Raw genomic sequence first — 43195 nt, 5'->3', positions numbered from 1 at the left:
TACGCCGCAGATGACCGCGCTGGAACAGCTCCTCGCAGCGATGCCCAAGGTCACCCCCACAGTCCTGGGCATACAACAGGAGGCCGCCAAAACCATCGCTGCCAGCCTCCCCAAACTCGACTCCTCAGGCCTCCTGAAGACGCCGCAGATGACCGCGCTGGAACAGCTCCTCGCAGCGATGCCCAAGGTCACCCCCACAGTCCTGGGCATACAACAGGAGGCCGCCAAAACCATCGCAAGTCTGAGAAGCGCGCCGTCCAGCCACACAGACGAATCGCCCCACGACGAAGCAGACGATGACGAGACATCGGAGACGACAGACACCCACGAAGGTGAGAGCGCGGACTGAACCCAGCGGGGGCCGTGGCGCCTAGCCGTGTCATCGTGGCCAACGGTGTTGTCGTCGGGGCCTGGCCGGGGTGTGGGCGAGGAAGCGGGCGTAGCCGCGATCAGCACGTTCCAGCAGAGCCGAGAAGGCAGGGGCCGCGGAGAAGCGGAGCCACAACGGTCCGATTCGCGATCGGCAGACCGTCCCACCAGCAGCTGAGCTGAACCGCGCTCCACTAACTGGGAAAGAACAGCCTCTTCTTCACAAGGAAGAAGAGGTGTCAGCTTCGCCGTCGCGGTAGTGCAGGCGCAGGCCTTCGCGGCTCGCGTCGCACAGGATGGCGTGGGCCTTCTGCATGAGCGTCATGTAGAGCTGCGGGACCGGCGCCTGGACCAGTTCGTTGATGACGGCTTCATAGTCGATGCCGAGGTCTCCCCAGTCCTTGCCCTGTTTATCGAGCCAGAGGGTGACGTCGGATAAGAAGACGGCCTTGCCCGGCCCGTCGGCGGGGTCGCGGGCCAGACCGGTCGCAAGGTCCAGCGCGGTGCCGGCGCCCTTGCTGACGAGGCTGCGGGGGATCATCTGCGGGGCGATGGCCAGGGCGCACTCTCCCCAGCCGTCGTGGGTCTCGGTCGGCCAGGGCAGCCCCAGCACGAGCCATCCGTCCGGTACCAGCAGCGAGTTGCTCACCGTGTTCTTACCCCTCGGTGGTGATGGTCGGTGTCCTGGTCGATCTTTCCGTTCCGTCACGGCAGCGGACAAGGCGCCCTCCGGCCGGAGGCACAAGCCGCCCGGCTACCGGCGGCGGCCGATCCCGAACCGGCTGCGGGGCTTCACGGCCGGCGCTTCGGCGGCCGCGCGTTCGGCTTCCTCCGCCTGGCGGCGCGCGACGCGCTCAGCCTCCGCGCGGCCAGCGGCCTGTGTCGCGCACAGCCCGCACAGGTCGTCCCACTTCCCCGGCCACGAGGACCGCTTCACCAGCTGCCAGCGTTCGTCGGTGAACCCCTCTCCGCAGCGCGTGCACACCGGCCGCTGTGCCTCCCGCTCCGCGGCCTCACGCTCCTCCTGGCGGCGCTTGGCTTCCTTCCACTGCACGGCGTACAGGCGGTCGCCGTCCGGGTTGTCCAGGGCCTCGGTGAGGGTCTGCCACTCATCGCGCCTGAGCCGCCGCCACACCTTCCCGGCGGCCCCGGCCGGGTCGGCGGTGATCCGCTCCAGCTCGGTGACGACCACGGGCACTGCCTGGTGGTAGTCGACGGCCGTGATGCCCGCGCCCCGGCCCGGGTACGGCTCCCCCGCGAAGTAGCGGCGGGTGGCCTGCTCCAGGCGCTGCATCCGGCTCGCACGCTGCGCTGCGGTCTTCCCGGTGAACACGAATGCCACCGGCACATAGCCCTCGCGGCCGGTCGCCGGGTAGATCCGCGACCACAGCCGGAAGTCGTGGACCGCCGCGCGCCGGGCGGCCTTCGCCTTGGTCGCATCCGCCTTCGGCGTCAGGAGACCGAACCACTCGGTGTACCGGCGCAGCTTGTCCACCAGTTCGTCGACGGGCTCGGTGACGCGGTCGACCTCCAGGAGCATCACGGGCACTGACGCGTCCGGGGCGCGCATCGTCAGGTCGGCGTACTGGGTGTAGCCGTACGGGAGCTTGTGGGCGATCTCGGTCTGCCAGGACAGCGGGGTGCCGTACCCGGCCCCGGTGAGCACGGCGGCGGTCGAGGTGACGGCGGCGGCGTGTTCGTCGTAGCCGCCGGATTCCACCGGTTGGCCTTCGTCGTCGAACTCCAGCTTGCGCAACGCGGAGACCCGCACCGTCTTCGGCAGCAGCAACTTGGCTTCCTTGTGGCCCTTCTCGGTGAGCACCCACAGCTGGTGTCCCGACTCCAATCGCGTCTCCGCCCGCACCAGGCCCGAGTCCTTCAACGCGTTCAGGGTGTCCCTGGTGATCCGGTCGTGCCGGTCTGCGGGGCGCAGCATCCGCCAGAGCTGATCAGCCGTAGCGCGCTGGAAGAGGCCCAGAGCCCTCAGCACTTCCTTCCTTCGCACTCCGGTCGGCTGCCAGACCTGTGTCGACCTAGGAGGGTTGTCGAACGCGTCGCGGGACCTTGACTTACGGGGCTGACCTGCGCCAACGCGTCCGGCGGGCGAAGTGGCCGTGGAGGGGGCGATGGAGGGGCCTATGGAGGGGGCCTGCGGGACCTGGTCCACGTCGTCGGAGGGCTGGCGGCCACGGGCGGCGCGGTGCTCGTGGGCGGGGTCGGGCGTGAGTTCGGCGGGCACGGTGTCCTCGGTTTCTCCGGCCTGCGGGCCGGGTCGGCAGTCGTCCGGCCCGCACGCGGATCTGCGCACGAGCCGGAGCCACCGTGAGGAAGCACCCCTTGACCGCGGTCTGACGACCACCGACAACACGCGCCCGATTTCTCCTTGACCGCCCCCTTGCAGTCCGTGTTTGTCCGTGACCGGAGTCACGATCGGCTCCCTGTCCCCCGGCAGGCTGACAGCAAGAGTGAAGCTCCGTCCGGACCGGGAGATGTGCTCTAGCGTGAGCGCTCCCGTCACCCGCTCGGCAGAGGAGTTGAAGGTGCCCGAGGTCTGGATCGGCCCGCGCCGCTACACGACGAAGAAGGCCCGGCAGGAGGCCGTGCAGGCGATCCTGGGCCGCTACGGCATCGGGCAGGCCGTCGACCAGGAGGACGACGACCTGCTGCTGCGGGACCTGCTCGACATGCACCCCGACGCGGCGGACAAGGTCGGCCCGGGGGTGGACCGCTTCCGCGTCATCGCCACACCACGCGGTCACCACAAAGGCCCGGAGGCGGTCCTGGTCGACGGCAGCAAGATCGCCTTCTCGTACCAGAAGTGCCTGGACGCACCCACGCACCGCCAGCGTGTCCTGGCCGCGATGCGCACCGAGATCCAGCCGCAGGTCAACACGTACTACGAATCCCGCAAGGCATCCCACACGCTCGTGTCCGACGAAAGCGGCCAGGACTTGGCCCCCGACGACACGCACGTCTCGTACTTCCGCGGCCCACGCTTCCACGACATCGCGCTGGAGTTCGTCCAGGCCGCCGACGGCTTCGACGCCGTCGACCTGACCGCCGACACGACGCGAGGCCTAGCCCTGTTCACCGACCGCGCCCTGGCGGAGCGCTGGCACGCCCACCACCAGGAGCACGCCGTGCTCGGGCTGCTGTCGGCCAAGGAGAACCTGCGGCGCCCGCGCGTGTAATCCCCCACCCGCGCTCCCCCGCGCACAGACGTGATGCCGGGCATCGTGGCGGCGCGCATCGGGTGCGCTCGGTGCGCTTCGGCACCGCACCTCGGTGGGCTCCAGTGTGGTGCGGTGCGGACGGAGTCCACCGTGCGATGGGCTCCACCACGTCCGATCACGTGGAAAATACCCCAGCGAACAGGCTGCCAGCCGCTTCGCCTGTGACCACGGTGCTCGTGGCAAGTTGAGAGCACATGGATCAAACTCATCCTGCCCCGCCCTCATCACGTGAGTGGCAAGCCGCGCTCAACATGCTGCGCGCCGTTGAGGAGACGCTGGCAGGCTCTATCGACTCAGGAACCCTCGAAGCTCATGACCAGCAGGCGATCGGGATGCCTTCTGCCCTCAAGGGCTCGATGCCCGGAGGTGTGCGGGTAGAAGGTGCCCTGCACGCGGTGACGGCGGCGCGCTGGCTCATCCAGCAGGCAGTCCTAGGAAAGGATCTCCCCGGATCGGCTCTGACGCGGGCACAGACGAAGCTCGGAATGGCCGCAGGGTATGTAGCCACCGCATCCGCCATGGAACTCTCAGCTCGCCTGGCAACACGAGACAGGGCGCCCAGCAGCGCTTCCCCAGTGGCACCGGCTGCAGGTGCAACTGCCCCGCAGCACGCCTGCGTCGCGTGCGGAGAGTGCGGCCGGTGTTCCTGCCGCGCACCGGCGGGGCCGGGAGAGTGCGAGCTGTGCCAGACGATCAGGCGTGCGCGGCTTCAGGCGGCGGAGGACATTGCCCGCTACAAGGGCCGGGTCGCGAACGGTCACGTTTACGTGCTGACCACAAACCGCCTGCACCGGTGGGACTGCAGGAGCCTGCCCAGTGTGGAGAGTTGCTCGGCACAACTCGACTTCTTGATCAGGCGTGTTCGTAGGAGCGGGAACGAGAACGAAGCTCGCCATCTCGCCTGGCCCTCTCTCCCGGCCCTCCTGACCACGCAGGAGGTGCGGACGAGCGGGACCCGCCGCCGTAGTTGCGGAATCTGCAGCCCTGACCCGCTGGGGGCCGTTTGAGGTCCCACTCGACGGCGTGCGGGAGTGGCGGCCACCGCCCCGAGCACACCGGACGCCGGGATGTTCTGCACCGTGGTGCGCGTGGAGCGGTCCATCACCCGCACCGTGCGCACCGGATGCCGGAACGGCCCGAGTCCCGCATGCGGGCTGATCGTTCGATTCCGGCCCCGGCACGGGTATCCGCACCTACCACTGATGTCGTCGGCACAGTCGCGCGATGAACCGCGGGTTCGGCCGGCCGCCGGGGTACTGCCGTGATGAGCGGCGCCTGATGAGCTGCGGCTCCGGCGAGGGGTACAGCGCCGATCGCAGCCGACTCGCGTCGGCGATCTGCTCCAGGCGCTCCCGGAGCTCCAGCGAGAGGTGGAGCTTCGCGGGTTCAATCATGTCGGCCTCCGGACGCGGACGTTGGTCTGCGCACCCTCGCCCCTCCCCGTCACCTCCAGGACGTGCGCGACGGCTGCATCTCGACAGATGGCGCAGCGACTTCATCCCCCCCTCCCGCAGGGCGGAGTCCGGCAACTGGCCCGGCATCACAACGGCGTACGCGCCGCCACCCACGAACGTCTGGTCTGTCACTGCTCGGGGCCCGCTCCCCTGCCCTGGCCTGGCTGCGCCGGGGGGTGCTGCTGCTGGCGGCCCGGGTCGGCGGCCGGGGCCTGCTGCACCTGGTCCGTCTGGTCCGCCTGTTCTTCGACCGTGCGGCCGCGGGCCTCGGCCGCGTGGGTGAGCGCGGCGATACGGTCGAGGTTGCGCGGCGAGGTCATCCACGTCGCGGGGTCCGTCGTACGGCCCTCCAGGTACTCCTGCGGCATCGCGGCCTGCTGGTGAGCTTGGACGGCAGCGGCCCGCTGCGCCGGAGTTCGAGCGATGTCCCGGCCCGGGTAGTCGACGGCATGCGGCGCGGCCTGGTCGTGGTGGTGGTCGCTGGCGGGCGGGGTGGTGAGGGCGGCGCGGATCGCGTTCTGCAGGGCGAGGCTGGCGACCCGGGCCCGCTCGTAGCGGGACGACTCCCGCGGCGGCTTCCCATCGGTGCCCGCGATCCACCAGCGGACGGGCCAGGCGAAGTCAGCGGTGTAGGTGAGCTGATCCGGGGCCGGGGTCCGCCGGCCCTTTTGGGGCACGGTGAGCTGACGGCCATAGCGCTCCAGGGCCTTGTTGGCGATGTGGCTGTCGATGCCGGGCACGTAGGCGCAGCCGCGCAGGGTCTCCAGCAGATGCCGGCGCGCTTCGGCCAGGACGTGGCGGCGGGTGAACATGCCGCGCACGGTGAAGACGACCGCGGCGACGTCGACGATGGCGAGCGCGGTGTCCACGCGCGGGGCCACCCGGGCCCGGATCGCCGCCCCGGCCGCCTGGCACCGCTGAAGCAGCCCGTCGACCATCCGCTGCCCGAATTTCAGGAGCGCGGAGACGCGCCACCATGCGAGCAGCTGATCCAGCGGGCGCGGGGCCTTCTTGTCCGGGCGGGTCTCCTGTGCCGCCCACCACGCCAGGCTGTGGCGGGCGCGCTCACCGGGCAGCCGCCCGTGCTTCTGGATGTACTCGTCGGTGACGCCCTCCAGAACGTCCTCGATCCGCCGGCGGCGGGTGGAGGACCAGTCGATGAGGTCCTGGTCGACCCCGGCTATCTCCATCACCGGGCGCAGGCCCGGCGTCACCTCCCGGGGCACGGCCGCCAGCCCGAGCTCCTCGCACACCTCGGTGGTCATCTGAAGGGTGTAGAGCGTCCCGGCCGCCACGACGTGCTGGTACAGCCGGACCGTGTCCAGCGCGTACCAGGAGCCGTCCGGGCGCTGCACCCGATTCGCGATCAGGCAGTGCTCGTGCAGGAGGGGGAAGCCGTTCCTGTTGTCGAAGTGGCGGAACGCTGCGATGACCAGGGCCGGGGCTTTCGCGCGTTGGCGGCCGGACGCCCACCGGGTCTCCGCGACCTCGTCCTCCAGCCAGCGAAGGGTCGCGGCGACGGCCTGCTCGTGTGCCCTCTCGATGACCCGGCGCGTCCCTTCATCCCCCAGCGCCCACAGCACGACCAGCGACGCCTGCGGCCGGAACACGAAGTCCAGGGCGAGGAGCGGTGTCTGCTTGCGCTGCTCGATCTCCTCGATCGGCTGCCCCAGCACGGTCAGTCGACGTGCCGTGGCCGCGTCGACGCCGTCGTCCAGAAGGCGCTCGATGCGGTCGGCGTCGGGGTGCCGGCCCTGCCCGAACAGCAGCTCCAGCTGACGCTCAGACGCCTCCGCGCCCTCGGTGAGCCCGAGCGCACTCAGGCCGCGCCCCAGCCACCTTCCCGGCGGAAGCCTGGCCATCTCCTGGGCGTCCTTCAACGACTGGCCGACCGGGCGGCGGCCGTCCCCGAACGCGACTCCGCGTATGTAGTACCGCCACGCGTTACGCCTCTGGACCTTCGCGACACTGAGCATCCCCACAGCGGACACCAGCTCTGACCTGCAAAAAAGCGCGATCCCGTGGGGTGGGCGAGTTCACCGGAATTTCACGGCCGATCCCGTACGGCGGGCGCTTTGGGCGGCATCGCGCCCGCACCGCGGTCACTACCGGGGCTATGCAAATGCTGCGCGGCGCCGTTCCAGAATTCTGGAACGGCGCCGCGCAACCAGCTGTCAACTGAGGGCGGACGCTGCCCCGCTCCTCCACCAGGCAGGAGTGCCTTGGGCGCCCGGGAGCCGTCTGACGGCCAGCCAGGCGGCCGCGGCCACCCGCCGGTTCGGTTCACTGGCCGCCCGTCCGGGCGCGGCCCCGGCGGTCTGCGTTCTACACAGCGGTGTAGGTGACAGCGGTGTCCTTGCACTGGCCGGAGGCGAAGACGGCGATGGCGTCGAGCTCGGCGGGGTCGGCGGCAAGGTTCCACCGCAGCTTGGTGGCCGCCCACTCCGCGGTGTAGCGGCAGTGCGCGGCGGGCAGCGGCGGCAGCCACTGGGACGGGTCCTGGTCTGCCTTGGAGCGGTTGGTGCGGGCGGTGACAGCCACCAGGGAGGCAGGGGCGCCCAGGTCGTTGGCGTAGGCCTCGCGGCGGGCCGGGCTCCAGGTGGAGGCGCCGGAGTCCCAGGCCTCGGCGAGCGGGACCATGTGGTCGACGTCGAGCGCCTTGGCGTCCTCGACTTCCTGGGCGTCGTAGTAGGAGAGCCATTCGCCGCCGGTGAGCTTGCAGTTCGCGCCGACGGACGGCGCCTCGCTGGCTTCGGCGATCAGTACTTCGGCGCGGGTGTTGCAGCCGTCGGACTTCACCTCACCGGCATTCCAGTGCTTGAACGCGGTGCGGGTGTAGCCCTCGCGGCGTTCCTCGGCGACAGGAATGCGGTGCACGGCGTCGGCCAGGGTCGTGGTCTCGGTGGGGTCGGCAGCCTGCGCCGGTGCAGGGGCGAGAAGGGGGGCCAGGGAAAGACTGAGCGCGGCGAGGCCGCGAACGAAGTTCTTGATCACCCCGGCAGGATCATCGCTGGCGCGCGCGCTGACCGGGCCCTCGGCGGACACCTCATCCGGGTGGGGGAAAAGGTTCACCGAAGAAACGTTGTGCCGCCGTACGCTCGGCGGTCCCTCCCTCACTCGGCCCCTGCCCAGCGGGCAGAAGATGTCTGGACTGCAGCTCGGCTGGTAGCCAGCAGGAAGTTCACGCGTGTGTTGATTCCTGCCGCCATCGCTTTGTACTTCGGGTTCGACCAGAACGAGTCGTGGTTGCAAGTCGCGAACCGAAGCTCGATCAGACCAGTTCGGTCAGTGTCATCCAGGCGGACCCAGTTCTTCATTTTGTCGGGGTCATAGATGTTGTCGAGATGGCGGGCGGGAGCGATCGGCAGGCCGAACTCGGGGTCCATCAGCGCATCGACCAACTCGGCCTGGCGGTACGGGGCGCCGGGGCGGTGGTCGAGATTGAGGCACCAACGCACCGGGCCGAGCCCGTCGTATCCGCGGATCCCAAGGCCTTTGTAGCCATAGACGAAGTCAGCGGGCACGAGCGTATGGAAGAGCCCTAGGCGCCTCAGCAGTCCGCTGCTGCACCAGGCCCCGGCCTGAAAGTTCCGCGTCCACTCCCCCGTATTCCAGCGTTGCTCAAAGGCCAGTTCCTCAGCCGACCACTCCGCCATCACGGATGGTCCCCGCCAGAGCGGCCGCCAGGCGAGGTCGACGAGGATGTCCAGCGCGTCCGACTCCACCCGCTTCCACTCCCCCTGCGACAGGCCGGAAAGCCACACCGATGTCTGCCGGCCCAACTGATGGATCTCGATGGCCTTCGCAGTGCGCTGTCGGATCCGGAGCCCGGGGAGCCCGTGCACCTCGCCGCCCGGTTCGTAAGAGGGGAGGATCGTGCGGAGAAACTTGTCGGCGCGTTCCCGGCTCTCCACCTCAAGCTGGATGCTGTCGGTACCTGGCTGTACCTGGCGGATGCCGAAAGTGAACTGGGTGAAGGCACCGTTGGAATCAAGTAGCTGGTGAAGGACGTCGGCCTCGAAGTTTCGCTGCTCGGGCGGAGCGGTCGGGATCGGCGGCTGGCCGGGGCAGAGTGCCGAGCGTGCTTGGGCGTACGTCTCGTTCGTGTACTGGCGACGCCGTTGGGCGAGCTTGCTGATCCGGTCACGACGCATCAGGAGGGTCCTGTTCCCCGCACCGTTCGGCCCTGCCGGTACGGCGAGAGAGCGAGCCGTTCCCGTGTGACTGCTTGGTGTGATTCAGCGGCGTGAAGCTGGCCTCCTTGGCTCCCTCTCCAGGACACCGTTTGGGCCGAAGCGTCCAAGGGAGCGCGGCCCAACCGTGGCCGCTTCCAGGCAGCTTAAACAGGGCGAGGGCGCCATTGCGCTCTGTACCTCTTCTGGGCGTGTCAGGGTCCGAGGTGCTTCGAGAGACGGACTCTGACACCTCGCCAGTCACGCAACACGCTGGCGGTGTTCTTTTGCCACACCTTCGACGGTTAGTAAGGTACCCGCATGACCGTCCCATACGATCCCGATGATCGGGAAAAGGTAGTCGCCAAGCTGCCAGGCGCTCTGCGCCAGGAACTCAAGGTCCGGGCCGCGGAGTTGGGCGTGGACATCAAGGACGCCGTCACCGAAGGCATCCATGCCTGGCGTGCGGCTCCCTCCCCTCGCCCTCAAGTCGACACCTCGGGTGGCAGCTCCTTTTCGACGTACGTGCCGACCGGCTTGTACGCCGCGCTCAAGAGCGACTGCAAATCCCGTGGGATCGCGTTCAACCAAGGTCTCGCGCAGGCAATTCGCCTCTGGCTCGACAGTTCTCCCTCCCCTCGCCGTACGCCTTCCCCGACGGAGGAGGCCCGGCGTCTGGTCTTCGGCAACCAGAAGGGCGGTGTCGGCAAGACCGCCACGTCCGCCGGTGTCGCCGAAGCGCTCGCAGAAGCAGGCAAACGCGTCCTGCTGATCGACTTCGACCCGCAGTGTCACCTGACCAAGCAACTTGGCTACCCGATGCTCGGCATCGACGACCCCAGCCTGGCCAAGCACATGCTGGGCGAAGGCAAGGGAAAGCTGCGTGAGCTGCTCGTCCCGATAGAGGAAGGCTGCTTCGGCGGCCGGCTGTTCCTGCTGCCCGGCTGCAAGGACGCCTTCCTGCTGGACGCCAAGCTGGCCACCACCCGACACGTACGGATCAAGGAGACAGCGCTGGAGAAGGCGCTGGAGCCACTGGAGGCCGAGTTCGACTACATCGTCATCGACTGCCCACCCAGCCTGGGCTATTCCATGGACACCGCCCTGTACTACGGGCGCACCCGCGGCGACGAAGCCTCGGGCAGCTCGGGGGTCCTGATCCCCGTGCTGGCCGAGGACTCCTCCGCCGACGCCTACGACATGCTCTTCGACCAGATCGAGGACCTGTCCGACGACCTCGACATCCAGATCACCAAGCTGGGCTTCATCGTGAACATGTACGACGCCCGCAAGGGCTACATCGCCACCTCTTCCCTCGACAGCTGGAAGGGCATCGGCGATCCCCCCGTCCTCGCCGTCATCCCCGAGCGCAAGGAGCAGCGTGAAGCGGCCCGCCTCAAGCAGCCGTTGCTGTACTGCGCGCCCAACAGTGAGCAGTCCGACGCCATGCGCACCGTCGCTGTGGCGGTGAACGGATGAAGGCCGCCGACCGACTGGGCACCGGCTCCTCCTTCGGGAAGGTTCCGCGCGGGCGCAGCGACCGCGGCCGCGCCAAGGCCGTCGCCCAGGGCGACGTCCCGGCCTACGAGCTCGTACGGCTCCACCTGGACGAGGTTGCCCCCACTCCCCTCAACCCCCGGCGCAACTTCGGCTCTGCCGAGGAAAAGTCACGCTTCGGCGAGGAGCTGCGCCAGGCGCAGCTCGCCGCCTGCGTCGCCGTATCCCGGGATGCCTATCTCGCGTTGTGGCCCGATCACGAGTCGCAGATCGGCGCCGTGGCGCATGTCCTGGTCAACGGCGAGCGCCGGTATCGCAGTGCGGTGCACGTCGGGCTGGAGGCCCTCGACTTCGTTGTTCGTGACGATCTCGCCTCTTCCCGGGAAGAGTTCGTCAACCACCTACTCAAGGAGAACCTTGACCGGGAGGACTTCGACGTCATAGAGCGTGCCCGCGGTGTGCAGGAGCTGGTACAGGTCTGCTCCGAGCAGTCCTCGCGAGGTGCCCGCACCCGGGCTGCAGAGCGGCTCGGCAAGGACCGGTCCTGGATCACCAATCAGTTGGCGCTGCTGGAACTGCCGCATGAGGTGCAGGCAATGCTCAGTTCCGGGGACATCGCGGAGCGGGACGGGCGCACCCTGGCTCGCCATCTGAAGGACCATCCCGGGCTGGAGGCAGCCGATCTCATCGCCCATCTGAAGGCGCTGAAGGAGGGCGAGGTCCAGGCCAAGGCGGAAGAGAAGGCGATACTGCAGGCGGCCAGGACGGCCCGCCCGGCCAATGGTGAGGCTCCGTTGTTGTCCGCGGACAACAACGGTGCTGCCGCTCCCCCGCAACAGGCCGAGCAGCCCGCAGCTCAGGGTTTGTTGTCCGCGGACAACAAGGCGAGCAGCCCTCTGCCGTCGGTCAAGCACGAGACTGATGTCCCGGAGAGCGATGAGAGTTTGTTGTCCGCGGACAACAAGTCGCGCCCCAGTAAGACGGCCGGGACGGTCGCGAAGGACGACAACGCGCACCTCGGTAAGGCTGCCGGGAAAGTCGCGGACTCCCCTGGTGTAGCTCTGCCACACCAGGCCAGCCAAGAGCTGGTGGACACGCTTCCCTGGACAGACCCGGCCTGGGTCGATCGGCAAGTGCGCCGCCGCATGGACCGGGAAGACCTCAAGAAGCTGGTGTGGCTTCTCCAGGCTGAAGAGGACGAGTAGTCCCAGATTCTCGCGATCACCAAACAATGAGGGGCCCGTCAGAACAATCTGGGGGCCCCTCATTGTTTGATAGGAATCGAACACCCGGCCGCGGGTGTTGGCCCGGTCCTATTCATCGAGCGGTCGTCAGACTCACGTTTCCGCATGGAATCGGAAGGCGCCATGGGTGCTTCAGCAGCGGCACCTTGGCTAGGGTTTGTTGTCCGCGGACAACAAACCGCGCCCCAGCAAAGCGGCCCCCCTGTCCCGGACACCCCTCCTGCCTCCCAACGAAGCTGGCCGATGCCGGGTCCCTGACCTGGCTGTACCAACGTCGTTGGGTCGGCTGGGCTGAGGGGAGGGAAGACCCGCGTCACCATCTTCCTCAACGCAACTCCGGCGACGAGTCGTCGTCATGGTCGCTCACGCCCAGCGACTTCACCCAAACGCCAACGCAGGTCGTCGGGCACTCAGCTGTGCGGGTGCGCCGGTTGGCTCTCAGCACTACTGATCCAGGCGTTCTGCATACGCGTTGGCCTCAGTGGGACCCAGGATGATCACTGCGCCGAGCTGAGCGAGAGGATCCTTCTTGGTTACCTTCATGAAGTTCCGATCGGACGTGACGTACACGTCGCCACCGGCCTGGATATGCGTGTGCAAGCCCAGCCCGTCCAAGCGGTAGTTCCGCCACTTCCGCTTGGCCTTCGCTTGGCCCTCAGCGCTCATCGAGGCGTCGGGCGTGAAGTCGTAAGGCAGAGCAGGGAACAAGACCTCGTGGATCTTGCGCAGCTCATCGTCAGTGGAATCATCCGGCCACACCCCCCAGTCCCAGTAGGCAAAGTCCCAGGTCAACACAGGCTTCAGGATGGGCAGGTGTCCCATACCGGCCAGCTGCAGCCGGTTCTGGAAGACAGCGAAGTCCGTCAGTGTCTCCCCGTCTACCTGGTTCTCAGCGGCAGTCGTTGCGGCGATCTGCACTATCGCCGTCCCATCGGCATGCCTGCTCAGGAGAGCTCGAATTCCGGGAGCAGAGTCCCGCTGTTCTTCGAGCGCTACCAGGCAATTGGTATCTAGCGTGAAGCTCAGCAAGGTATCTCCTGATCGCTCGTTCTCATGCTCTGACCGACGCTAGCCGTTGCATCGGTGCATGCAGGCAGAATGGCTCCGACGGACCCCGTCTGAGGCTTGTTGCCCGCAGACAACAAGCTCCGAGCCAGCAAGACAAACACCCTCGCTTCCCGGCAGGGATCCTGCCGGGAGTCGGCCTGCCGTCCGGAAAGAGGTCCGGGAGGGCGGGGCACACGGTATGGGCGCGAGCCCTACAACAGGGCGCCGCCGGACACCTCGAGGCGCTGGGCGGTGACCCATCGCAGGTCCTCGGAGGCGAGCGCGGCAATCGCGTCGCCGATCTCCTGCGGTTCACCGACGCGGCCGAGCGCGGTCTGCGCGCCCAAGCCCTCGCGCATCTGCGCGTCGTCCCGCATGGCGCCGCCGTTGAAGTCGGTGGCGGTCGGCCCCGGCGCGATGGCATTGACGCGGATCTTGCCCGCCCCTAGCTCCACGGCCAAGGTCCGGATGAGGACCTCGACCGCCGCCTTGGAGGCCGAGTAGACCGAGGTGTCGGCACTGGTGTGGCGGCTGAGGGAGGAGGAGACGTTGATGATCCGCCCCCCGTCAGCCAGCAGGGGCGCAAGCCCCTGGAACGCGCTGGTCCGGGTCTGATTGCTCATGAAGGCTACGTTCGGTGACGGCCGATGGGGTGGCATCCGGGGCGGCCGGAGTCGTAGTCGGCAGCCGCCCCGGGCCGTTGTGCGGGTGGAACTTCAGCGGCGTCGTAGCAGGGTGCGCCACGAGCGGCGGGGCGGTGTTTTGGCTGCGCGGGCGTCGGCCCACAACCGTTCCACCTCGTCCATCTGCCGTTCCACGTAGTAATCGGGCTCGCAGTTCTCGCCCCGGCAGACGGGGCAGCCGTGGGGGTGGTCGGCGATGCTCGCCGGGATACGGCAGCCGAGCTGTTCGCAGGTGGGGACGGTGGGGTCTTCGCCCATGCCGTCGCAGTAGGGGCAGCGTGTGTAGGCGTAGTCGATGGGTGCGCCGACCAGGTCGCGGTGCAGGGTGGCGAGGCCGGGAACGCCCAGCTCGCGCAGGAGCGCGTCGGCGCTGAGGATCTGCCGGGCAAGGGGCGTCTGGTGGCGGTTAGTGAGCATCCGGACGGCGGTGCACCAGGCGAGGCTGGAGCGGTCGATCTCCGGGGTGAAGTCGATCCAGCCGTACTCATCGGTGGTGAAGGGGCCGGCCGGGACGGTGAGCGGCATGTCCAGGGTGGCGAGTTCGGTGGTGACCTCGGTGACGCGGTCGGTGAAGCGGTCCATGAACGTGGTCATCTACGTGTCCTCCCATGCGACAGCCCGTACCTCCTGCGGCATTCGCAGGGAGTACGGGCCTTCGTGTTGAACTGGCTCAGGCGGCCGTCGCGTTGTCGTTGGTCGGGGGCGGGGTAGGGCGGCGCAGCCCCGGGATCTTCTGCTTCCATCGGTCCCAGAGGGTGGGATGGGTGTGGCGCCAGGCGGCGCGGTCCAGGCTGACGGGCTCCGTGTAGCGCTGGGAGAGGCCGCAGGTGCACTCCAGGCCGTAGGGGAGTGCCCGGTCGTCGTCGCGGGTCGTGGTGACGACGACGCGGTCTCCGTCGTGGCTGCCGTGGTAGGTGCCGACCCAGAGCTGCTGTGTGAGCATCACGGTTCCGTTCTGTGTGGTGAGAGGTGCCGGGGAGTTCAGGTACCGACGGGGGCGTGCGGAGTGACCACGAGGAACGTGTCGGTGGGCAGGTCCATCACGACCTGTGCGTCGATGCCCTGGGCGCGCTTGGCTCGGGCGTAGTCGTCGGCGGGCCAGGAGCCGCGGGGGTGGCCGGCGGGGAATCGCTCCAGGACCGTGCGGGCGTTGGCGTCGGTCGTCATCGCGGGCCGCCGTTCTCGCGGGCTGCGATCAGGGCGCCGATCGCGTCGGGGTTCGCGGCCAGACCGACCCACGTGCCGGACGCGGTGAAGACGGGGACCTGGTCGTGGTCGGCGTCGAAGATGACGACGTAGTCCCCGAATCGCTCCAGCAGCATGGGGGCCGGGGTGGGGTCCAGGATTTCCAGGGCATCGACGGTGACGTGCGGCGGCGCGTCGGGGTCTTCGGGCTGGGCGACGGTGCCGGTGACCCGCAGGAGGTCGCCGGGCCGGACGTCGCGCAGTAGGAGATGGGTGATGTGCGGGGCTCCGGTGCTGCATGCGTACACGGTGTCCGGGGTGTCGAGGGGGAGTTGGTCCGCGTCGACGGGGGAGTGGATCAGGTCGAACGTGGCGGTGCCCCACGCGGTGCCGGGGGCCGGGACGGCGTCGACATAGCCGTCGATAGTGAAGGGGGATTGAGGGGTCATCAGCGGGCCTCCGCCGGGGTGTTGGTGGTGTGCGGGGTGCGGGGTCGGGGGGTGCGTAGCGCGAGGACCAGGAACTGGCAGTTGCGCTTCTGGTCGGCTTCGGTGAGTGGCCGGGCCGGCGCGCCGCGGTGGTGCCACAGCGGGGAGGCGGGCGGCTCGGGGTAGGCGAGGTGGTCGACGTCGTGCTGTGGGGTGTTGCTCATGGGGGCCTCCAGGTGGAGGAGTCAGGCGTGGTCGTCGTCGCGCCGGCGCTTGGACTGGAGGTCGGAGGCGAACCTGCCGAGGCGGGCCTCACCGGGTTCACGGCGATCCAGTTCTCAGCGCACGCCTTGTGAACGGGCTCCCCGGAGTGGGAGCGCATCGGCGTGGGCTGCTCACACAGCACGCAGGGGCGGTCCTGCCAGCGGTCGAAGTGCTGGCTGTCACGCCAGTCCAGCAAGCCGCCGGGGACCGGGAATCAGGCCCGGCTCCCACAATGGCTTCTTGCTGCTCCTGCGGTCAGGGCCGCAGGAGTGGCAGCTGCTGGAGGACTCGGTCCACGAGGTCCTGCGTCGGCTTCCAGGCCGGGAGCGCGCCCGTCGCGGGCACGGGCAGCGGCAGTTCGTGGACGTCGGCGAGGACCAGGTGCTGGACGTCGCGTTGCGCCCAGGGGCTGGGGCAGCGCTCGAGCCCCCGGTCCAGGTGGCAGTCGGTGAGCCGGGCGACACCGATGACCGCCCCGAGGTGGAGTTCGCGGCCGCGGATCGCGGTGGCCACCAGCGGGTCGCGCAGCACGGCGGGCTCCGGCTTCGCCTTCCCGGCGTGGAGGAGGACCCAGCCGCGCCACGGCCAGTGGGCGGGCCTGTTCTCCGTGCGCTTCCCGGCGAGGATGCAGGTCGCCCAGGGCTGGCGGATGGTGATGCCGCGAATCCAGTCGCCGCCCTCGAGTTCGGCGGCGCTCACGTGGCACGCGCCAGAAGGTGCGTCCCACGGCGGCCGGTGCGGCGGCCGTTGACGGTGTCCGTGTACGCGTCGGCCCGCGTCGCGAGGTACGGGAACGTCTCCCGCCCCTTCTTGACCTTGTACATGGCGGCGTCCGCGCCGCGCAGGATCGTGCGAGTCGACTCACCGGGCAGGTCCAGGGCGCGGGCGATGCCGAGCGAGAAGTCCAGACGCAGCGTGTTCTGCTCGTGCCGGAAGGGCTGTTGCAGCTGCTCGCGCAGTTCGGCGATCTCGGTGAGCGCGATCGCCGGCGGGAGCACGACGGAGACGGCGAATTCGTCGCCGCCCAGCCGGGCAGCGAGCGCCTGGCGGCTCGCGCTCCAGTGGGCGAGGCGTAGGCCGGTGGTCTGGATGACGGCGTCGCCCGCAGCGTGCCCGTGGGTGTCGTTGACGGCCTTGAAGCCCACCCCGTCCAGCATCAGGACGTGCAGGGCATCGCGGTGCCGGGTGCGCAGGAGCCGCTCTCCGTGCGCGATGAGCTCGGGGCGGCCGGGCAGGCCGGAGAGCTGGTCCTTGCGGGCGACGGCCAGGCGCCGGTGGAGTGTCAGGGCGTGGACGGTCCAGCCGGTCAGCGGGAGAGCGGCGGTGGTCAGTAAAAGGGTGCGCTGCCCGATCCGGGCCTGAACGCGCAGGAGGGAGGACATACTTGAGTTCTCCGTCTCGTCTCGTACGGGATGGATGGGCCCGGGGCAGTCGTCAGCCGGTCAAGCAGGGCGACTGTCCCGGGGCGGAGCTACAGCGCGAAGTCGCTGCGGCGGGTGCAGCTGAGCGGGTTGTGCCAGCGGCCGGCCTTCGCGGCGTGCCAGTCCAGCGCCCAGCCGGGCCGCAGCCCGCGCGCTCCCCAGCTGTCCGGCTGCTTGCCGGGGATGTCGAGTCCGGCCTGCTGTGCGGCGAGCGCGGCGTCGTACACCTCGTGCGCGCGCCGCAGGGCCGTGGTGGGGGAGTCCGCCTCGCCGGTGAAGACGTGCAGACCCCGCAGGGCCGGGTTGGTGGTGTCGTGTATCGGGACGTCTACCTCGTAAACCTCGCGGTTCGGCATGACGACCCTCTCCTTCCGTGCCTGGTGTGTGAGGGGCCACCGCGCCGTCCTGGTCTCGGAGGTGATGCCAGGGCGGCGGGGAAGCCCGTCAGATCGCCGTGGGGCGGAGACGGTGGAGCCGTTCCGGCCCGGCGCGGGCAGGGCCGGAACGGCTCCGTGGGGTTCAGTCGTTGGCGGCAGGCTGGTCCAAGGACGCCTCTTCTGTTCGAGCAGATCAGGCAGCTGCGACCGCAGCAGGGGAGTCGAGACCGACGCCGCGCAGCGCGTCCAGGACGTACGCTTCGAAGCGGTTCTGGTGCTGGGCGGCGACCGCGTGGCCGGTGGCGCGGCTGTAGGCGTAGCAGTGCGCCATCATGCTGGCGTCAGTGTCGGCGAGGGCCTGGTCGACGGCGTTCCGCGCGAGGTGCTCGATCCAGGTCTGGGCGGCCGATTCGCGGCGAGTGTGCGAGGTGGACATGGCGACGGCGTCCGCCCATCGGCCGCTGCCGCAGGTGGGGCCGCCGCACTGCTCCCAGTCCCACTTCCGGTCGCGCATGCCCTCGGGATCGGCGTCCCAGTCCGCCGCCCAGCGCGCGGCCCGCTCGGGGATCTCCTGCTGGATGACGTTCAGGACGTCGCGGCCGGCGGGCCCGAGCGCGAGGTGGGCGTTGGTCTCCTCGAGGACGCGGATCTGATGGGAGAGCAGCCGGTAGGGGTAGTAGCGCTGGCTCCAGTTACCGGTCTCGCCCAGCGGCTCCACGATCCACAGCCGGACGGGCCAGGTGACGGGCCAGATGCCGGTGTCCTCCAGCGCCTCGCCGACGCGCTTGACCATGCGGAAGTAGGAGAAGCGGCTCTCGTCGTACCACTTGTTGCGGCAGGGGTTGGGGTGGTCGATGACCTGGCCGACGCTGGCGGCGAGGTTCACCGGGGTCCCGGCCTCGCGGGACATCTCGATGATGCCGTCGGCGGGGGTGGCGATGTACCAGGTGACGGGCTTGCGGGCCATGCGGTCCTCCGTAAAGGGGTGTTGGCGGCCGGAGCCGCTCATAACCGGGTGTCGGTCGGGGTACGCGGGTCGCCCGCGCTGGCGTGGACGATGCGGCGGTGCGCGGCGCGGCTCACGCGCCGACCGCCTCCTTGTACTGCGCGGCGAGGTCGTCGCGGCCCTCGGGGTCGTCGTCCTGGTCGCGGTCGTGGTCGTCGTCCTCCTGGTCGACGTCGTCGGGGCCGCCGTGGACGGTGCACACGGTGTCTGGGTGCGGCCGGTCGCTGGTGTGCGCGATCAGGAGGTCGGTCACGGAGTAGACGGCCTGCCAGGCGGGCGCGTCGCATTCGTCGTCGTACGGGCAGTACACGAGCAGGTCGAAGCCGAGGTCGCCCTCGCCGTCGACGTTCGTGCGCAGGGCGAGCACGAGCCGGTCGGGTCCGAGGCGGATCTCGCCGACGCGGTCGCCGCCCGCCAGTTGGGAGTTGTCGCGCCACGTCCACAGCGGCAGTACGTCGGCGCCGAGGGTGCGGCGCACGAGGAACAGGTCACCCAGGCCGTCGCCGCGGCCGTCCCAGCCCATCTCGTGGCGGCGGGTGTCGCTGGCGCGCTGCAGGAGCGGCTCCAGGCGGTGGATGTTGTCGGCGAACACCACGTGGTCGAAGCCCTCGCCGCGCAGCTGCGGGAACGCCTTGACGGCGTCGGCGTGCTGGCGGCGTACGACGTCCTCGGGCACGGCCAGGGTCGGGTCGCGGTCGGCCTGGCGCTTCACGCAGACGTCGGCCGGGGTGGAGACGAGCAGCGCGACGGTCGGCACGCCATGGGCGCGGGCGACGTCGATCAGGCCCTTGCGAATGACGGCCTCGGTGTTCGTCGCGCTGATGACCGTGGTGAGCCTGCGAGCAAGGCGGGCCTTGAGCGCGGCGTGCATGAGGGCGGCCGCGGCCGACGTCGCAGTCTGGTCGCCAGCGCAGTCCGACACCATCGCCCTGAACTGGTCGAGCTCCAGGACCTGCGTGGCGGGCCACGTGCTCGCGAGGGTCGTCTTGCCACTGCCCGATGCCCCGATCAGGACGATGAGCGACGGGTCGGGAATGGTCGTGTCGATCGGCTGCATCGTGCCGGTGAAGGTGGTCTTCATGCACGTTCTCCTTGCGGGTGGAGGGTGGAGGTGGCCAGGTGCAGGCGCATCCCGGCGGAGTCGCCGATGTAGGCGGCGGCCTCCTCGATCGCGCAGGCCGCGGATTCGGCGTCCTCGCCATCCAGCGGCGCGAGCACGGCGACGCGGGAGGCCATCGTGAGGAGCTGGCTGAGGGCACCGAAGAGGCCGTCCTGCGGGCAGGCCTCGTCGAACAGCTCGCGCAGCAGCCCGGCGAGAAGTTCGGGGTCGACCGGGTCGCCCAGTTCGTCCTCGAGCTGCTGGACGGCGAGCTTGGCGATCGAGGCGGAGGAACGCACCCGGTCCAGCCGGGGGCGGGCGGCGGGACGCTGCATGTGGGGGTTTCTCCTGATCTCGAAGCGGGTGAGGGGAGGGGTGGGCAAGAACAACGGCCCTGCCCGTGAGGTCGGGCAGGGCCGGGAAGGTGCCGGATTTCGTGGCGGTGGAGATCAGAGCCATTCCAGTTCGTCGTCGAAGCACAGGACGTCGCCGATGAAGAACCCGAGCCCGGACACCGTCCAGCGGTAGTCCGTGAGTTCGCCTGGCGGCTCCTCGTCGAGGACGTAGCCGATCCGGCCGGCCGCCCGGGGGTCGTCCTCGCAGGAGACGATCAGGACCTCGTTCTCGCGGCCGGTCACGTCAGCGGGATGGCTCGGCAGGCGGAGGCGTGCGCGCTGGCCTTCTCGCGCATGTCGAAGAGGTAGGCCTCCTCGGGGAAGCGCGAGGCGTCCTTGCAGCCGTGGCACTTCCAGCGGTTCTTCATGTGCTCGCCGCCGCCGGTGACGTCGACGTAGGCGCCGCCGACGGTGGAGTAGCGGATCTGCAGGTCCTTGGGTCGATCGGGCTCGCTGAAGGCGGAGACGCGGACGGCGGTGTTCATGACGGGAAGTCCTCTCAGGTCAGGCAGCCAGTCGGTGGTCGGTGATCGAGGCCGGATCGTGCATGACGGTCTCGGGGCTGGGCTGGTAGCCGCGCTCACAGGGGTCGCAGTGGCCCACCTTCCGCAGCGGCAGGCAGTGGTAGTACCGGCGGCGGCAGAGCGGGCAAGTGGACCTTGCGGCCACCGCGCGGTCCAGGGCTTCTTCCTGCGCGAGCGTCGGGACGCGCTTCGGCTTCGCCAGGTCGACACGGAGCAGGTAGCCGCGAGTGGGGTGTCGGCAAGACCACTGCGGGCGGGTCGCACAGAGCTTGCAGCGCAGGATCGCGACCGGGCCCTGATTTTCCCCCGGGCTCAGGCCCATCTCCCGCAATTTGCGTCGCGTGACCAGGCCTTCGGGTACAGCGGCGCCGCGGTCGTACTCCGGCAGGGACGCGGCGCTGCGCGCAACCCGTGTCACCTCGCGCCGACGGCGCTTGCGCGTACGCGGCATCACCGGCTCCAGGAGCCGGGGAGACGAGGGTGGGGCAGCGGGTAGCGGGGGCCGGGGCGTTGCGGGCGGGGCCGGCCGATGCGGCGGCGCGGGCGGGGGATGAGCACGAGCAGGTCCTCCAGGTCGTCGGTGACAGCGCTGCGCCCCGCCGACCAGGTGGTGGTCGGCGGGGCGCAGCGGGTGCCGGTTCGGGGCTGGGAACGGTGTGCGTGTGCAGGCCGGTCAGGTGCCGGGCTGGCGTGGTGGCGAGGCGATGCCAGTGCGGCTCCTGCGGACGGTCATCGCGACTTGGAGGGTGACGGGGTCGGCTTGGGCAGCGGTTTGACCGACGGGTTGGCGGGGGCGGTGTGGGTCGGCTGGGGCTTGTCGGGGGTCGTCGCGGCGTCGCCGCTGCTGTGTGTGCCGATGTAGAAGCCGCCGATGAGTCCGAGGATGAGGAAGACCTGGTGGCGGTGGGCTCTCCACCAGGTCGGCGGCGCAGGTTCGGTGAGGACTCCTATGACGGCAGGCCGTTTCGCCAAGGCGTTGTCTCCCAGAGGGTGTTCCGCAGCAGTGCTGCGGGGACGGATGGCTGTGCGGTGCGCGAGGCCAGTCGGCCTGCCCGTGCCTCGCGCGCCGCTGAGGTGCGGCGGGCGAGGACCAGGCGGGTCGGCCGGAGGGTCACGGGCGGGTCTGCGTCGTGGTGCTGCGGTCGGTGTGCTGTTCGCCCTGGGCGTCGTTGCCGTTGAACTGGCCGACCAGGAACAGCACCAGGAGGAGCAGGCCGCTGACGACGACCTTCAGGGACAGCGAGAGGCCAGCGGGCTTGGGCGGCGTGTAGGGCTTGAGCTCGAAGAGCTGGCGCGGGGTGTGATCGGCCATGACAAGGCTCCTGAGGGGGTTGGGGTGGGATGGTTCCGGTGGCCGGGTGGCCTGCGCCGCACTCGACTTCCGTCCTGTGGGGCGGAGTTCGGGGGCGATGCGGGTGATCCGGGATCTGGTGCGGGCGCCCGGCGTGCGCCACGCTGTGGGCAGGCACAGGGAGGAGTTGGGCGCGATGGGGTTGTTCTCTCGCGAGGACCCCGTGGTGGTATTCGAATCAGTGGTCGATTCCGACGGGGTGATCTGGCCGGCCTGGACGGATGATGAGGGCCAGTTGTGGATCGACGCTGAGGAGGGGCTGGAAGTCGCGGTCTCCGGTGCGGTTGTCGACGGTGTCATCTACGACGCGTGGATCGACGAGTACGGCCAGTTGCGCATCGAATTCGACTGACCGGCTTCGACCGACCGGGTTCAGATCCCGCGTGCGTCGGCGAGGTTCGCGGCCTCGCCGAGGATCCGGAGTGGAACACGCCCGTTGGCCCAGGAGTCGTTGAAGCCGGGGACGGAGTCGACGTCGTCACCGAAGCGCTTTCGAATGGAGTCCAGGACGAGGGCGGCGGCGTCGGACTCCAGGCCGAGTCTGCCGCCGGCTTCCTTGCGGATCGCACCGAGCAGGCAGACCGCGCCGCGTTCGTCGGTGAGGGCGCCGCTGCACCAGCCGCTGGTTTCCATCCGGTCGCGGGCGCGTTCCAGGAGGGCTGCCATCGGTGTGGCGGGGGCGGGCAATTTCGGGGTCGGGGTCGGGGTGAGCGGCACGGTGACGACGTCGGCCAGGTCGACGGGGTCGGTGGGGATGTGTGCGGTGCGGACCTCGTAGGCGACGGCCGCTTCATCGAGCCGGACGGTCATGGACGCGTCCACGATGGCCATGCGGGCTTCCAGGGAGAGCTCCGTCGCAGCGTCCTGGGTGGCGGGCGGTCTGGCGGGTGTGCTGGTGAGTATGTGCATGAGGCAGCTCCCAGGTCAGCCGATGCCGCTCTCGGCCGCGGCAACGAAGTCGGCGAGGGTGACGTCCTGCCAGCGAGGGCGCGGCGGCGCGCTCCAGATCGTGCGGGTGCGGCCCGTCACCAGCAGTTCGTTGATCAGGCGAGTCGCCTTCGGGCCGGTGCCTGTGCGGAACAGGGCGTCGGCTTCATCGACGACGATCAGCGAGGGCTTGGGCGCGAGTAGTTCAGGGCGGAGCACGGGTCCTCCGGCGTGTGGAGTGGCGGGGTCACAGGGACTGGGCCCGTCCGGCGATGGTCTGGATCGCGCGGGTGATGCCGGGCGCGAGGCCGGTGGAGGCGAGCGCGAAGCCGAACAGGGCACAGGCGATGCCCGGCCAGATGCGCTGGGAGCCGGTGCGCACCAGAACGATCACGATCAGAGCCATGACGCCGGCGAGGGAGAGGGAAATGACCATGCGGATGTCCTTCCGGGGATGAACGGGCCGCCCGGCCCTGGCGGCGAGGGCCGGGGCCGGGCGGGCAGGGGTTAGTCGTCGGCGAGTGCGAGGTCGGCGCGCAGTTCGCGTACGACCTCATCCGCGGCGTCCGGTTTGACCAGAACCTCGCGGGCCTTGCTGCCGTCGGCGGGGCCGACGATGCCGCGCGCTTCGAGGGTGTCCATGAGCCGTCCGGCCAGGGCGAAGCCGACGCGCAGCTTGCGCTGCAGCATCGAGGTGGAGCCGAACTGGGTGGAGACCACCAACTCGGTGGCCAGGAGCAGCAGCTCCCCGTCGAAGCCCTCCGAGGGCATGCTCTTGGTGCCCGGGGCCTCGCCGGCTGCGGGCTCGGGTTCGGTGTGGCCGCCGGCGGGGGCGTACTCGCCGTGCTCGGGCTGGTGCAGCAGGCCCTCTTCGACCAGATCGCTCAGCTTGTTGCGGACGGTCCCGGGCGTTGCGTCGACCAGTTCCCGGATCTCCTTGGCGGTCATCCGGCGGGTGACCACGGCGAGGATCTGGTCCCTGACCTTGGTCTTGGACGGCTTGGCGGCCGCGGCCGGGGTGAACACCGGTGCGGTCGGCACCGCGAAGGACGGGGTGCCGCCGCCGGGGCCGTCGGCCTCGGGCTCGGGTGCGTCCCAGTCGCCGTACAGGTCGCCCTGGGCGGCGAGGCCGTCGGCTTCCCGGTCGGTGATGGTGGCGATGGTGCCGTCGGCGGGGAAGATGTCGCCGAGTCCGTCGGGGGTGCCGTCGTCGGGCAGGTGCACGTACAGGGTGCGCATCAAGGTGGCGTCGGAGCCGGTGACGACGTGTCCGGCGCCCTGGGTGGTCGCGCCGGGCGCGTCGGATTCGGTGCCCTTCATGCGGTCCATGAGGGAGACCGCCGCGCCGAGCCGGTCGGGGATCGGGGCGAGGTCGGCGTCCCCGGCGAGGCCGCCGGTGGCCTGGCGGGCGGCGATGCCGCCGGAGATGCGCAGCACGATGCCGACGCCGCCCTGGACCTGCTCGCGCAGGGAGGCGGCGCCGCCGAGCTTGTCGAGGTTGAGGGTCTGGCCGGCGAACAGTACGCCGACGCCGAACTTGCGGCCCTCGCGGGCGAGGATGTCGGTCAGCTCCGCGATCTCGTCCCCGTACAGCGGGTCGGTGACCAGGGAGTTGAACTCGTCCAGGACGACGATGAGGGCCGGGTAGGGCGAGTTGAAGGAGAAGTCGTGCCCGACTTCGGCGTTGATCTCGCCGCGCACGTTCATCAGGCCGACGGCGGCGCGCAGCTGCCGTACGGTGCGCAGGGCGCCGGAGCCCTGGCGGTCGACGTAGCGGCCGACGGCGGACATCTGTGCGTCGGGCCGGGCGGAGGTCACCCAGCACACGACTCCGGCCAGGGAGTAGGCGGCGCACATCAGGGCCATGGCCACGGTCTTGCCGGAGCCGGTCACCCCGACCAGGAAGCCGTGCAGGGTGCCGGACGCGGACCGCATGTGGACCTGGGCGTCGCGGCCGTCGTGGGTGGTGCCGATGGTGAACCGGCCGTGCCGGTCCAGGGTGAGCAGCTCGCGGGTGGCGGGGCGGGCCTGCTTGAACGGCGCCTCGTCATACAGGGTGATCAGGACCTCGCGGCCCTGGGCTTCGGCGACCAGCCGCATCTCGGCAGTGTTGACGCCGAACGCGGAACACAGCTGTTCGTGGTTGACGCGGGCGACCTGCCCGGACGGCACCGCCGCCAGGATCATGACCTTGCCCGGGGTGTCGTCGTCGATCGCCACAACGCCAGCGCCGGGGATCGCACCGGAGGGGGCGGCGATGAATTCGTCCCACATCTGGTCGAAGCGGCCCTTGCCCTGCTGGGAGGGCTGCACGCTCAGCCGCATCCGGCCGGGCCCGCTGTTGGGGATCTCGGTCAGGGTGACGGTGGAGACGGGGTAGCCGAACACGGCGGCGATGTCGGTCAGTTCCATGCGCGGCACCGCGGTGCCGGCCGGGGCCACGATGACCGCATGGAAGTCGGCCTGGTCGGCGTGGAGCTGCTCGATGTTCTCCAGGTGCGTGTCCTGGGAGACCTTCGCGTCGGCCCACAGTTTGGCGACGATGCCCTCGAACGTGGTCGGGTAGCTCTCGGTGTCATCGGGACCGGGCCGCCATCCGGCGCGGGTGATCGGCAGCCACAGGCTCATCAGCCCGCCCCACGCGGCCGGGGCGGCGATCTGCCACCACGAGGTGCCGTCCACGACGGCGTTGGCGGTGTACACGCCGACGGCGCCGAGCAGCGGCAGGGACCGCTGGCTTGCCTTGAGCAGCTTGGGGAAGTTCCCGGCCTTGGTGCGCCGGTACAGCCACCACAGGCAGCTGCTGCCTGCGACGGCGACGGGGGCGTGCACGGCGGCTTCGCCGAGTTCGGGTACGACTCCCAGCGCGAGCGCGGATGCCCCGTAGGCGACACGCTCCACCTTCGCCCGCGTGGGCATCCGCTTCATCACGGCAGGTCAACTCCTTCTCTGTTCTGTTGAGTTCAGTGCTCCCGGCCGCGCGGGATGGATGTGGGTGAGGGCCGCGCACCCGAGCGGGTGTGCGGCCCTCACGTGCGGCGGGGCGGCGGGGTCAGCGCTGCCGGTAGAAGCCCGGCTTGGCCATGGGCACCTTGGAGACGGCGTTCTTGTTGTAGATGCCGCCGTACTGGGTGGCGTGCGTGCTCTTCCAGTTGCTGGTGGCCTGGTAGAGGCGGTCGCCGATCGCGGCGATGCGCAGGCCGCCGCCGGCCACCTTGCCGAACTGGGCGGCGATCTCGTCGATGCGACTGGTGTGGGTGGCGTGGACTTCGGCCTGGCGGCACATGGCGGCCAGGATCGCGCTCATCTTCGCGTTGCTGCGCATCCGGGTCTTGATCTGCTCGGCTTCCTCCTTGAGGGCAGCCGCGGCCTTTTGCAGCAGGGCGAGCTTGGCCTGCTTGGCCTTGAATCCGTTGCCCGCTCCGTCGGAGCCGCCCCGGGCGAGTTCGCTCATCGCGATCTCCTCCTAGTTCTCGTTGTGGAGGCGGGAGCTGGGGGTGACCAGGCCCTGGTCCGCGGTCTCCTGCTCGATCGGCTGGTAGTCCTGCTTCATCTGGCTCTCTTCGACTTCGGCGAGTTCCGCCGCGGCCAGGGCGTCCTTGGCCATCTGGAGGGCCTCACGGAGCAGTTCGAGCACCGTGTTCTGGGTCTCGGCGGCCGCTTTCATGACCTTCTGCGAGCCGACGTTGTGCGACGTGCTGAGGTCGTTGACCATCGTTTCGAGCTGGCCGAGCAGCTTGCGCGCCGACTTCGCCAGGCCGTCGCAGTCGTCGTGGGTCTCCATGCCCTCGGTGACCAGCTTGGCCAGCACCTTCACGCAGTCGCCCTTGGTCACTTCCGTGGCGTGTTCGGCGGCCATGCCACCAGGTCGCGGCTTGGCGACGAACGCGCCGGCCGGGGCTGTTCCCATGGGGATCGGCTCCTTCTTTCGAGTGGTGCCCGGCCGCTTCCCGGCCGGGCGGTAGGGGGCACGGGGCAGGGCAGGCCGCGGCTCCGAGGGCAGGGGCTGCGAGGCGGGGGCGGCAGGCCGGGAATCCTCGGACTCCCACGGCTGCCGGTTGCGGCGCGCCGGGCCGGCCTGTTCGACGGTGATGGTCGTGGGCACCGGCTTGATGTAGTCCCACGGCGAACTCCGCGCCCAGGTGAAGCCCGGCCCCGTCCCGGCACCGGAGCTGCCCGTCCCGCTGCCCGTTCCGGGCCCGCTGGTGTTCTTGGGCCGGGACTTCTTGGGCCCGGGCTTCTTGGGCTTCGTCTTGCCCGGCTTGGTCTTCCACGCGGACGGGCCCTTCCCGGCCGTGGCGCCCGGGCCGGTGCCCTTCGGGCCGCCGGTATTCGGCTTCGCCCCACCGGCCGGGCCCGGGCTCTTGACCGAAGGGGCGCCTTTCGTGCCGCCCTTCGACGAGGGGGTGGGGTTGAAGACGCAGCCCGTAATGCCGCCGCGCTTCTTCCAGCGGTCGGCCATGGTGTTGCCGACCGCCTGCCAGAACGTCGTACGCCCGGCGTTGGCGCCGGTGGAGCCGGATTTGCCCGCAGACGGCTTCCCGGCGCCGGCCGCCGCCGGACTGCCCGGTGCGGGCTTCCACCCGCCCTTCACGGCGGTGTTCGCCCCGCCCGCAGCCGCCCCCGGTTTCGCTCCGCCCGGCTTCGCAGCACCCGGCGCGGTGCCCGGCTTCGGCGTGTTGTTGACGCCGCCGGGTGTCCCGCCGCCCGTGGGCTTGGGCTTGTTCGTCTTGCTGACGACCGGAGTGGACGGCTTCCGGTTCTTCCACCGGTCCGTGAGCGTGTTGCCGACCGCCTGCGGCAGCGTGGTGCGGCCGCTCGGGTTCTTCGGGTTCTTCGGAGTCGTCGCCTTGCTGAGGACCGGAGTGGACGGCTGGCGCCGATTCCACCGGCCGTTGACCGCATTGCCGACCGCCTGCGGGAGCGTGGTGCGGCCACTCTTGGAGTTGCCCTTCGGCGCTCCGGACCCTGAGGACCCTGTGGACGGGGAACGGCCGCTCCCGCCCCGGCCGTTGACGCCGCCGGAGCGGCCCGGCCCGTTCGGTCCGGGCGAGTTGCCCCTGCGGCCCCCACCGCCGCCTCCCGACGCTCCCAGTCGGCTGGGAGCGGTCCGGCCGCCACCCAGCGCTCCTCCGCGCCCGCCTGCACCGCGCGGAGCGGGCCCTGACGGGGGGCCCGAAGAACGTCCTCGAGGCGAGCCGCCAGACGCGCCGCTGGAGGATCGTCGCGAGCCCACCGGCCCGCCAGCCCCACCGCCGCGTCCCGAGCCGCCAGCGGACCTCCCAAGGGCCCTCTTGCCGTACTCGTGCGAGGAGGGGGCGCCGCGCCCGCCGTGCGCCCGGGCGCGCTGAGCGTCAGCCTGCGCGGCGAATTTCGCTGAATCCGCATTGGATTTCGCGGCCAGCAACTGCAGTTCCCGCTTGTGTTTTGCGGCTTCGATCCGGCGCGGCCCGGACTCCTGAACCCAGGTGTGGATTCCCTCGAATGCGGCCAATGCGATAGCCAATATGGCGGCCATCGACAAAGCACCCGTGCGGGGAGGTCCAGGATCAGCCGGAGTATTCGTGACGCCGTCGCTGCGAAGCGCCGCCGGGGTGATGCCGGGCGTGCGTGGCGCGATGGGCGGCGGGGTCAGGTCGAACGGGGAAATGCGCCCCATTCTCGGGTCAGGGCTCGTATCCGGTCCCGCACCGCCTCCCGGCGCCAGTGTGGGGACGGGAGGAGCTACGGGGGGCGGCGGCGATCCGATCCGGGGAATCGGGAACACGTTGTCCGGGCGTTCTTCGTCGGACACGTGCCCTCCCTTCGTGGTGACGGCCGGTCACCGGAGGGGGTCTCCTCGCACGCGTACAACGCACGCGTGTGTAGGGACCCCCGATCCGGGGTTCCGGCGGTGATGATGATGACGGTGACGATCACTCAAGGTGAGTGCGGTAGATCTGCTCCAGCTCGCCCGAAATCGCGTTGAAGACGCTCGGGTCGCCGGTCCTTTGGGATTTCTGGATCGCCGAAACTTTCACGAGATCGAGCCAAACACGCATGAATTCTTCCGGCGCTTTCTCGCCCTGCTCGTGAGCGTTCCTAAATTTATCGTTCCAGAGTTCCGCCTTCTTTGGCGGCATTCCGGAATTCTGCATTTAGGCCCCCCTCTTCTTCTGCTGCCCGAAGAAATCACTCAGGACCTGCGGCGAACCATTCGCGCCCGCCTGATTGTTCTCGTTCTGTGCAGGGGAAAGGCGCTCCAGGGTGCGGGCCGCCGAATTCTGCGCGACCTCCTGAATCTGGCCCTTCCTCAGCGCCTTCTTCTGGTCCTTGTTGCGGGTCTTTTCCTCCCGCTCCTGGGCCACCGTCTGCGGGTCGGTCTTCTCGTACGCCGCGACCGTGCCGTTGATGGCCTTCGCGGCCTGGCGCATCGCCTTGGCCGCGTCCCGCAGCGGCTTCACCCGCCGCTTCGCCCGCAGCTTCGCCGACCAGGGCATATCCCCGTCCACGCTGCGCTGCTTGAGGTCCGCCTCCAGGGCGTCGGCCAGCGAGTCGTAACTCTGGGCGTCGGTCAGCATGCCCGCGCCGTGCTGCGCCTGCCAGGTCTCCCGTGTGGTGTCCAGGCGCAGAGCCTGGACACCGGACGTGACGCGAGTCGCGATGTCCGTGCTGCTCATCAGGGGTTTCTCCTTCATGAAGGGCCGTACAGGGGATCCGGATCAGTGGAAAGCTCTGGGTGGCGCTTCGGCGCCTTCACCGTGTCCCCGAGGCATTTCCGGTGTCTCGGGGGCCGGTGGAACCGTCGAAACAGCTCGTTTGTGCAGGTCACTGCTCCGGGCGGTAACCGCCGGCAAGCAGCTCGGCTGCCTCCTGGCGGTACTCGGAGGCGGTGCCGGGGGAGGAGACGGCCAGTTCGTGCTGGATGTCGGCGAGCGGCAGCCGGTCGGCGTCGCCGCCGGCCGCGAGGATCATCCGGGCGACCCTGCGGACCGCCCGCTCGCGCGGCTTGAGCTTCGCGACGTCCTCGGCTTCGACCGCGCGCCGCTCGATTTCGGCAGCAGCCCGCCGCGTTTCGGCAGCGGCCCGCTCGGCTTCGGCGGCGTCGTTCTCGGCACGCGCGGCATCGGCGAGAGCGACCTTCTCAAGGCGCTCCTCCTCCGCCTTATTGCGGTTGGTTTCGGCAGTGGCGCGCTGCGTTTCGGCAGCGACCCTCTCCGTTTCGGCGGCACGCCGGTTCGCTTCGGCAGTGGCCTTGCGTGCTTCGGCGATCTTCTGGGTCTCGACTGCCTCCACCTCCGCCGCGGCGACCCGGTCGGCCTCCGCAGCTTCCTTCCGCTTCTCGGCTGCCTGGCACTCCAGTTCCGCCGTGCGGACGTCCGCGGCGGCCTTGGCCTCGTACTCCTGGGCCTCCTTGCGCTGCGCCTGCGCCTCGCGGGCGCGAGCTTCGGCGACGAGCGCGGTCTCCAGCGCCGCTTCCTCCACCTCAGAGGCCCGCTCTGCGGCACTGACCTGGGCTCGGGCGTGCGCGCGGGCCTGGCCAGTCTCGCCTTCCACCCGGGCGCGGACGGCTTCGAGCTTGCCCTCCGCCTCCAGCCGGTCGGCCTGCGCCTGCTTGCGCGCGAGCTCCTGGCGCGTCTCCGCGTCCAGGCGCCGGCGCTCCGCCTCCTCCGCGCGGGCCTCAGCATCGCGTTCCTGCTGCTCAGGCATCGCGAGCGCCTGCGAGACGGTATAGCCGTGGGCGGCCATCTTCATCGGCAGCCGTTCATCCTCACTCGCCTTGCTCAGGTCGCCGTTGTGCTTGCGCTTGAGCCACTGCTCGTAGCCGATGAGTTCCTGCTGACGCCGGATCATCTCCGGGTACGAGGCGACCCCGTGCAGCCGCATCCGGCGATAGAAGCGCGGTGTGGCGACGGGGGAGAGGATCCAGCGGTGCATCGGGATCCGGTCGGTGACCGTTCCCGCCTCCAGCCTGGCCTTTTGGATGATCAGGCGGCGGGCGGCCTCGACACCGATCACGAACAGCATCGGCATGACGCCGTGGGAGGCGGCCTGGACCGGGTCGGTGCTGATCTGGCCCTGTGAGCTGGCGTTGAACCAGATCGTCGCACCGGTCATGGCGTGCGCGGCGAGCCGCAGGAGCGGCCACGGGGTGCTCTTGCGGATCAGGTACAGGTCCAGGGCGAGGAACGCGATGATGCTCGCGTCGACGCCGACCGGGAACCAGGGGGCCAGTTCCTTGCTGAAGCCCCAGCTCAGGGCGACCTTGGCCAGGGTGCTGTACGACATCGCGAAGCCGATGACGCCGACCAGCGTTCCGCCGATCGCGGCGACGAGCGACAGGGCGGTCATCAGCCGGTCACGGGTGGGATTGATCGTCTTCCGCTTGTCCGGTCGCGAAACGGTCCGGGCCGCGCCCGAAGGCTTCTCGGGTGCGCCCGAAACGGCGGCCGGCGTGCGCGAAACGGGGGTGTCGGGTGCCGCGCTCTGCGGCACTTCGGTGATCGTCATGGGGGCCTCCCAAGGGGGCGTTCAGGGCGGGCGCGAAACGGCGGGGGCTGCTCCCGAAACGCGGCGGTGCGTTCCCGAAACGGCGGTCGGTGCGGTCGGTTGATCACGGAACTGGCACCGGCTCTACCCGCTCCGGGCGCACGAAAGGGCCGGCGGCCCGGGAGGTGGGCGGCCGGTCTCGCGAAGCGTCGCGGGGCGGGCGCGAAACTGGGTGCGGCTCCCGCCGGGCGGGCGCGAAATCAGCTCAGCTCTCGGGGAACTGCGCGCCGTGCCGTTCGAGGTCGGCAGTGGTGATGCCGAAGTGGCGGCACCGGTCGATCAGCGGCTGGAGCCTGGTGCCGTCGGCGAGCGCCTCGGGCGAACCGACGCCGAACCGCCTCTGCGTGGCGAACAGTTCGTTGAGCGCGGTCGCGGTGCGGGCGGCGTGCCGCTCTACACGGCCCTCGCCCACCCACTCCTCCGCGATGACGTGGAGGGTGGTGCGCCAGCTGCCGCTGCAGTCCTCCGGCTCGATCGGCGGGATGTCGCTGCCGAAGATCGCGAACGCGGCCTCGCGGGCGGTCGCTTCGGTGCCGGGCTGGAGCGGGGTCATCGTCGTGGCCATGGGGGGCCTCCCTCGACTGTCGGTCCGGGCTGTCCGGCTCCCCGTCACCGCCCGTCCCGGCCGCCGTGGTGCAGCGGTCGGTGCGGGCGGATCAGGCAGCCGCCAGAACGGATCAGGCGGCGCGGCGGCGGGCGGAACGACGCTTCATACGACGGCGTTCGTTGTCGTCGGTGCCGCCCCACACCCCCAGCTCGTTGCGCTCCAGGGCGCCTTGGAGGCAGCTCTCCATCAGCGGGCAGCGGCGGCAGACGGCCTTGGCCTCTTCGACCTGCAGCAGGGCCGGGCTGTTCTCCCCGATCGGGAAGAACAGCTCCGGGTCCTCACCGGCGCAGGCCGGGCGGGGCCGCTCGGGCACCGCAGGGGCGATGGCGCCGTAGCCGTACGGGGCGGTGCGTACGATGGTGTGCACAAGGGCCTCCCAGAAGGTCCGGTAGTACGAAGCGGCGGCCCCGGGGGATGCGACCCCCGGGGCTGTTTTGTGTCGACGGCCGGAAGGGCCGGGAGCGACGGGCAATGCCGGTGATCAGCGCTGCTGCTTCTGGCGTGCGGTGTAGGCGTCCTGGAGTCGGGCGAACCGCTCGTGGATCGGCGCTCCCTCCGCGCACGGCGTCTCGCCCTGGCAGGCCGGGCAGTCGGCGGTGTGCTTGGTGGAGTCCTCGAAGGCCTTCATGTAGCGGACGTACAGGTCGTCGGTCGGCCGGGCGCTCATTTCTGGTGCCTCTCTGACCGCCGGTTCTGCGCCGCGTTCTTCTCCGAGAGCGCCTCGCGCTCCGCGTCGGTCATGCTGGTGATCACGCCGTCACCTCCCAACCAGCCAGTGCCGGGGCGAGGTTGGGCAGGAGCACCAGGGCGACGTCGATGCGGGCGGCGTCCTCGGGCTCGTAGCCCTTGGCCTCGTCCTCTTCCTCGATGTCGTCGACGATTCCGGCGGTCGGCCGTGCCGCGGTGCGTGTCATGCTGTGCTGCATCAGGTCCTCCAGTCAGGTCCTGGACAGCCCCGGGGGTCTCAAGTCGCCGGGGCTGTCGCCGTTCTGGCTGCCGTTACGAGCAGCCACGGCCCCGGCCTCCCCGCGCTGGGCGGGATGGCCGGCGCCGTGGTCGTTCGTACGAAAGGCCCGTCCCACCCGCCTCGATCGGGGATGAGCCGGGCTGCGACCGTGTGTCTCAGCGCCCCTCATACGCGGCGCGCTGAGCATCCCTGCGCTCTTCGAATGCGGCGCGCTGAGCATCCCGACGTTCTTCGAATGCCACGACCTGCGCGTTCCGGCGCTCTTCGAAAGCGGCGCGCTCGGCGTTGCGGCGCTCTTCGAAAGCCGCGATCTGGGCGTTCCTGTCCATGGCGTCTCCCTCAGATGTAGGGCCCCTGGGGCTCGAACCCCTGAGTTCGTTCCGACTGCTGTACGAGCAGCCACGGCCCCGGCCTCCCCGCGCTGGGCGGGATGGCCGGGGCCGTGGTTGTTCGTCGGGAGGGCTACCGGCTGAGCTGCTCTTCCTGAGTTGCGAGGAGCGTGATCGCGCTCATGAGGTCGGCGCGCTCCCAGGCGGTGAGCTGCGGTGCGTCGGCCTTGGTCGGGTTGAGCGTCTTGATCAGCGCGGCCAGAGCGTCGCGAACTCGCTGGAGATCGGCGTCGCCAACCGGCCTGGAGACCGTGTCCCACTGCTGCTCGTGCAGCAGGCGCAGGCCCCACTCGCGCCGGTCGTTCCAGTCCTCGCGGTCCATCTGCGCCTTGCGGCGGGCCGGGGCGAGGCGCTTGGTGTGCGCGGCGAGCTGGGCGAGACGGCGGCCGTCCGCGCACCGGGATGCGACCTCCACGGCGCGGAGGGTCTGGCCCTTGTTGTCCCTGACGGAGCAGGTGGAGCAGCCCTGAACGTGGGCTTCGTCCAGCTTGCGCGCCGTCTTGTCGTCGACCGTTACGCCGACGATCTGCATGACGGCCGGGGCCGAACCGGCCTTGGGCTTGCGGATCACGCGGGTGGAGCGGCGTCCGTCGGTCTGGGGGAGGCCCTCTTCCAGGCGCTGGTACCAGCGCTCCACGTCGACGTCGATGACGACCAGGCGGTGGCTGCCGGGGCAGCGGACCGGGTCCTCGGTGCCGGCCTTCTCCGTGTGGTGCGGGCTGAGCTTCGGCCGCAGGGTGTCCGGCTTGTTGATCGGCACCCAGGTGCGGCAGGTGGGGCACACCAGCGTCATGTACACGGGGTCGATCTCGTGCGGCTTGAGGCTGGAGACGGAGAAGACGGGGAGATTACTGACTGCGCGGGAACGGGTCCGGCGCAGCCGCTTCTGAGCAGTGAACTCGTAGGTCGGCGCAGGCATGGAGCGCTCCTTGGGACGGAGTGGCAGGGGGTGCGTCGCGGGTGCTGCTCTCTGCCCTCCAGGCCGCACGGCGTACCGGCGTCCTGCAGGACAGACAACGCATCTGCGCTGCGGGTGGTGCTCGCGGCAGTCGTGGACGGAGGAGTTATAGGTGCCTCGGACTCCGGCCACCGAAGTGGCGATCTGCTGCGGTGGTGCGCGGGGGTCTAAGACCTGTCAGGTCGTCAACCCTCGTTAGACACCTAGGGTTCCCTAAGGTTCCCTAGGGTGTCAAGGGGTACAGTAAGGACCCTAGGATTCGATAGCCAGAAGGAGGCGATGACATGAGCCGGGCCGACAACAGGCCGCCCTATGCGCGCATCGCAGGGCATTACCGCGACCTGATCGAGTCCGGCGCGTTGTCGCCCGGAACCATGCTGCCGAGCATCAAGTCGCTCGCGGACGAGTGGTCCGTCAGCACCGCGACCGTAGAGAAGGCCCTGCGGGTGCTCCGCGAGGAGCAGCTGGTCAAAGGCATCCACGGCATCGGCACCGAGGTAATCGGGGTGCGAGTCCCAATCTCCTCGGGAGCGGAGCGCCACGACCGGAGCGGTAGAACCCAGTCGTCCTGGGGTACCGGGGAGCAATCCTCCGGCCACACCGCCGGCATAGTGCCCGCCCCCGCGGACGTCGCCACCGTGCTCGGTATCTCTCCTGGTGAGGACGTCATTCGTCGCAGCCGCGTGTACCGCGACGCTCATGGGATCGTCTCCCACTCCACGTCCTGGATTCCGGCGCAGTTCGAGCAAGCAGTCCCCGAGCTGGCGCGCAGCGAGCGCCTCAAAGGCGGACTCTCACTGGACCTGATCTCTCGAGCCACAGGAAGACAGGTCGTACGGCGCGTTGATGACGAAGGTGCCCGGATCGCTACCGCTGAGGACTTGAAGCTCCTGGAGCTGCAGCCGGACACGATCGCCGCGATCCTAGTGCTCACCGCGCGCTTCCTTGACGCCGATGGTGAACTACTCGAATACGGCGTCGACTTGGGCGCACCCGGGCGCACCCGGCATACAACATCCGAGGTCCTGCGGTGACCCGTCGCGGAGATCTCGTTCTGGACGACACTCTTGTCCACTGCCTCGAGAACGGACTCGGTGTACTCCTTGATGCGGAGCGCACCGACACGCTGACCTTGGAAGGACGGTTCGAGATCAACCGCATCAGCCAGGCTCTGGCCGGCCGACCGGGGCCTGCGCCTCGCGCGATCCTCATGTCCGGCCTGCAGGGTGCTGGCAAAACGACCCTCGCCCGCGCCTTGGAAGAGGCCGGGTTCCGGCGCCTTTGCCCTGACGAGGAAATGTTCAGCCGCTACGGCCACTACGGCAGGGACTTCCCCCGCGGGCAGTTCAGGATCAGGGAGGCACCCGTCCTCAAGGACATCGCCCTTGAACTCCAGCAACTCCTGGCCGCCGGACACGACGTCGTGGTCGACCACGGGTTCTGGACTCCGGAGGAGCGTGGCCAGTGGGCAGCCACCGCGATGGAGGCCGGCGGCGAGCCCGTGCTGATCTACCTGCCTGCACCGCATGAGGTGCGCTGGGAACGGATCCGGAAGCGCAACGAGCGGTCTCTGGTCGATGCGAACAGCATCGAGTTCAGCGAGGAAGATCTGCTTCGGCATGCCGGCCGCTTCGAGCCGCCCACCGCGAACGAACCGCACATCGTGTACGACGGACAGCCAGCCAGTGTGCTGACCGCTCTTCAACGCAAGCCCCGCAAGGACAACAACCACTGATCCACACCTCCCGCACCTAGGCCGATCGCTCACGGTTCGGTTCTAGTTGCGGAGGAGTCGCAAGTTCCAGATCTGACATGTGGCCGGGCGAACTGGCCACATAGACCACAGAATTGGAGGCGGAATGGCGCAGAAGGCGAACGAGCTCACGCCTTGGGTATCGCCTCTGCACAACTGGGGGTACGAACTCCGGGAGCTCCGCAACCTTCGAGGGCTGAGTCTTCGCGGACTAGCGAAGCGCGCTCTTCTTGACCACTCCCACCTGGGGCGATTTGAACGTGCTGAGCGCATGGCGGACCGCGACCAGGCTGACCGCCTGGACACGGCGCTGGGCGCGAACGGCATGTTGTTCCGGCTGTGGGAGCGGATCGGAGACGAGCGTGGCCATGTGGCCAATCCTCCGGTTCATGTGGCCAAGTCGGCAGTCGATCTAGCTTTGGCCGTGACGGACCAGGCAGCGTCGGACGGTGAGGGGATCTCGGTCCCGTGTCGTCTACGTGATGGGTCGGTGGTCTGGGTGGCTCTGGATCGGCGTGCGCTGCTGCGCACGGGCGTGGGGCTGGGAGCCGCCGCGGCGGTCGGCGCAGGTTCGCCAGCGGCCGCGGAGAGCAGTGTGCCTGACCTGGTTCGTACGGCGCGGGCCGCTGCGGCGTACGGCTCGACACCGGTGGAGCATCTCCGCCATGCCCGTCGCCATCTGATCGACGGCGACAACTTGCTCGGGCCACGCCACGCTCTCAAGGCCACGCGCGACTACATCGACGTCATCCAGCAGCTGCGGCGAGATGCGAAGAGCGCCGACCGGCGCGACCTGATGGAACTCCAGACGCAGTACGGGGAGTTCCTCTCCTGGCTCCACCAGGACCTGGGCAACCCGGACGCCGCGTCGTACTGGCTCGATAGGGCCATGCAGTGGTCGTACACCGTCGGCGACACCGACCTGACCACGTACGTCATGGCGCGCAAGGCGCAGCTCGCCGGGGACACCGCCGACCTGGTCGACGTCGTTGACCTGGCGGAGGCCGCCCAACGGATGGCCCGGCCGCGCAGTCGCCTCGCCGCCGTGGCCCGCACCTACGAGGCATACGGGCACGCCTTGCGCGGCGACGCCGACGATAGCGAACGTGCCATCGACTACGTGCGCAATGCCCTCGATGGCATCGGCTCCGACCCCACTCCGTGGGGCGTGTGGCTGAATGCCTCGTACGTGGAGGTTCACCGCGCGCAGGGCCTGGAGGCCCTCGGCAAGCACGACCAGGCCGCCGACGCGTTCGCCGACGCGATCCGGCTGATGCCCGACGGCTACCACCGCGACCGCGGCGTCTACATGGCGCGGCAGGCCGTGGCGCTGGCCGGCGCCCGCGATCCGGAGCGGGCCGCCACGATCGGCATGCACGCGCTCACCGTCGCGGCCGACACCGGCTCGGGCCGGATCACCAACGAACTCACCCGGCTCGACACGGCCCTGATTCCCTGGCAGCGCGTTGCGGAGGTCGGGGAGTTCCGCGCCGCCTTCGACTCCGCCCTCGCCCACGAGACAGAAACGGATGCCTGAGCAGATGACCGCCCGCCCGTATGTTCTGCTGTCCGCCGCCACGAGCGTCGACGGCTACCTGGACGACACCAGCGACAACCGCCTCCTGCTCAGCAACGCGGAGGACTTCGACCGCGTTGACGAGGTCCGCGCTTCCTGCGACGCCATCTTGATCGGCGCCACCACCATGCGCCGCGACAACCCTCGCCTCCTGGTGAACTCGGGGGAACGTCGTGCTGCCCGCGTCGCGGCGGGGAAGTCGGCGTACCCGTTGAAGGTGACGGTCACTGCGTCCGGAGACCTGGACGCCGACCTCAAGTTCTGGCACCACGGCGACGACAAACTCGTGTTCACCGTGGACAGCGCGCTCGACAAGGTGAAGACCACTCTGGACGGCCTGGCCGACGTCGTCAGCACCGGCCCGGAGCTCGATTGGGGCCTGGTCCTCGACGAACTGGGCCGCCGCGGTGTCGACCGACTCATGGTGGAAGGCGGCGGCACCATCCACACCCAGCTCATGGCGCAGGACCTCGCCGACGAAGTGCACCTGGCCATCGCGCCACTGCTGGTAGGCCAGCCGGAGGCGGCACGCTTCCTCGGCGCTGCCGACTACCCGGACGGATCGACGGCCCGAATGAAGGTGCTGGAGGTCCGCGCGATCGACGACGTGGTCTTCGTCCGCTACGCACCGAAGGAGCGCACCGCCTGATGTCCGTACCTGACCGAGACCAGGATCTGCGCTGGATGCAGCGTGCCATCGACCTTGCCGCGCTGTGCCCTTCGGCTGCGGGTGCCTACTCGGTCGGGGCAGTGATCGTCGGCGAGGACGGCACAGAGCTGGCGACCGGATACTCCCGTGAGACCGATCCTCGCGAGCATGCGGAGGAGGCGGCGCTTGCCAAGCTGCCCGACGGGGACTCCCGCCTCGCCGGAGCGACGATCTACAGCACGTTGGAGCCCTGCTCTCAGCGCAGCGCGGACCGGACACCGTGCGCGCAGCGGATTCTGGCGGCCGGGATCCCGCGCGCCGTCATCGCCTGGCGCGAGCCGAGCCTCTTCGTCGACGACTGCGTCGGTTACGAGCAAATGATCGAAGGCGGGGTGAGCGTCGTGGAACTCCCCGAGCTCGCCGACGCCGCGAAGGCGCCCAACAGGCATCTGCTGGGAGGGACCTGATGGGCCCTCTGTTTCCGCACGCTGGCACCGATCTGACGCACCGGGTCGTACCTGGCCCCTCGGACATGCCTCGCGGGGATAGGGTGACTTCTGGCTTGATCAGAAATGTTGAAGCCCCCTTGGACCTGGCCGGGTCCGCGGGGGCTCTCGGGCGGGAAGTCCCGTCCGGGCGAGGCACCTTACTAGGAGGTGATCGCGAAGTGCAGGTTACCCGTGTCTGTGGAACCACACGCGCACGTGCGCCGTTTGAGCGATGTGATCGTCTCGCTCTGGCAGGTTCCGCGCATGCTGACGCCAGCCTCCGATTCAGGGGGGTTGGGATGACCTAGTGGCCATCGGCCGCAGCGTCTGGAGTGGCATAACCACCCACGACGACGCTCCCGGCCCGTCCGACCGACTGGATTCACCACCCAGCTCGGCCCGCTCAGTTCTTCCGGTACCACCCGGTCGAACTGAGCTCCGGCTCTCTCGAGCCAATTCAGAGAACGGCCCCTAACCAAGGCCACCAGGGCCCTAACCAGGTCCGCCCCGAGGTCCCCACCACAGGGCCCTCGGTCACAACCACGAGATCCACAAAAGGGAGGTCGCCGCTGCTTCTTGCTTCACAACACCGAGCCCCTCGGAAGGGGCCGCTGCTGCTCCCGCTCCTCTCGGAGCGGGGCTCCGGCGTCATTTCGTAACGACTGGAGTGCTGTCATAGTGCACGACCGTGAGCTGACTTGTCAGCTCTGCCATGGCGTCCGGTGGATTCCGCCAGGCGGATTGCCCTTGTACATTGGCGTCCCGCCCTACGGGGACGTGACGCACATCACACCTATCTGCCGGTGCAGCATCCGGTGTATCTCTCAGTGCGGCCGGGTGTTCGGCACCGCAGCAGCAGCGCTCGCTGCGCCGTCGGAGTTCATCGGTAGGCCCGTCGGCGATGCTGCGGATCGGGTGCCCCTGATTCGTCGGCGGCGGGTGGCGGCGCGGCCGGCTCAGGTGCCAGGGCGTGGTCCCGGTCGTCCGCGGGCGTTGTCCCAGGCTCCCTGGGCCCGCTCGGGCAGAGGAGCGCTCGCGCTGGTCGTTGCTCCCGGTCGGCAGGGTGCGGCGGAGGGCTGCATCCGGTCCGGCGGGACACGGATCAAGATTGTTGCCCGTGGTGCGGGAGCGACGCGGGCAGGCGCCGGTCGTCGGACTCTATCCACAGGTGACCTGGTCCATGGTCCGGGGATGAATCACGAACTGGCTCTCTACCAGGCGGCATTGTGAGCGCCCTGGCGGCGTCCGCCGCCCCTGACCACGCTGCGGGCGGTCCGGCCGCGACGGCCCCGACGGGGCTCCCCAGGCCACGGCATGCGCTGCGATCGGTGCCGACCACAGCTGCAGCAGCCGTGCCGCAGGGCCGGGGCCGTCCGCTGTCGCTCGGTCGGGATACGCGTGCCCGTCTGGGTGGCGCGGTGCGAGCGCTGCTGGACGTGGCCGGCCTGGACGGTGCTTCGGACGCGGTGCGGCTGGCGGTGCTGGTGCTGGCGTCGCGGACGCCGTCGGAGATCGGTGTGGTGGAGATCCGTACCTCGGAGTTGGGCCGGTGGCTCGGGGTGTCCGCGTCGTACACGGCCTCCGAGGTGCTGCCGGTGCTGCGCCGCTCGGGCGTGGTGTCGGTGGACACGGCGGAGGGCGAGTACCGCCAGCACGACGGCCTGAAGTGCCGGGTGCTGCCGTTGTGGGGGGCGCAGGGCGTGGTCGGGCATCCGCTGAATCTGGCGAAGAAGGAGTACGCGACGCTGCTGCGGCTGATGGAGGCCGTGATGGCGCCGGGCTGGACGCACCGGGACGGGCGGATCACCCCGGCCGGGCTGATCGGTGCGCGTACCGGCCGGGGTGCGGCGACGGACCGTCTGGCGCTGCTGCTGCTGGTGCTGGAGGCCCGGGAGTCCGGGCGGGTGCGGCAGTGCGGCGGGACGGTGGACACCAAGCGCGGCCGCGCGGCGGCGACGGTGGCCCGGCTGCTCGGGTGCACGGCGTCGGCGGGGGAGCGGGTGCTGGAGCGCCTGGAGGACCGGGAGCTGGTGCTGCGGGTACGTCTGCGGACGGGCTCGGGTATGCCGAACCGGTCGCGGCTGATGGTGCCGGCGGTCGCCGCCGCGCACGGGCGTACGCTCGCCGACGACGTCCAGGAGGCCCGTGCGCAGACCCTGGAGCCCGAGTTTTCAGACCCCGACGTTGCGGCAAGGGCTGGCGAGCCGACGGAGATGGAGACGGATTCGCAGGTCAGCGGCACGCCGATGACGGATGTGACGGGTGTTGCAGACCCCGACGTTGCGGCAGCCCTTCACACTGATCACCCTCACCTGGTTACTCACGTCGTTCCTCTGCAGCTCTTTGGTGGCTTTTCCGGCGAAGGCCGTGGTGGGAACCGTGGTCTGCCGGAGGGCGCGTGCGTGCGCGAGGACGGCCCGCTGTGCGGGGAACAGCCGAAGAAGTCCCCGTCGTCGATCACCGAGAAGCTCGGCCGCGGGTCGGCGACCGATGCTCCGGTGCGCGTCGTGGAAGGTGCGGGTCAGGACAGGCAGCAGCGGGGGAGGGTGCCTCTGCCGCCGGAGGATCTGCGGGTCGTCCTGGCCCCGGTCGACCTGGTGTGGGCGCGCCTGGACCGTCCGGCCGCCCGGAAGTTGGTGGAGGCCGCGGCCCGCAACGAGCTGGCCCGGGTGGTCGGGTTCGCCGGTCGTACGGATGCGCCGCAGGTCCTCGCTGATCGGATCGCCCGGCGCTTGGAGGACCAGATGCGGCTGGGCGGACCGATCAAGGATCCGGTGGGCTGGCTGATCAGCCTGGCGCTGCCGCAGCGTCAGCAGTGCGGCGACGTACGGTGCGACGACCGGGTGCTGATCGACTCTGGCCGGCAGTGCCCGCGTTGCGATGAAAGGCAGGACGACCGCCGCGCCCAGCGCCGTGCGGTCGCGGCCGCCGTCGATGCGGCGATGCCGGGGAGGTCCGAGTCCGAGCGCCGTACGGCCATCGAGCAGCAGCTGCACCAGGCCGTGACCGCCGAAGCGTGGGCCAAGGCCCGTCGGTGGGAGCAGGTCCGCGAGCAGCAGGCCGCTGCTGCCAAGGCCCGCGCCGACGCCGCGGCCGCGCAGTTGACCGACAACATCCCGGCCCCGCCGGTGGTCTCGGTCGTGCTGCCCGCGCCGCGTCCGGCCGTAGCCGTCCCCGCTTCGGAGCCGGAGCCCGGCGACGTCGACGACCAGGAGCTTGTCCTCGAGGAGCTCACCCGGGAGCAGGTCCTGGACTGGCGCAACCTCGCTGCTGCCGACCACCAGGTCGTCCACGATCACATCGAGCGGTTCGGCGAGACGTCGGCCAGGAGGCTGTTCACTGGGCACTTCGTCAACCAGGTGCAGCGCCTCGCGGGCGTTGGCCATCTCAGTCTTGGCTACACCTCATGGGGCCAGGCGTAAGCAATCGCTGCGCAGCGGATCGGCGCTCTCCCCAGCGCCCTACCTGAAAGGTATCGTCCACGTGTTCTATTTAGGTTGTTGGGCCGCCTCGCGACGGGCTCGATGGTTGGATGTCGGTGTCCGGCGCGGCTACGCCTCGTTGGACGTGCAGCAGACCGCGGCCGAGCAGGCGGGCGGGCGCGGCATAGGGAGGGGTGTCCAGTGAGCGACCGCAGCGCGATCGAGTGGACAGAGGCTACGTGGAACCCCACGACCGGATGCGACCAGGTCTCGCCGGGGTGCGACAACTGCTATGCCATGACGCTGGCCAAGCGTCTGAAGGCGATGGGGCAGGCCAAGTACCAAAATGACGGAGATCCACGGACGTCGGGGCCGGGCTTCGGGCTGACGGTCCATCCGGATGCCCTCAAGGTCCCGTACGGATGGCGCAGCCCTCGCACGGTGTTCGTGAACTCGATGTCGGACCTGTTCCACGCCCGGGTGCCGCTGGACTTCGTACGGCAGGTGTTCCAGGTGATGGCGGACACTCCGCAGCACACGTATCAGGTGCTCACGAAGCGGGCGCGTCGGCTGCGGCAGGTCGCGGGCAAGCTGGACTGGCCGGCGAATGTATGGATGGGCGTGTCAGTGGAGAGCGCCAAGGAGCTCCCCCGGATCGACGACCTGCGCCGCGTGCCAGCAGCCGTCCGGTTTCTGTCCTGTGAACCGCTGCTGGGGCCGCTGGACGGTCTGGACGTCACCGGCATCGACTGGGTGATCGCGGGCGGCGAGTCCGGGCCGCGCTTCAGGCCGATGGACGAGGAATGGGTGACCGGCATCCGCGACGTGTGCACGGATGCCGGGGTGGCGTTCTTCTTCAAGCAGTGGGGCGGCCGTACGCCTAAGACCCTCGGCCGTGAGCTCGAGGGGCGCACCTGGGATCAGATGCCGGCCCGGGAAAGCGTCATCGCAGGCTGACCACGCTGGCTTTGGTGAGACGGCCAGCAGGAATGATCACCCGGCCGTCTCCGTGGAGGTCCTGCACCGCCTTCTTCGCGTCCCGGGCGCGCCACTGCGATGTCTCCAGCAGGAGCCACTGCCCCAGTTGTTCGAGGCTGACGGCCCCCTGGCCCAGGCGCTGCTGGACGAGAGTGAGCAGCTCGGGATCGATCACTTCGCCGTCGTCGAACAGGGAGCCCTGC

General features: G+C 69.7%; 53 protein-coding genes and 1 pseudogene (1 of these 54 only partly in view). 13 read left to right on the top strand and 41 right to left on the bottom strand.

From position 1 onward, the window contains the following. On the top strand, nucleotides 1–349 hold a 349-nt coding region (locus ABZ833_RS41805), incomplete at its 5' end, for a hypothetical protein (RefSeq protein WP_361058564.1). A gap of 240 nt (nucleotides 350–589) precedes the next feature. Here ABZ833_RS41805 and ABZ833_RS41800 read toward each other — a convergent pair. Beyond that, the gene (locus tag ABZ833_RS41800) at nucleotides 590–1018 is read right to left on the bottom strand and encodes a hypothetical protein (protein WP_361058562.1); all 429 of its coding nucleotides are present in this window, start codon (nucleotides 1016–1018) and stop codon (nucleotides 590–592) included. A gap of 105 nt (nucleotides 1019–1123) precedes the next feature. After that, nucleotides 1124–2677, bottom strand: coding sequence for a replication-relaxation family protein (locus ABZ833_RS41795; protein ID WP_361058560.1), 1554 nt, complete (start codon nucleotides 2675–2677; stop codon nucleotides 1124–1126). 193 nt (nucleotides 2678–2870) lie between these two features. Here ABZ833_RS41795 and ABZ833_RS41790 point away from each other — a divergent pair, with 193 nt between their 5' ends. Next, complete coding sequence (locus tag ABZ833_RS41790) at nucleotides 2871–3560, top strand: DUF3223 domain-containing protein (RefSeq protein ID WP_361058558.1); 690 nt, start codon at nucleotides 2871–2873, stop codon at nucleotides 3558–3560. A gap of 1235 nt (nucleotides 3561–4795) precedes the next feature. On the opposite strand, the gene ABZ833_RS41785 is transcribed toward ABZ833_RS41790, so the two are convergent. The 4 genes from ABZ833_RS41785 to ABZ833_RS41770 form a co-directional block, all read right to left on the bottom strand. Further along, entirely contained in the window at nucleotides 4796–4996 is a 201-nt protein-coding gene (locus ABZ833_RS41785) for a hypothetical protein (protein WP_361058556.1), read from the bottom strand. Nucleotides 4997–5184: 188 nt separating this feature from the next. After that, the gene (gene mobF / locus ABZ833_RS41780; protein WP_361058555.1) at nucleotides 5185–7032 is read right to left on the bottom strand and encodes a MobF family relaxase; all 1848 of its coding nucleotides are present in this window, start codon (nucleotides 7030–7032) and stop codon (nucleotides 5185–5187) included. Nucleotides 7033–7381: 349 nt separating this feature from the next. After that, nucleotides 7382–8050, bottom strand: coding sequence for an HNH endonuclease family protein (locus tag ABZ833_RS41775; RefSeq protein WP_361058581.1), 669 nt, complete (start codon nucleotides 8048–8050; stop codon nucleotides 7382–7384). 119 nt (nucleotides 8051–8169) lie between these two features. Then, nucleotides 8170–9210 carry a hypothetical protein gene (locus tag ABZ833_RS41770; protein WP_361058553.1) on the bottom strand — a complete coding sequence of 347 codons (1041 nt, stop codon included), beginning with the start codon at nucleotides 9208–9210 and terminating at the stop codon, nucleotides 8170–8172. A gap of 339 nt (nucleotides 9211–9549) precedes the next feature. Here ABZ833_RS41770 and ABZ833_RS41765 point away from each other — a divergent pair, with 339 nt between their 5' ends. Together ABZ833_RS41765 and ABZ833_RS41760 are read left to right on the top strand one after the other, a co-directional pair. After that, on the top strand, nucleotides 9550–10707 hold the full coding sequence (locus ABZ833_RS41765) for a ParA family protein (RefSeq protein WP_361058551.1): 1158 nt from the start codon (nucleotides 9550–9552) through the stop codon (nucleotides 10705–10707). After that, nucleotides 10704–11930: a ParB/RepB/Spo0J family partition protein gene (locus ABZ833_RS41760; RefSeq protein WP_361058549.1), complete on the top strand. Its 1227-nt coding sequence runs from the start codon at nucleotides 10704–10706 to the stop codon at nucleotides 11928–11930. The genes ABZ833_RS41765 and ABZ833_RS41760 overlap by 4 nt, the downstream gene beginning before the upstream one ends. Before the next feature lie 483 nt (nucleotides 11931–12413). On the opposite strand, the gene ABZ833_RS41755 is transcribed toward ABZ833_RS41760, so the two are convergent. From ABZ833_RS41755 to ABZ833_RS41670, 18 genes are all read right to left on the bottom strand, one after another. Next, nucleotides 12414–12998: a hypothetical protein gene (locus ABZ833_RS41755; RefSeq protein ID WP_361058547.1), complete on the bottom strand. Its 585-nt coding sequence runs from the start codon at nucleotides 12996–12998 to the stop codon at nucleotides 12414–12416. A gap of 230 nt (nucleotides 12999–13228) precedes the next feature. Beyond that, entirely contained in the window at nucleotides 13229–13639 is a 411-nt protein-coding gene (locus tag ABZ833_RS41750; protein WP_361058545.1) for an SDR family oxidoreductase, read from the bottom strand. 93 nt (nucleotides 13640–13732) lie between these two features. Further along, nucleotides 13733–14293 carry a hypothetical protein gene (locus ABZ833_RS41745; RefSeq protein ID WP_361058543.1) on the bottom strand — a complete coding sequence of 187 codons (561 nt, stop codon included), beginning with the start codon at nucleotides 14291–14293 and terminating at the stop codon, nucleotides 13733–13735. 76 nt (nucleotides 14294–14369) lie between these two features. Then, nucleotides 14370–14642, bottom strand: a complete 273-nt coding sequence (locus ABZ833_RS41740; protein WP_361058542.1) for a hypothetical protein — start codon at nucleotides 14640–14642, stop codon at nucleotides 14370–14372. A 38-nt stretch (nucleotides 14643–14680) separates the two neighbouring features. Continuing rightward, the gene (locus tag ABZ833_RS41735; protein WP_361058540.1) at nucleotides 14681–14866 is read right to left on the bottom strand and encodes a hypothetical protein; all 186 of its coding nucleotides are present in this window, start codon (nucleotides 14864–14866) and stop codon (nucleotides 14681–14683) included. Further along, complete coding sequence (locus ABZ833_RS41730; RefSeq protein WP_361058538.1) at nucleotides 14863–15333, bottom strand: hypothetical protein; 471 nt, start codon at nucleotides 15331–15333, stop codon at nucleotides 14863–14865. The genes ABZ833_RS41735 and ABZ833_RS41730 overlap by 4 nt, the downstream gene beginning before the upstream one ends. Further along, nucleotides 15333–15536, bottom strand: coding sequence for a hypothetical protein (locus ABZ833_RS41725; protein WP_361058536.1), 204 nt, complete (start codon nucleotides 15534–15536; stop codon nucleotides 15333–15335). The genes ABZ833_RS41730 and ABZ833_RS41725 overlap by 1 nt, the downstream gene beginning before the upstream one ends. Before the next feature lie 295 nt (nucleotides 15537–15831). Continuing rightward, a complete protein-coding gene (locus tag ABZ833_RS41720; protein WP_361058534.1) occupies nucleotides 15832–16275 on the bottom strand; it encodes a hypothetical protein in 444 nt (147 codons plus the stop codon). After that, complete coding sequence (locus tag ABZ833_RS41715; protein WP_361058532.1) at nucleotides 16272–16958, bottom strand: GGDEF domain-containing protein; 687 nt, start codon at nucleotides 16956–16958, stop codon at nucleotides 16272–16274. Before ABZ833_RS41715 ends, ABZ833_RS41720 begins: the two co-directional genes overlap by 4 nt. Nucleotides 16959–17047: 89 nt before the next feature. Further along, on the bottom strand, nucleotides 17048–17353 hold the full coding sequence (locus tag ABZ833_RS41710) for a hypothetical protein (protein ID WP_361058530.1): 306 nt from the start codon (nucleotides 17351–17353) through the stop codon (nucleotides 17048–17050). Between the two features lie 214 nt (nucleotides 17354–17567). Further along, on the bottom strand, nucleotides 17568–18341 hold the full coding sequence (locus ABZ833_RS41705; protein ID WP_361058528.1) for a hypothetical protein: 774 nt from the start codon (nucleotides 18339–18341) through the stop codon (nucleotides 17568–17570). A gap of 112 nt (nucleotides 18342–18453) precedes the next feature. Further along, entirely contained in the window at nucleotides 18454–19461 is a 1008-nt protein-coding gene (locus ABZ833_RS41700; protein WP_361058526.1) for an ATP-binding protein, read from the bottom strand. Then, entirely contained in the window at nucleotides 19458–19814 is a 357-nt protein-coding gene (locus ABZ833_RS41695; protein ID WP_361058524.1) for a hypothetical protein, read from the bottom strand. Before ABZ833_RS41695 ends, ABZ833_RS41700 begins: the two co-directional genes overlap by 4 nt. 114 nt (nucleotides 19815–19928) lie before the next feature. Continuing rightward, a complete protein-coding gene (locus ABZ833_RS41690) occupies nucleotides 19929–20117 on the bottom strand; it encodes a hypothetical protein (RefSeq protein ID WP_361058523.1) in 189 nt (62 codons plus the stop codon). Beyond that, nucleotides 20114–20359 (bottom strand): hypothetical protein, encoded by a 246-nt coding sequence (locus tag ABZ833_RS41685; protein WP_361058521.1) that lies wholly within the window; start codon nucleotides 20357–20359, stop codon nucleotides 20114–20116. Before ABZ833_RS41685 ends, ABZ833_RS41690 begins: the two co-directional genes overlap by 4 nt. Before the next feature lie 19 nt (nucleotides 20360–20378). After that, the gene (locus ABZ833_RS41680; RefSeq protein ID WP_361058519.1) at nucleotides 20379–20849 is read right to left on the bottom strand and encodes an RRQRL motif-containing zinc-binding protein; all 471 of its coding nucleotides are present in this window, start codon (nucleotides 20847–20849) and stop codon (nucleotides 20379–20381) included. A 278-nt stretch (nucleotides 20850–21127) separates the two neighbouring features. After that, complete coding sequence (locus ABZ833_RS41675; protein WP_361058517.1) at nucleotides 21128–21370, bottom strand: hypothetical protein; 243 nt, start codon at nucleotides 21368–21370, stop codon at nucleotides 21128–21130. A 139-nt stretch (nucleotides 21371–21509) separates the two neighbouring features. Next, nucleotides 21510–21710 (bottom strand): hypothetical protein, encoded by a 201-nt coding sequence (locus ABZ833_RS41670; RefSeq protein WP_361058516.1) that lies wholly within the window; start codon nucleotides 21708–21710, stop codon nucleotides 21510–21512. Nucleotides 21711–21807: 97 nt separating this feature from the next. Between ABZ833_RS41670 and ABZ833_RS41665 the strand changes: the two genes are divergently transcribed. Continuing rightward, complete coding sequence (locus tag ABZ833_RS41665; protein ID WP_361058514.1) at nucleotides 21808–22101, top strand: hypothetical protein; 294 nt, start codon at nucleotides 21808–21810, stop codon at nucleotides 22099–22101. Between the two features lie 20 nt (nucleotides 22102–22121). Here ABZ833_RS41665 and ABZ833_RS41660 read toward each other — a convergent pair whose 3' ends face one another. The 15 genes from ABZ833_RS41660 to ABZ833_RS41590 form a co-directional block, all read right to left on the bottom strand. Beyond that, nucleotides 22122–22658 carry a hypothetical protein gene (locus ABZ833_RS41660; RefSeq protein ID WP_361058512.1) on the bottom strand — a complete coding sequence of 179 codons (537 nt, stop codon included), beginning with the start codon at nucleotides 22656–22658 and terminating at the stop codon, nucleotides 22122–22124. A gap of 15 nt (nucleotides 22659–22673) precedes the next feature. Further along, entirely contained in the window at nucleotides 22674–22895 is a 222-nt protein-coding gene (locus tag ABZ833_RS41655) for a hypothetical protein (protein ID WP_361058510.1), read from the bottom strand. 28 nt (nucleotides 22896–22923) lie between these two features. Continuing rightward, nucleotides 22924–23112, bottom strand: coding sequence for a hypothetical protein (locus ABZ833_RS41650; RefSeq protein ID WP_361058508.1), 189 nt, complete (start codon nucleotides 23110–23112; stop codon nucleotides 22924–22926). Between the two features lie 71 nt (nucleotides 23113–23183). Beyond that, nucleotides 23184–25604: a DNA translocase FtsK gene (locus ABZ833_RS41645; protein WP_361058506.1), complete on the bottom strand. Its 2421-nt coding sequence runs from the start codon at nucleotides 25602–25604 to the stop codon at nucleotides 23184–23186. Between the two features lie 124 nt (nucleotides 25605–25728). Beyond that, nucleotides 25729–26130, bottom strand: a complete 402-nt coding sequence (locus tag ABZ833_RS41640) for a hypothetical protein (RefSeq protein WP_361058504.1) — start codon at nucleotides 26128–26130, stop codon at nucleotides 25729–25731. A 12-nt stretch (nucleotides 26131–26142) separates the two neighbouring features. Next, complete coding sequence (locus ABZ833_RS41635) at nucleotides 26143–27270, bottom strand: hypothetical protein (protein WP_361058502.1); 1128 nt, start codon at nucleotides 27268–27270, stop codon at nucleotides 26143–26145. Nucleotides 27271–28591: 1321 nt separating this feature from the next. Continuing rightward, nucleotides 28592–28813 carry a hypothetical protein gene (locus ABZ833_RS41630; RefSeq protein WP_361058500.1) on the bottom strand — a complete coding sequence of 74 codons (222 nt, stop codon included), beginning with the start codon at nucleotides 28811–28813 and terminating at the stop codon, nucleotides 28592–28594. Next, the gene (locus ABZ833_RS41625; protein ID WP_361058498.1) at nucleotides 28814–29335 is read right to left on the bottom strand and encodes a hypothetical protein; all 522 of its coding nucleotides are present in this window, start codon (nucleotides 29333–29335) and stop codon (nucleotides 28814–28816) included. A gap of 148 nt (nucleotides 29336–29483) precedes the next feature. Beyond that, nucleotides 29484–31166, bottom strand: a complete 1683-nt coding sequence (locus tag ABZ833_RS41620; RefSeq protein ID WP_361058497.1) for a DUF2637 domain-containing protein — start codon at nucleotides 31164–31166, stop codon at nucleotides 29484–29486. A 244-nt stretch (nucleotides 31167–31410) separates the two neighbouring features. Beyond that, nucleotides 31411–31770 (bottom strand): hypothetical protein, encoded by a 360-nt coding sequence (locus ABZ833_RS41615; protein WP_361058495.1) that lies wholly within the window; start codon nucleotides 31768–31770, stop codon nucleotides 31411–31413. 112 nt (nucleotides 31771–31882) lie between these two features. After that, nucleotides 31883–32125, bottom strand: a complete 243-nt coding sequence (locus tag ABZ833_RS41610; RefSeq protein WP_361058579.1) for a WhiB family transcriptional regulator — start codon at nucleotides 32123–32125, stop codon at nucleotides 31883–31885. A 168-nt stretch (nucleotides 32126–32293) separates the two neighbouring features. Beyond that, nucleotides 32294–32479, bottom strand: a complete 186-nt coding sequence (locus tag ABZ833_RS41605; RefSeq protein ID WP_361058493.1) for a hypothetical protein — start codon at nucleotides 32477–32479, stop codon at nucleotides 32294–32296. 82 nt (nucleotides 32480–32561) lie between these two features. Further along, nucleotides 32562–32726 (bottom strand): hypothetical protein, encoded by a 165-nt coding sequence (locus tag ABZ833_RS41600; protein ID WP_361058491.1) that lies wholly within the window; start codon nucleotides 32724–32726, stop codon nucleotides 32562–32564. 208 nt (nucleotides 32727–32934) lie between these two features. After that, nucleotides 32935–33108 carry a hypothetical protein gene (locus tag ABZ833_RS41595; protein WP_361058489.1) on the bottom strand — a complete coding sequence of 58 codons (174 nt, stop codon included), beginning with the start codon at nucleotides 33106–33108 and terminating at the stop codon, nucleotides 32935–32937. Nucleotides 33109–33241: 133 nt separating this feature from the next. Further along, entirely contained in the window at nucleotides 33242–34087 is an 846-nt protein-coding gene (locus ABZ833_RS41590; protein ID WP_361058487.1) for a hypothetical protein, read from the bottom strand. 323 nt (nucleotides 34088–34410) lie between these two features. On the opposite strand from ABZ833_RS41590, the gene ABZ833_RS41585 reads away from it, so the two are divergent. From ABZ833_RS41585 to ABZ833_RS41575, 3 genes and pseudogenes are all read left to right on the top strand, one after another. Beyond that, entirely contained in the window at nucleotides 34411–35160 is a 750-nt protein-coding gene (locus tag ABZ833_RS41585) for a GntR family transcriptional regulator (RefSeq protein WP_361058485.1), read from the top strand. A 176-nt stretch (nucleotides 35161–35336) separates the two neighbouring features. Beyond that, nucleotides 35337–35861, top strand: a complete 525-nt coding sequence (locus ABZ833_RS41580; protein WP_361058483.1) for an ATP-binding protein — start codon at nucleotides 35337–35339, stop codon at nucleotides 35859–35861. A 124-nt stretch (nucleotides 35862–35985) separates the two neighbouring features. After that, a pseudogene (locus ABZ833_RS41575) lies at nucleotides 35986–36144 on the top strand (helix-turn-helix transcriptional regulator); the annotation flags it as partial. Here ABZ833_RS41575 and ABZ833_RS41570 read toward each other — a convergent pair. Next, complete coding sequence (locus ABZ833_RS41570) at nucleotides 36091–36249, bottom strand: hypothetical protein (RefSeq protein WP_361058586.1); 159 nt, start codon at nucleotides 36247–36249, stop codon at nucleotides 36091–36093. The pseudogene ABZ833_RS41575 and the gene ABZ833_RS41570 sit on opposite strands and share 54 nt — an antisense overlap. 225 nt (nucleotides 36250–36474) lie before the next feature. Here ABZ833_RS41570 and ABZ833_RS41565 point away from each other — a divergent pair, with 225 nt between their 5' ends. The 5 genes from ABZ833_RS41565 to ABZ833_RS41545 all read left to right on the top strand — a co-directional run bounded on the left by ABZ833_RS41565 (nucleotide 36475) and on the right by ABZ833_RS41545 (nucleotide 42971). Then, a complete protein-coding gene (locus tag ABZ833_RS41565) occupies nucleotides 36475–37416 on the top strand; it encodes a DNA-binding protein (protein ID WP_361058577.1) in 942 nt (313 codons plus the stop codon). Next, a complete protein-coding gene (locus ABZ833_RS41560) occupies nucleotides 37409–38104 on the top strand; it encodes a dihydrofolate reductase family protein (RefSeq protein ID WP_361058481.1) in 696 nt (231 codons plus the stop codon). The genes ABZ833_RS41565 and ABZ833_RS41560 overlap by 8 nt, the downstream gene beginning before the upstream one ends. Beyond that, on the top strand, nucleotides 38104–38571 hold the full coding sequence (locus ABZ833_RS41555; protein WP_361058479.1) for a deaminase: 468 nt from the start codon (nucleotides 38104–38106) through the stop codon (nucleotides 38569–38571). Before ABZ833_RS41560 ends, ABZ833_RS41555 begins: the two co-directional genes overlap by 1 nt. A gap of 1349 nt (nucleotides 38572–39920) precedes the next feature. Further along, nucleotides 39921–42014, top strand: coding sequence for a hypothetical protein (locus ABZ833_RS41550; protein ID WP_361058478.1), 2094 nt, complete (start codon nucleotides 39921–39923; stop codon nucleotides 42012–42014). Nucleotides 42015–42215: 201 nt separating this feature from the next. Next, on the top strand, nucleotides 42216–42971 hold the full coding sequence (locus ABZ833_RS41545; protein ID WP_361058477.1) for a phage Gp37/Gp68 family protein: 756 nt from the start codon (nucleotides 42216–42218) through the stop codon (nucleotides 42969–42971). Here the strand turns inward: ABZ833_RS41545 and ABZ833_RS41540 are convergent. Continuing rightward, nucleotides 42958–43195 carry the 3' end of a three-Cys-motif partner protein TcmP gene (locus ABZ833_RS41540; RefSeq protein ID WP_361058475.1) on the bottom strand. The gene runs 869 nt beyond the window's last position, so the window shows 238 of its 1107 coding nt (coding positions 870–1107); its start codon lies off the right edge, out of view — the gene reads right to left on this strand; its stop codon occupies nucleotides 42958–42960. The genes ABZ833_RS41545 and ABZ833_RS41540 overlap by 14 nt on opposite strands.

The organism is Streptomyces sp. NPDC047525 (assembly GCF_040643025.1).
Classification (GTDB): Bacteria; Actinomycetota; Actinomycetes; order Streptomycetales; family Streptomycetaceae; genus Streptomyces; species Streptomyces durmitorensis.
This window is presented reverse-complemented; position numbering and strand designations above follow the sequence as displayed.

Coding starts and splice junctions, on each gene's coding strand:
- ABZ833_RS41770 (WP_361058553.1), bottom strand. CDS start 9,210: ATGCGTCGTGACCGGATCAGCAAGCTCGCCCAACGGCGTCGCCAGTAC.
- ABZ833_RS41595 (WP_361058489.1), bottom strand. CDS start 33,108: ATGGACAGGAACGCCCAGATCGCGGCTTTCGAAGAGCGCCGCAACGCC.
- ABZ833_RS41765 (WP_361058551.1), top strand. CDS start 9,550: ATGACCGTCCCATACGATCCCGATGATCGGGAAAAGGTAGTCGCCAAG.
- ABZ833_RS41745 (WP_361058543.1), bottom strand. CDS start 14,293: ATGACCACGTTCATGGACCGCTTCACCGACCGCGTCACCGAGGTCACC.
- ABZ833_RS41645 (WP_361058506.1), bottom strand. CDS start 25,604: ATGAAGCGGATGCCCACGCGGGCGAAGGTGGAGCGTGTCGCCTACGGG.
- ABZ833_RS41685 (WP_361058521.1), bottom strand. CDS start 20,359: ATGAACACCGCCGTCCGCGTCTCCGCCTTCAGCGAGCCCGATCGACCC.
- ABZ833_RS41665 (WP_361058514.1), top strand. CDS start 21,808: ATGCGGGTGATCCGGGATCTGGTGCGGGCGCCCGGCGTGCGCCACGCT.
- ABZ833_RS41560 (WP_361058481.1), top strand. CDS start 37,409: ATGCCTGAGCAGATGACCGCCCGCCCGTATGTTCTGCTGTCCGCCGCC.
- ABZ833_RS41555 (WP_361058479.1), top strand. CDS start 38,104: ATGTCCGTACCTGACCGAGACCAGGATCTGCGCTGGATGCAGCGTGCC.
- ABZ833_RS41760 (WP_361058549.1), top strand. CDS start 10,704: ATGAAGGCCGCCGACCGACTGGGCACCGGCTCCTCCTTCGGGAAGGTT.
- ABZ833_RS41725 (WP_361058536.1), bottom strand. CDS start 15,536: ATGAGCAACACCCCACAGCACGACGTCGACCACCTCGCCTACCCCGAG.
- ABZ833_RS41605 (WP_361058493.1), bottom strand. CDS start 32,479: ATGAGCGCCCGGCCGACCGACGACCTGTACGTCCGCTACATGAAGGCC.
- ABZ833_RS41570 (WP_361058586.1), bottom strand. CDS start 36,249: ATGGCCACGCTCGTCTCCGATCCGCTCCCACAGCCGGAACAACATGCC.
- ABZ833_RS41700 (WP_361058526.1), bottom strand. CDS start 19,461: ATGAAGACCACCTTCACCGGCACGATGCAGCCGATCGACACGACCATT.
- ABZ833_RS41600 (WP_361058491.1), bottom strand. CDS start 32,726: ATGACACGCACCGCGGCACGGCCGACCGCCGGAATCGTCGACGACATC.
- ABZ833_RS41705 (WP_361058528.1), bottom strand. CDS start 18,341: ATGGCCCGCAAGCCCGTCACCTGGTACATCGCCACCCCCGCCGACGGC.
- ABZ833_RS41630 (WP_361058500.1), bottom strand. CDS start 28,813: ATGCAGAATTCCGGAATGCCGCCAAAGAAGGCGGAACTCTGGAACGAT.
- ABZ833_RS41580 (WP_361058483.1), top strand. CDS start 35,337: ATGTCCGGCCTGCAGGGTGCTGGCAAAACGACCCTCGCCCGCGCCTTG.
- ABZ833_RS41585 (WP_361058485.1), top strand. CDS start 34,411: ATGAGCCGGGCCGACAACAGGCCGCCCTATGCGCGCATCGCAGGGCAT.
- ABZ833_RS41590 (WP_361058487.1), bottom strand. CDS start 34,087: ATGCCTGCGCCGACCTACGAGTTCACTGCTCAGAAGCGGCTGCGCCGG.
- ABZ833_RS41670 (WP_361058516.1), bottom strand. CDS start 21,710: ATGGCCGATCACACCCCGCGCCAGCTCTTCGAGCTCAAGCCCTACACG.
- ABZ833_RS41735 (WP_361058540.1), bottom strand. CDS start 14,866: ATGACGACCGACGCCAACGCCCGCACGGTCCTGGAGCGATTCCCCGCC.
- ABZ833_RS41680 (WP_361058519.1), bottom strand. CDS start 20,849: ATGCCGCGTACGCGCAAGCGCCGTCGGCGCGAGGTGACACGGGTTGCG.
- ABZ833_RS41695 (WP_361058524.1), bottom strand. CDS start 19,814: ATGCAGCGTCCCGCCGCCCGCCCCCGGCTGGACCGGGTGCGTTCCTCC.
- ABZ833_RS41730 (WP_361058538.1), bottom strand. CDS start 15,333: ATGACCCCTCAATCCCCCTTCACTATCGACGGCTATGTCGACGCCGTC.
- ABZ833_RS41715 (WP_361058532.1), bottom strand. CDS start 16,958: ATGTCCTCCCTCCTGCGCGTTCAGGCCCGGATCGGGCAGCGCACCCTT.
- ABZ833_RS41660 (WP_361058512.1), bottom strand. CDS start 22,658: ATGCACATACTCACCAGCACACCCGCCAGACCGCCCGCCACCCAGGAC.
- ABZ833_RS41740 (WP_361058542.1), bottom strand. CDS start 14,642: ATGCTCACACAGCAGCTCTGGGTCGGCACCTACCACGGCAGCCACGAC.
- ABZ833_RS41750 (WP_361058545.1), bottom strand. CDS start 13,639: ATGAGCAATCAGACCCGGACCAGCGCGTTCCAGGGGCTTGCGCCCCTG.
- ABZ833_RS41625 (WP_361058498.1), bottom strand. CDS start 29,335: ATGAGCAGCACGGACATCGCGACTCGCGTCACGTCCGGTGTCCAGGCT.
- ABZ833_RS41785 (WP_361058556.1), bottom strand. CDS start 4,996: ATGATTGAACCCGCGAAGCTCCACCTCTCGCTGGAGCTCCGGGAGCGC.
- ABZ833_RS41615 (WP_361058495.1), bottom strand. CDS start 31,770: ATGGCCACGACGATGACCCCGCTCCAGCCCGGCACCGAAGCGACCGCC.
- mobF (WP_361058555.1), bottom strand. CDS start 7,032: ATGCTCAGTGTCGCGAAGGTCCAGAGGCGTAACGCGTGGCGGTACTAC.
- ABZ833_RS41710 (WP_361058530.1), bottom strand. CDS start 17,353: ATGCCGAACCGCGAGGTTTACGAGGTAGACGTCCCGATACACGACACC.
- ABZ833_RS41620 (WP_361058497.1), bottom strand. CDS start 31,166: ATGACGATCACCGAAGTGCCGCAGAGCGCGGCACCCGACACCCCCGTT.
- ABZ833_RS41650 (WP_361058508.1), bottom strand. CDS start 23,112: ATGGTCATTTCCCTCTCCCTCGCCGGCGTCATGGCTCTGATCGTGATC.
- ABZ833_RS41640 (WP_361058504.1), bottom strand. CDS start 26,130: ATGAGCGAACTCGCCCGGGGCGGCTCCGACGGAGCGGGCAACGGATTC.